The organism is Kitasatospora sp. NPDC127116 (assembly GCF_042677365.1).
Taxonomy (GTDB): domain Bacteria; phylum Actinomycetota; class Actinomycetes; order Streptomycetales; family Streptomycetaceae; genus Kitasatospora; species Kitasatospora lactacystinica.
This window is the reverse complement of the sequence record NZ_JBHXTL010000014.1, coordinates 1-42,035: the sequence shown is the minus strand read 5'-3', so window position 1 is coordinate 42,035 and position 42,035 is coordinate 1. Positions and strand designations below refer to the sequence as shown.

General features: G+C 72.9%; 30 protein-coding genes and 1 pseudogene. 9 read left to right on the top strand and 22 right to left on the bottom strand.

Annotation, left to right across the window (positions count from 1 at the left end; all coding sequences use genetic code 11):
* Positions 1–150: 150 nt before the first annotated feature.
* Entirely contained in the window at positions 151–2,304 is a 2,154-nt protein-coding gene (locus ACFVHV_RS08895) for a prolyl oligopeptidase family serine peptidase (protein ID WP_359899583.1), read from the bottom strand.
* A gap of 313 nt (positions 2,305–2,617) precedes the next feature.
* Between ACFVHV_RS08895 and ACFVHV_RS08890 the strand changes: the two genes are divergently transcribed.
* From ACFVHV_RS08890 to ACFVHV_RS08870, 5 genes are all read left to right on the top strand, one after another.
* A complete protein-coding gene (locus tag ACFVHV_RS08890; protein ID WP_049658010.1) occupies positions 2,618–2,812 on the top strand; it encodes a DUF2304 family protein in 195 nt (64 codons plus the stop codon).
* Between the two features lie 105 nt (positions 2,813–2,917).
* On the top strand, positions 2,918–3,826 hold the full coding sequence (gene mshB, locus ACFVHV_RS08885; RefSeq protein WP_359899581.1) for an N-acetyl-1-D-myo-inositol-2-amino-2-deoxy-alpha-D-glucopyranoside deacetylase: 909 nt from the start codon (positions 2,918–2,920) through the stop codon (positions 3,824–3,826).
* The gene (locus tag ACFVHV_RS08880; RefSeq protein ID WP_380350108.1) at positions 3,823–4,281 is read left to right on the top strand and encodes a DUF6113 family protein; all 459 of its coding nucleotides are present in this window, start codon (positions 3,823–3,825) and stop codon (positions 4,279–4,281) included. Before mshB ends, ACFVHV_RS08880 begins: the two co-directional genes overlap by 4 nt.
* 244 nt (positions 4,282–4,525) lie before the next feature.
* Complete coding sequence (locus ACFVHV_RS08875; protein WP_380350105.1) at positions 4,526–6,946, top strand: hypothetical protein; 2,421 nt, start codon at positions 4,526–4,528, stop codon at positions 6,944–6,946.
* 150 nt (positions 6,947–7,096) lie between these two features.
* Positions 7,097–8,809, top strand: a complete 1,713-nt coding sequence (locus ACFVHV_RS08870) for an ABC transporter family substrate-binding protein (RefSeq protein ID WP_380350103.1) — start codon at positions 7,097–7,099, stop codon at positions 8,807–8,809.
* A gap of 24 nt (positions 8,810–8,833) precedes the next feature.
* Here the strand turns inward: ACFVHV_RS08870 and ACFVHV_RS08865 are convergent, their stop codons facing one another.
* The 12 genes from ACFVHV_RS08865 to typA form a co-directional block, all read right to left on the bottom strand.
* The gene (locus ACFVHV_RS08865; protein ID WP_380350100.1) at positions 8,834–9,883 is read right to left on the bottom strand and encodes an ABC transporter ATP-binding protein; all 1,050 of its coding nucleotides are present in this window, start codon (positions 9,881–9,883) and stop codon (positions 8,834–8,836) included.
* 156 nt (positions 9,884–10,039) lie between these two features.
* Positions 10,040–11,098, bottom strand: coding sequence for a dipeptide ABC transporter ATP-binding protein (locus ACFVHV_RS08860; RefSeq protein ID WP_359899596.1), 1,059 nt, complete (start codon positions 11,096–11,098; stop codon positions 10,040–10,042).
* 25 nt (positions 11,099–11,123) lie between these two features.
* Complete coding sequence (locus ACFVHV_RS08855; protein ID WP_359899571.1) at positions 11,124–12,176, bottom strand: ABC transporter ATP-binding protein; 1,053 nt, start codon at positions 12,174–12,176, stop codon at positions 11,124–11,126.
* Between the two features lie 15 nt (positions 12,177–12,191).
* Positions 12,192–13,106 (bottom strand): ABC transporter permease, encoded by a 915-nt coding sequence (locus ACFVHV_RS08850; RefSeq protein WP_359899595.1) that lies wholly within the window; start codon positions 13,104–13,106, stop codon positions 12,192–12,194.
* 76 nt (positions 13,107–13,182) lie between these two features.
* Entirely contained in the window at positions 13,183–14,109 is a 927-nt protein-coding gene (locus ACFVHV_RS08845) for an ABC transporter permease (RefSeq protein ID WP_359899569.1), read from the bottom strand.
* A gap of 138 nt (positions 14,110–14,247) precedes the next feature.
* On the bottom strand, positions 14,248–15,873 hold the full coding sequence (locus ACFVHV_RS08840; RefSeq protein ID WP_359899567.1) for an ABC transporter substrate-binding protein: 1,626 nt from the start codon (positions 15,871–15,873) through the stop codon (positions 14,248–14,250).
* A gap of 221 nt (positions 15,874–16,094) precedes the next feature.
* Positions 16,095–17,111, bottom strand: a complete 1,017-nt coding sequence (locus tag ACFVHV_RS08835) for a dipeptide ABC transporter ATP-binding protein (RefSeq protein ID WP_359899565.1) — start codon at positions 17,109–17,111, stop codon at positions 16,095–16,097.
* Positions 17,104–18,153, bottom strand: coding sequence for an ABC transporter ATP-binding protein (locus ACFVHV_RS08830; RefSeq protein WP_380350095.1), 1,050 nt, complete (start codon positions 18,151–18,153; stop codon positions 17,104–17,106). Before ACFVHV_RS08830 ends, ACFVHV_RS08835 begins: the two co-directional genes overlap by 8 nt.
* Before the next feature lie 19 nt (positions 18,154–18,172).
* Positions 18,173–19,117, bottom strand: coding sequence for an ABC transporter permease (locus ACFVHV_RS08825; protein WP_359899562.1), 945 nt, complete (start codon positions 19,115–19,117; stop codon positions 18,173–18,175).
* Complete coding sequence (locus ACFVHV_RS08820) at positions 19,110–20,036, bottom strand: ABC transporter permease (RefSeq protein WP_359899560.1); 927 nt, start codon at positions 20,034–20,036, stop codon at positions 19,110–19,112. The genes ACFVHV_RS08825 and ACFVHV_RS08820 overlap by 8 nt, the downstream gene beginning before the upstream one ends.
* A 140-nt stretch (positions 20,037–20,176) precedes the next feature.
* The gene (locus ACFVHV_RS08815; RefSeq protein WP_359899558.1) at positions 20,177–21,814 is read right to left on the bottom strand and encodes an ABC transporter substrate-binding protein; all 1,638 of its coding nucleotides are present in this window, start codon (positions 21,812–21,814) and stop codon (positions 20,177–20,179) included.
* Between the two features lie 431 nt (positions 21,815–22,245).
* Positions 22,246–24,150 carry a translational GTPase TypA gene (gene typA / locus ACFVHV_RS08810; RefSeq protein WP_359899557.1) on the bottom strand — a complete coding sequence of 635 codons (1,905 nt, stop codon included), beginning with the start codon at positions 24,148–24,150 and terminating at the stop codon, positions 22,246–22,248.
* 256 nt (positions 24,151–24,406) lie between these two features.
* Between typA and ACFVHV_RS08805 the strand changes: the two genes are divergently transcribed.
* On the top strand, positions 24,407–25,531 hold the full coding sequence (locus ACFVHV_RS08805) for a hypothetical protein (RefSeq protein ID WP_380350090.1): 1,125 nt from the start codon (positions 24,407–24,409) through the stop codon (positions 25,529–25,531).
* Positions 25,532–25,568: 37 nt separating this feature from the next.
* Here ACFVHV_RS08805 and ACFVHV_RS08800 read toward each other — a convergent pair whose 3' ends face one another.
* From ACFVHV_RS08800 to ACFVHV_RS08770, 7 genes are all read right to left on the bottom strand, one after another.
* A complete protein-coding gene (locus ACFVHV_RS08800) occupies positions 25,569–27,386 on the bottom strand; it encodes an ABC transporter family substrate-binding protein (protein WP_380350088.1) in 1,818 nt (605 codons plus the stop codon).
* Between the two features lie 93 nt (positions 27,387–27,479).
* The gene (locus ACFVHV_RS08795) at positions 27,480–30,080 is read right to left on the bottom strand and encodes a SpoIIE family protein phosphatase (RefSeq protein ID WP_380350085.1); all 2,601 of its coding nucleotides are present in this window, start codon (positions 30,078–30,080) and stop codon (positions 27,480–27,482) included.
* 228 nt (positions 30,081–30,308) lie between these two features.
* The gene (locus ACFVHV_RS08790; protein ID WP_380350082.1) at positions 30,309–33,080 is read right to left on the bottom strand and encodes a SpoIIE family protein phosphatase; all 2,772 of its coding nucleotides are present in this window, start codon (positions 33,078–33,080) and stop codon (positions 30,309–30,311) included.
* Positions 33,081–33,219: 139 nt separating this feature from the next.
* Positions 33,220–33,729, bottom strand: coding sequence for an NUDIX domain-containing protein (locus tag ACFVHV_RS08785; RefSeq protein ID WP_380350079.1), 510 nt, complete (start codon positions 33,727–33,729; stop codon positions 33,220–33,222).
* A gap of 18 nt (positions 33,730–33,747) precedes the next feature.
* Positions 33,748–33,939, bottom strand: a complete 192-nt coding sequence (locus tag ACFVHV_RS08780; protein ID WP_359899547.1) for an SPOR domain-containing protein — start codon at positions 33,937–33,939, stop codon at positions 33,748–33,750.
* 190 nt (positions 33,940–34,129) lie between these two features.
* Positions 34,130–35,773: a DUF4190 domain-containing protein gene (locus tag ACFVHV_RS08775; protein WP_380350076.1), complete on the bottom strand. Its 1,644-nt coding sequence runs from the start codon at positions 35,771–35,773 to the stop codon at positions 34,130–34,132.
* A 171-nt stretch (positions 35,774–35,944) separates the two neighbouring features.
* Entirely contained in the window at positions 35,945–36,763 is an 819-nt protein-coding gene (locus tag ACFVHV_RS08770) for a methyltransferase domain-containing protein (protein WP_380350073.1), read from the bottom strand.
* Between the two features lie 164 nt (positions 36,764–36,927).
* Here ACFVHV_RS08770 and ACFVHV_RS08765 point away from each other — a divergent pair.
* Positions 36,928–38,069 (top strand): annotated as a pseudogene (locus ACFVHV_RS08765) (dihydrofolate reductase family protein).
* A gap of 76 nt (positions 38,070–38,145) precedes the next feature.
* On the top strand, positions 38,146–38,808 hold the full coding sequence (locus tag ACFVHV_RS08760; RefSeq protein WP_380350070.1) for an HAD-IA family hydrolase: 663 nt from the start codon (positions 38,146–38,148) through the stop codon (positions 38,806–38,808).
* Between the two features lie 135 nt (positions 38,809–38,943).
* Here the strand turns inward: ACFVHV_RS08760 and ychF are convergent, their stop codons facing one another.
* A complete protein-coding gene (gene ychF / locus ACFVHV_RS08755; protein ID WP_359899539.1) occupies positions 38,944–40,017 on the bottom strand; it encodes a redox-regulated ATPase YchF in 1,074 nt (357 codons plus the stop codon).
* Positions 40,018–40,309: 292 nt separating this feature from the next.
* On the opposite strand from ychF, the gene ACFVHV_RS08750 reads away from it, so the two are divergent.
* Positions 40,310–40,972, top strand: a complete 663-nt coding sequence (locus tag ACFVHV_RS08750; protein ID WP_380350067.1) for a DUF6542 domain-containing protein — start codon at positions 40,310–40,312, stop codon at positions 40,970–40,972.
* Positions 40,973–41,008: 36 nt separating this feature from the next.
* On the opposite strand, the gene ppgK is transcribed toward ACFVHV_RS08750, so the two are convergent.
* Complete coding sequence (gene ppgK, locus ACFVHV_RS08745) at positions 41,009–41,755, bottom strand: polyphosphate--glucose phosphotransferase (protein ID WP_359899535.1); 747 nt, start codon at positions 41,753–41,755, stop codon at positions 41,009–41,011.
* Positions 41,756–42,035 lie beyond the last annotated feature (280 nt).

The following is a 42,035-nucleotide window of genomic DNA, read 5'->3' as shown; positions in this document are numbered from 1 at the left end:
CCCGGGCGCTGCGGCGGCCCATTCGTGGCCGGCGGGGGGGGGTGGGGGGGGCTGTGTCCGCCTTGGTGCCTTCGGCTTGCGGTTTTTCTGGCCGGCGGCCGGTACCCCCGTCAGGGGCACCGGCCGCCGAAAGCGCTGGTCGGACGGGTGTCACACCCCCAGCGAGCGCTTCACGAAGTCGACCTGGAGCAGCAGCAGGTTCTCCGCGACCTCCTCCTGCGGGGTCATGTGGGTGACGCCGGACAGCGGCAGCACGGTGTGCGGGCGCCCGGCGGCGAGCAGCGCCGAGGACAGCCGCAGGGTGTGCGCGGCCACCACGTTGTCGTCCGCCAGCCCGTGGATGATCATCAGCGGGCGCTCCAGGCCGGCCGCGTACCCGCTCAGCGAGTTGGCGGCGTACACCTCGGGCCGCTCGGCCGGGTCGCCCAGGTAGCGCTCGGTGTAGTGGGTGTCGTACAGCTCCCAGTCGGTCACCGGCGCCCCGGCCACCGCCGCGTGGAAGACGTCCGGGCGGCGCAGCACGGCGAGCGCGGAGAGGTAGCCGCCGTACGACCAGCCGCGGACGGCGACCCGGTCGAGGTCCAGCGGGAACTCCCCGGCGAGCGCCCGCAGCGCCTCCACCTGGTCGTCCAGGGTGGCCCCGGCGAAGTCGAAGGCGATCGACTTCTCCCAGGCCGGCCCGCGCCCGGGCGTGCCGCGCCCGTCGGCGACGACCACCGCGAAGCCCTGGTCGGCGAACCACTGCGAGTTGAGGTGCGGGTTGTGCGCCTGGACGACGCGCTGGCCGTGCGGGCCGCCGTACGGGTCCATCAGGACGGGCAGCAGGCCGTCCCGCTCCCGGTCGTAGCCGGTGGGCAGGAAGACGGCGGCGGGGATGCGGCGCTCGCCGGCGAAGCGGAAGACCGGGCGGGCGGTGATGACCGGGGTCTCGGCGTACGAGGCGATGGTGGCGACGTCGTCGACCGCCAGGCCCTCGGGCAGGTCCCGGGCGACCTGGACCAGGGTGCCGGGCAGGTCCGGCTCGGCGGTGGCCCGGACGGTGATCCCGCCGCCGTGCACCGCGCTGGTGACGGAGGTGAACGGCCGCCCGTTGGCGGACTCCCAGCCCAGTCGCGTGCCGTCGTGGCTGATCCGGCCGACGCCGATCCAGCCCGGCTCGGGATCGGTCTCCTCGGCGCCGCCGGCGGCGCCGAAGAACACCTCCCGCTCGGTGACCGCGACGACCGAGCGGACGTGCAGGTCGGCCCCGGTCACGGTGCGGTCGCCGATCACCAGCGCCCGCACGCCTCCCTCGTCGGAGATCCGGACCAGCTTGCCGTCCGGGGTCCAGGCCGGCGCGCCCGGGAACAGCTCCAGCCAGGCGCCGTCCTTCTCCTCGTGCAGCACCTCGGTGGCGCCGGTGGCGGCGTCCAGGCCGAGGATCCGCTGGCCGCGCTGGTCGCGGGTCTGGACCAGGAGCAGCGGCACGCCGCCCTTCGACCAGTGCACCCGGCCCAGGTACGGGTAGGCCTCGCGGTCCCAGACCACCTCGGTGCGCCCGCCGTGCAGGTCGAGCAGCCAGAGCCCGACCTCGGCGTTGGCGCCGCCGGCCGCCGGGTAGGCGACCTCGGCGGGCTCACGGTCCGGGTTCGCCGGGTCGGCGATCCACCAGCGGCGCACCGGGCTGTCGTCGGCGCGCTCGACCAGCAGCCGGTCGCCCGCCGGGGACCACCAGAAGCCGCGGTCGCGGTCCATCTCCTCCTGCGCGATGAACTCGGCCTGGCCCCAGGTGACGTTCGGGCCGTCCGGCTCGGCGAGCACCCGGTCGCCGCCGCCGTCGGTGCGGGTCAGCCGCAGCTCGCCGGCGGTGTTGGCGTACGCGACGTAGGCGCCGTCCGGGGAGAGGCGCGGGTCCAGCAGCGGCCCCTCGGCGGGCAGTTCGGCGGTGGCGCCGGTGGCCAGGTCGGCGGTGAACAGGCGGCCGGAGAGGGCGAAGGCGGCCAGCTGCCCGGCCGCGTCCAGGGCGTAGCCGACGATGCCGGCCGAGCCCTCGCGGCTGCGCTCGCGGCGGGCCCTCTCGGCCGGCGAGAGGTCCTCCTCGCCGCCGCCGAGCAGCGCGGCCGGGTCGGCGGCGACCCGCTCCTCGCCGGTGGCGGTGTCGAGGGTCCAGAGCAGGTTGGCCCGGTCGCGGCCGGATCGCGAGCGGAGGAAGACGACCCGCGAGCCGTCCGGCGCGACGGAGAAGGAGCGGGGCGCGCCGACGGTGTAGCGCAGGGTCCGCGCGTACTGCCTCGGGAAGGTGTCGGCAGAGGTGTGGGAGGTCATGGCACCAGACCTTATGACGACGGACCACCACCCCCGGGTGTGCGTTGATCACTCGTTCGGAGCATCGTCGACAAGTACGCCCCAAAGAGGTCCAAACCGCCTCCGACCGGCCCACGCGCCCCTCGGATGCCACGATGCCCCGGCGCGCGCGGACTCACCGAGGGTAATGACACCCTCACCCATCGGGTATGACTTGTCGCGCGAGTGAACGTCCGGCCCCGTCCCGGACCGCGGTCACCCGCAGCCCCCAGTCCCGCACCGTCCCTCGCCGCTCTCCCCCGGGCGGCGTGCCCGAGAAGGGGTGTGAGCCGACATGGCCATGAACATCTCCGCCGCCGTGCTGATGCTGGTCATCGTGGTGATCCTGATCCGCCGGTCCGGCCTGAAGCTGGCGCACGCGATCGTCTGCGCGCTGCTGGGCTTCTACCTGGCCTCCAGCTCGATCGCCCCGTCGATCAGCCAGGTCACCAGCAACCTCGCCGGAATGATCAACGGCCTGAGGCTCTGACCCCGCCGCCGCGGCCGCGAGGGCCTGCTCGTCGCACGCGCGCCCGCCCCCGCCTCCCTCCGGGCGGACGACGGGAGCGTGACGACAGGCCCTAGGCTTCCTCCCATGACCGCGACTACCGGCCGCCGCCTCCTCCTGGTGCACGCGCACCCCGACGACGAGTCGATCGGCAACGGCGCCACCATGGCCCGGTACGCCGCCGAGGGCGCCCGGGTCACGCTGGTGACCTGCACCCTCGGCGAGGGCGGCGAGGTGATCCCCGCGCGACTGGCCCACCTGACGGCCGATCGGGACGACACCCTCGGCGCGCACCGGATCGGCGAGCTCACCGGGGCGATGCGCGCCCTCGGCGTGACCGACTTCCGCTTCCTCGGCGGCCCGGGGCGCTACCGCGACTCCGGGATGATGGGCGTGCCCGAGAACGACGTGCCCGGCTGCTTCTGGCGGGCGGACGTCGAGGAGGCGGCCGGCCACCTGGTCGCGGTGATCCGCGAGACGCGCCCGCAGGTGCTGGTCACGTACGACCCGGACGGCGGCTACGGGCACCCGGACCACATCCAGGCGCACCGGGTCGCGATGCGCGCCCACGAGCTGGCCGCCGACCCGGCGCACCGGCCGGAGCTGGGCCCGGCCTGGCGGATCGCCAAGGTGTACTGGAACCGGATGCCCCGCTCGGTGATCGAGGCCGGGCTCGCCGAGGCCGCCGCCAAGGCGCCCTTCCCGGGCGTGGCGCAGCCCTCCGACGTCCCCGGCGTGGTCGACGACGAGGTGGTCACCACCGTCCTGGACGGCGCGGCGTACGCGGGGCGCAAGGCCGCCGCGCTGACCGCCCACGCCACCCAGATCACCGTGGACGGCGCCTTCTTCGCGCTCTCCAACGACCTCGCCCAGCCGCTGTTCACCACCGAGTACTACCAGTTGGTGCACGGCCAGGCCGGGCCGGGCGGGCCGGAGGACGACCTGTTCGCCGGCCTTCCGCTCGACGCCGCCCACGCCGAGGAGGGCACCCGATGAGCAAGTCCGACGCCACACCGCCGCGCCGCACGCTCGCCGCCGCCGTCCTCGGCACCCGCGAGGAGCGGCTGGCGGAGCCCCAGCCCCCGCGCGCCGCCCGGATCGGGGCCTACGTCCTGTTCTTCCTGCTGGGTGTCGCGGTGTCGGTCTGCGGATCCTTTGTGCAGGCCCTGTGGCCGCCGGTGGGAGTCCTGTTGGCGCTCGCCGCGACCGGCGCCACCTTCTACGGCGGCCTGCGGGTCACCGGCACCCGGCTCGGCGCGGGCGCGCCCGCGGCCGGCTGGTTCCTGGCGATGCTGCTGCTGATCGTGCCCCGGCCCGAGGGCGACAACGTGCTGTGGTCCAACGCCACCTCGCTGGCCTGGCTGTTCGCCGGGTCGGTGCTGGGCGTGATCTGCGCCACCCTGCCCACCCGCACCAGCTGGTTCCCCGGGGTGCCCGGCCCCCCGCGCTGACCCGGGTCGTGCACGGCGTACCGTACCGCGTACGACGAGCAGTCAGGAGCGTACGGCCTTACTCTCATACCGGAGGAACCGGACGTATCAGGATCTGTCCGAAGCCGTTCGCCGCTCAGTTCTTCCCAGTATGGTGGTCCCGCAGAACGCCGTACCCGACCGCCGCCCGCCCCAGCCAAGGCCCGGCGACCACGAACCGCGGTCGCGCCGCACGGCCCGCCCGCGAACCCGGAGCAGAGCAGCATTGAGCAGCCGCGAATCTGACAACGCCCACCCGACGCCCCGGCGCACGGGCCCGGACGCCTACCCGTCGGGCACACCGCCCTACGGCACGCCGGGGCTCCCCGGCGGCGACCGGGCCGACGCCGGACCGGGCGCCGCGTCGGGCGGCGAGGACGACGGTCCGAAGACCGAGACCACCCTGACCACCCGGGTCCGGATCAACATCCCCGGCTCGCGTCCGATCCCGCCGGTCGTCGTCCGCAGCACCGTCAAGAACGAGGACGGCCCGGGCGATGACGCCCCGGCCGCCGCCGCCGAACCGGGCGGCCCGCGGCACCGCTCCGCGCCGACCTCGCCCGTCCTCGGTGTGATGGACGACGGCGGCCGCCAGGCCGCCCCGCCGAACCTGCCGCCGGAGTGGCAGATCCCGCCGATCCCGCCGGCGACCTCGGAGTCGGAGTCCACCGGCGCCTGGTTCCGCCCGCGCCAGAAGAAGGCCGCGACCGCCGAGTCCGCGCCGGCCACGGCTCCGGCGACCGTTCCGGCCGGTGCCGTGGGCACGACGGAGGCCCCGGTCGCCCCCGGCGGCGCCGAGCCGCGCCCGCAGGGTGCCCGTCCGGCCGCGGGCCGGCCCGCCCGTGCCGACGGCGCGCGGAACGGCGCCCCGAACGGCCGGCCGGTGCCCGCCCAGGGCAAGCAGCCGAACCCGGCAGCCGCGCCCGTCGCGCCGTTCCACGCCGAGGCCCCGGTGGAGGAGCCCGGCGTGTACGAGGCCGCCGACCCGTTCGCGCCGGTCACCGACCCGTTCGGCACCTCCGTTCCCGACGCCGGCGCGCAGGGCCTGCCCCGGCGCGACGGCGGCCAGCAGAGCCGCGGACAGCAGAACGGGCAGCAGAACGGGCAGCCGCAGAACCGTCAGCAGCGCAAGAACCGGCCGGGCGGGCCGCAGCAGCCCGGCCCGCAGAACGGCTTCCAGCCGAACGACCACCAGGCGCCCGCGCCGCACCCGCAGGCCGAGCCGAACCCGGAGGACACCTCCGTCGACGGCTTCGCGCCGATCCGCGACAACACCCCGCCGCCCGCCGCGATACCCGGCCTGCCCCAGAACGGCGCCCCGCACGGCGCCGACGGCCGTCCGCAGCCGGGCCTGTTCGCCTCGGCCCCGACCGGCACCGACCCGTTCGCCGCCCAGCGCCCGGCCGCCCCCGGCCACGGCCAGGAGGTCCCCGCCGCTCCGGCGGGCCCCGGCGCCCTCTTCGCGGGCGCGCCCGGCACCGCCGCGCAGCCCGGCGACCCGGAGGCCACCGCGGTCACCCCGCTGCCGGCCCCGGCGCCCGGCCCCCGGCCCGAGGGCTCCGAGGAGACCCGGAACGCCAAGGGTGGCAAGGGCGGCAAGGGCGGCAAGGGCTCCAAGGCCGCCCCGGCCCCCGCTCCGGCCCCCGCCAAGGCGAAGGCCGAGCCCGCCGCCCCGGCCAAGGCCAAGCGCGGCGGGGCCGGCAAGAAGCTGGTCAAGCTGGGCGTCTACGGCATCGTCGCGGTGCTGTTCCTCGGCGCCGCCGCGTACGGCACCGGCCTGATGCTCAACCAGTCCGACGTCCCCAAGGGCACCGTGGTGCTCGGCGCCGAGATCGGCGGCAGCAGCCGCGACCAGGCGATCCACCAGCTGGACGAGTCGGTCGGCAAGGCCGGCCAGCAGCCGCTCAAGCTGAAGATCGGCGACCAGGCCGTGGACCTCGACCCGGCGGTCGCCGGCCTGAGCTTCGACACCACCGCCACCGTGGACGGCCTGGCCCAGCACAGCTACAACCCGCTGGACGTCTTCAAGTCGCTCAAGGGCGGCACCAAGACCGTCGCCCCCGAGGTCAAGGTCGACAAGGCCAAGCTCAAGGCCGCCCTCGACACCCTCGCGGCCGGTTCCGGCCAGGGCCTCCAGGAGGGCTACGTCAAGTTCGGCGACGTCAACGGCGAGCCGATCGTCGTGCCCGGCCGGGCCGGCCAGGCGGTGGACTCGGCGAGCGCCCTGGACGTGATCGCGCAGGCCTACCGCGACCGCGCCGACGGCAAGCCCGAGCAGCCGATCGCCCTGGCCGTCACGGCCGCCCAGCCGAAGATCTCCACCCAGGCCCTCCAGGGCGCCGCCGACACCCTCGGCAAGCAGATCGCCGCGGGCAAGGTGCACGTCGTGGCCGGCGCCAAGTCCTGGGACTTCGGCCCGAAGACCGCCGCCAAGGCGCTCACCCTCGTTCCGGACGCCTCCGGCAAGATCGTGCCCAAGTGGGACCTCGACGCGCTCGCCGCCCAGCTGGGCACCGCGTTCGACAAGGTGAAGGTCAAGAAGAACGGCCAGGTCGCCGCGATCACCCCGCAGGACGTCGCGGACGGCATCACCTCGGTGCTCGACAAGACCGGCGACAAGGACCGCACCTTCAAGTTCGTGGTCTGACGCGGTCGGGGGCCGGCGCGTCCGCGTCCGCCGTACCCGCACCGCACGAGGGGCGGGCCCGCATCCGGGCCCGCCCCTCGACAACACCCGTCCCGGTCAGCAAGATGTGACGCCACACCATCCGCCACATCCACCCCGGGGAGCACGCCGATGCGCCGCCGCCTCCAGCACCACGGGACGGCCCTGCTCGCCGGTCTCACCGTCCTCACCCTCTCGCTGGCCCTCTGCTCCTGCACCTCCGGTCAGGACGCCGCCGAGGCCCCGACGGCCGCCCTCGCGTCGCCCAAGCTCACCTCGGTCGACATCAACCCGCACGACCGGGCCCAGCTGCGCCAGGGCGGCACCCTGAACCTGGCGATCGCCCAGTTCTCCCGCCAGTGGTCGCCGATCCACACCGACGGCAGCGAGTCCTCGACCGTCATGGTCAGCAAGCCGCTGCTGCCGACCTTCTTCCGCTCGGACGCGGCCGGCACCCAGACCCCCAACCCGGCCTATCTGCAGGAGGCGCACGCCGAGCTCAGGGACGGCCGGCAGGTGGTCACCTGGACGCTCAACCCGAAGGCGCACTGGTCCGACGGCACCCCGATCACCTGGCGCGACATCGAGGCCAACTGGCGTGCGCTGAACGGGAAGGACCCGGCCTACAAGTCCTCCAGCAGCACCGGCTTCGAGCTGGTCTCCGCGGTGGAGCGCGGCAAGGACGACTTCCAGGCGGTGATGACCTTCGACCACCCGTTCTCCGAGTGGCAGTCGATGTTCAACAGCGCCGGCAACGCCCCGCTGCTGCCCGCCGGCCGGATCTCCACGCCGGAGCTGTTCAACTCCTCCTACCTGGACGCTTTCCCGGTCACCGCCGGCCCGTTCAAGGTCGAGCAGCTGGACCGCGCCGCCCAGACCGTCACCCTGGTCGCCGACCCCTCCTGGTGGGGCGACAAGCCGGTGCTGGACCGGATCGTCTTCCACGCGATGCTGCCCGACGCGATGCCCGCCGCCTTCGCCAAGGGACAGCTCGACCTCGTCAACATCGGCCCGGACGTGGCCGGCTACCAGGTCGTCAGGAACACCAAGGGCGCCGCGGTGCGCCGGGCCGGCGGACCGGACTTCCGCCAGCTCACCCTGAACGCCCGCACCCCCGCGCTCGGCGACGCGACCGTGCGCCAGGCCGTCTTCCAGGCGATCAACCGGGACGTGGTGATCCGCTCCGACCTCAGCGGCCTGGACTGGCCCGCCGTCCCGCTCAACAACCACCTGCTGGTCACCAACCAGAACGGCTACCGCGACAACTCCCTGGGCCTGGCCCGCTACGACCCCGCCGAGGCGGCCCGCAAGCTGGACGCGGCCGGGTGGAAGCTGGACGGCGACGTGCGGAGGAAGGACGGCCGCGAGCTGAACCTGCGGATGGTCGTCCCGGCCGGCGTCAACCCGGCCCAGGCCGAGGCCGCCAACGCCACCAGAATGCTCAAGGACGTCGGCATCAAGGTCACCACCGTGACCGCCCCCGCCAACGAGTTCTTCGACAAGTACGTCAACCGCAACGACTTCGACATCGCCGCCTACTCGCTGATCGGCACCCCCTTCCCGGCCAGCGGCAACCGCGCCAACTTCGTCCAGAGCGGCGGCACCAACCACGTCGGGGCGGGCAGCCCGGCGGTGGACGCCGCGCTCGACCGGGCGGCGGCCGCGGGCGACGCCGCCACCGCCACCGAGGCGATCAACCAGGCCGACGGGGAGCTCTGGAAGGTGGCCGGCGTCCTGCCGCTCTACCAGCGCCCGCAGCTGTACGGGGCCCGCGCCGACCTCGCCAACATCGGCGCGCAGGGCCTGTCCGACATCGTCTGGGAGAACGTCGGCTTCGCGAAGTAGCCGCCGGCCGGGCCGGGCGCGGCCTCAGCCGTGCAGCGTCTCGCGCCAGTAGTGGCAGGCGCTGCGGCGGCCCGCCAGCTCCGTCCCGTGCTCGCCGGTCACCGGTGTCAGCGCGGGGAGTTCGGTCCGGCAGCGGTCCTGGGCGCGCGGGCAGCGGGGGTTGAAGGCGCAGCCCTCCGGGGGGCTCAGCAGGCTCGGCGGCAGGCCCTTGATGGCGTGCAGGTTCCGGCCCTTCTGGTCGAGCCGGGGGATGGAGTCCAGCAGTCCCCGGGTGTACGGGTGCGCGGGCCGGGCGTACAGCTCGTGCACCGGGGCGGTCTCGACGATCCGGCCCGCGTACATCACCGCGATCTTGTCCGCGACGTCCGCGACCACGCCCAGGTCGTGGGTGATCAGGATCAGGCCCATGTTGTACTCGGCCTGCAGCTCGGCCAGCAGGTCCATCACCTGCGCCTGCACCGTCACGTCCAGCGCGGTGGTCGGCTCGTCCGCGATGATCAGGTCCGGCTCCAGGGCCAGCGCCATCGCGATCATGATGCGCTGGCGCATGCCGCCGGAGAACTGGTGCGGATAGTCGTTCACCCGCTGCTCGGCGGCCGGGATGCGCACCCGGTCCATCAGCTCCACGGCCCGGTCCCGGGCCTCCTTGCGGGAGACCCCCCGGTGCGCCCGGAACATCTCCCCCAGCTGGTAGCCGACACTGAGCACCGGGTTCAGCGCCGAGAGCGCGTCCTGGAAGATCATCGCGATGTGCCCGCCCCGGACGGACCGCCGGGCGTTGGCACCCATGGTCAGCAGGTCCTCGCCGCGGAACAGGATCCGCCCCGCGGTGATCCGCCCCGGCGGCATGTCCAGGATGCCCATGATCGCCTGCGCCGTCACCGACTTGCCCGAGCCGGACTCCCCCAGCACCGCCAGCGTCTCCCCCGCCGCGACGGAGTAGCTCACCCCGTTCACGGCCTTGGCGACGCCGTCCCGGGTACGGAACTCCACGTGCAGGTCGTCGACCTCCAGCAGCGGCGTCCCGGGTTCCGCGCTCCCCCGACCGCCGCCGATCAGCTCCACCGCGTCCATCAGAGCAGCCTCCCCGGCGCCGCGGCACCCACCGCTGGGCGCAGAGCAACTATCAAGGAAGGGACCGCACTTGGCGAGCCCGCGGCAGATCTCTTTTCCGTCACGGGAAAGGGCGCGTCCCCGCCGGCGGGGACGCGCCCTGGTCGTCGACCGGTCTCAGCCGGCGCCCTTCCCGGCCTCCCTCTCCGCCGCGAAGTGACACGCCGAGTCGTGCCGCGCCGCGCCGTCCAGCCAGGACGGCGCGGCCAGCAGCGGCTCCTCGACCTCGCACCGCTGCTGCGCCTTCCAGCAGCGGGTGCGGAAGCGGCAGCCGGACGGCGGGTTGGCCGGCGAGGGCACGTCGCCGGTGAGCACGATCCGGTCCCGGACCTCCCGCGCCCTCGGGTCCGGCACCGGCACCGCGGAGAGCAGCGCCTGGGTGTAGGGGTGGGTGGCGTGGTCGTAGATCTCCGCGTCGCTGCCGATCTCGACCATCTTCCCCAGGTACATCACGCCGACGCGGTCGGAGATGTGCCGGACGATGGAGAGGTCGTGCGCGATGAACATGTACGACAGGTTGAACTCGCCCTGCAGCTGCTCCAGCAGGTTGATCACCTGCGCCTGGACGGACACGTCCAGCGCCGAGACCGGCTCGTCGCAGATGATGACCTCCGGCTTGAGCGCCAGCCCCCGGGCGATGCCGATGCGCTGGCGCTGACCGCCGGAGAACTGGTGCGGATAGCGGTTGATGTACTCGGGGTTGAGCCCGACCACGTCCAGCAGGTCCTGGACGGCCTTGCGGCGGTCGCCCTTGGGCGCCACCTCGGGGTGGATCTCGAACGGCTCGCCGATGATGTCGCCGACCGTCATGCGCGGGTTGAGCGAGGTGTACGGGTCCTGGAACACCATCTGGATGTTCCGGCGGACGGCCTTCAGCCCGGCCCCGGAGAGCCGGGAGATCTCCTCCCCCTTGTAGCGGACCGATCCCGAGGTGGCCGGTTCCAGGTTCATCAGCACCTTGGCCAGCGTGGACTTGCCACAGCCGGACTCGCCGACGATCCCGAGCGTCTCGCCCTGCATCAGGTCGAAGGTGACCCCGTCGACCGCCTTCACCGCGCCGACCTGCTTCTTGAACAGGACGCCCTTGGTGAGCGGGAAGTGCTTGACCAGGTCCCGGACTTCGAGGATCGGCCGACCGCGCGGCACCTCCTGCTCGAAGGCGACCTCCTCCGGCATCGCCGCGCCCAGCGCGCTGGACCCGTTAACGGTCATGGAGGGTCTCCTTCCAGAAGAAGCAGGCACTGCCGCGCCCCTCCAGCGGCGTCCCGTCCTCCTCGGTGACCGGGAACAGCTCCGGCACCTCGGTCCGGCAGCGGTCCTGGGCACGCGGGCAGCGGGGGTTGAAGGCGCAGCCCTCGGGGATGCGCAGGAGGTTGGGCGGCAGGCCCTTGATCGCGTAGAGCTCCTGGCCCTTCTGGTCGAGCCGGGGGATGGAGTCCAGCAGTCCCCGGGTGTACGGGTGCGCGGGCCGGGCGTACAGCTCGTGCACCGGGGCGGTCTCCACGATCCGGCCCGCGTACATCACCGCGATCTTGTCCGCGACGTCCGCGACCACGCCCAGGTCGTGGGTGATCAGGATCAGGCCCATGTTGTACTCGGCCTGCAGCTCGGCCAGCAGGTCCATCACCTGGGCCTGCACGGTCACGTCCAGCGCGGTGGTCGGCTCGTCCGCGATGATCAGGTCCGGCTCCAGGGCCAGCGCCATCGCGATCATGATGCGCTGGCGCATGCCGCCGGAGAACTGGTGCGGATAGTCGTTCACCCGCTGCTTGGCGGCCGGGATGCGCACCCGGTCCATCAGCTCCACGGCCCGGTCCCGGGCCTCCTTGCGGGAGACCTTCCGGTGCGCCCGGAACATCTCCCCGAGCTGGTAGCCGACGCTGAGCACCGGGTTCAGCGCCGAGAGCGCGTCCTGGAAGATCATCGCGATCTTCTGGCCGCGGATCCGCCGCCGCTCCTCCTTGCTCATCCTGAGCATGTCCTGGCCCCGGTAGAGGATCTCGCCGCGCGGGATCCTGGCCGGCGGCATGTCCAGGATGCCCATGACCGCCTGCGCCGTCACCGACTTGCCCGAGCCGGACTCCCCCAGCACCGCCAGCGTCTCCCCCGCCGCGACGGAGTAGTTGACGCCGTTCACGGCCCTGGCGACGCCGTCCCGGGTGACGAACTCGACGTGCAGGTCCCGCACGTCGAGCAGCGGCCCCTGGTACGGCGCCTCCTGCACGCGCCCGGTGGTGTCCACCGCTGTACTCACGATGCGCTCCCTCGCTCAGCGAAGCTTCGGGTCGAGGGCGTCGCGGACCGCGTCGCCCATCATGATGAAGGCCAGCACGGTGATGGAGAGCGCCGCGGCCGGGAAGAACATCACGTACGGCGCGGTCCGGATCACCTTCTGGGCGGAGGAGATGTCGATGCCCCAGGAGATGGTCGGCTCCTGAAGACCGATGCCGAGGAAGCTCAGCGTCGCCTCGGTCGCGATGTAGCCGCCGAGCGCGATGGTCGCCACCACGATCACCGGCGCGACCGCGTTCGGCAGGATGTGCCGGAGCATCAGCCGTCCGGTCCCGGCCCCGAGGGCCCGGCCCGCCGTCACGAAGTCGGACTGTTTGACGGTCAGCACCGCGCCGCGCATGACGCGGGCGATCTGGGTCCAGCCGAGGACGGCCAGGGCGACCACCACGGTCCACACCGTGCGGACGGTGAACGCGTTCAGCAGCACCAGGGCGCCGAGCAGCAGCGGGATGCCGAAGAAGATGTCGACGATCCGGGACACCACCGCGTCGACGACCCCGCCGTAGTACCCGGCGACCATGCCGGTCAGCCCGCCGAGCAGGGTGACCGCGGCGGTCACGAAGATGCCGACGGTGATCGAGGCCCGGGCGCCGTAGACCACCCGGGCGTAGATGGACCGGCCCTGGGCGTCGTAGCCGAACCAGCCGGCGCCGAAGAAGTCCGTCCAGTCCGGCCGCCGGAGGTAGTCGTGCACCAGGTCGGCCCGGCGCGGGTTGGCGTCGGTGAAGGCCCAGGGGAAGATCGCGACGAGCACCAGCAGCACGATCAGCACGACCGAGAGCAGGAAGATCGGCCGCCGGCGCAGGTCCCGCCAGGCGTCGCCCCAGAGGCTGCGGGCCTCCTCCCGCTTCTCCACGTCGGATTCGACCAGGGTCTCCTGCTCCACCGCCATGCCCTGCTCCCCCGCGTAGTCGAGACGGGAGACACCAGGTTTGGGATGTGGTTCGTAGGAGTCCTCGTCGTGGATGTCAGACATAGCGGATCCTCGGGTCCAGGACCGCGTAGAGCAGGTCGACGAGCAGGCTGGCGACCAGGTAGATGATCACCAGGACGGTCACGATGCCGACCACGGTCGGGCCTTCCTTCTGGTTGATCGCCCGGTACAGGACGTTGCCGATGCCCTGCACGTTGAAGATGCCCTCGGTGACGATCGCCCCGCCCATCAGCGCGCCGAGGTCGGTGCCGAGGAAGGTGACCACCGGGATGAGCGAGTTGCGCAGCAGGTGGCGGGAGATGATGGTCCGCCGGGGCAGGCCCTTGGCGGTCGCGGTCCGGATGTAGTCGGCCCGCAGGTTCTCGCCGATGGAGGTCCGGGTGAGCCGGGCGACGTACGCGAGCGAGAGCGAGCCGAGGACGACCGCCGGCAGGATCAGCTGGGAGAGGTCGTAGCTGTCCTGCACCGTCGGCGTGACCCAGCCCAGGTTGGTGGCGAACACGGTCTGCGCGATGTAGGCCAGCACGAAGACCGGGATCGAGATCACCACCAGGGTCAGGACGAGCACCAGGGTGTCCGCGATGCTGCCGCGCTTCAGCCCGGAGAGCACGCCGAAGGCGAGGCCCACGATCATCTCGAAGAGAAAGGCCATCAGCGCCAGCCGGATGGTGACCGGGAAGGCGTCCGCCATGATGTCGGAGACCGGGCGGCCGGTGAAGCTGGTTCCGAAGTCCCCCTGGAAGAGGTTCCCCATGTAGTGCAGGTACTGCTTCCAGAGCGGCTGGTCCAGGTAGTACGTGTGCTTGATGCTCGCGACCACCGACGGGTCCGCGGCCTTCTCGCCGAACAGCGCGACCACCGGGTCGCCCGGCAGCGTGTAGACCATCACGAAGATCAGCAGCGTGGTGCCGAAGAACACCGGGATCATCTGCAGCACCCGCCGCAGCACGTAACTGCCCATCCGAGCCTCCTTCCTGTGTGGCCGACCGGGCCGGGCCGGTCGGCCGGGAGACCGCGCCCCGCCATCCGTGCGGGGAGGGCGGGGCCGGTGCGCGGGGATCAGGGCCGGGGATCAGGGCCGGGGATCAGGGCCCGGGGATCAGCCCTTGACCTCGACCTGCGTCCAGGCCGGGTTGCCGAAGGAGTCGAACTTCACGTTCTGCACCTTGGTCGAGTAGCCCGAGTTGGTGCGGTAGTACCAGAGCGGGACGGCCGGCATGCCGCTCTGCAGCACCGCCTCGGCCTGCTGGTAGCCGGTCACCGTGTCGGCGACGCTGGCGGCCTCGTCGGCCTGGGTCGCCGCCTGGTCGAACTGCGGGCTGCTGTACCCGGTGTCGTTGGACGCGGCACCGGTGCGGTACACGTCGGCCAGGAAGTTGGCGTTCAGCGGGTAGTCCTGCACCCAGCCGGTGCGGAAGGCGCCGTTGAGCTGGTGCGCGGTGATGGCCTGGCGGGCGGTCTTGAAGTCGGGCTTCGGGTCGCCGAGGCAGTCGACGCCGGTGTTCTGCCGGATCGAGTTGCAGACCGCGTCGACCCACTCCTTGTGGCCGCCGTCCGCGTTGTAGGTGATCAGCACCTTGTTGCCGGGGACGCCGCCGCCCTGCTGGATCAGCTGCTTGGCCTTGGCGGGGTCGAAGTTGCAGAAGTCCCCGCAGGTGCCGGCCTTGTAGCCCTCGACGCCCTCCGCCACCCAGGCGCTGGCCGGCGCGCGGGAGCCCTGCAGCACCGTCTTGGTGATGGTCGCGCGGTCGATCGCCATCGACAGGCCCTGGCGCACCTGGGCCTTCTCCGGGGCGGCCCAGTCGGCCTGGTAGAGGGTGAAGCCGATGTTCTGGATGGCGCCCTGCGGCGCGTCCACCGCGCGGTCGCCGAGGTCGCTCTTGTACGTGGCCAGCGCGGACGGCGGCACCTGGTCCATCACGTCCAGGTTGTTGGACTGGAGGTCGGCGTAGGCGGCCTCGGAGGTGGTGTACATCTTGAAGACGACGCCGCCGTTCTTCGGCTTGTCCACGCCCTGGTAGTCCGGGAAGCTCTTGGTGACCACCTGGCTGTTGTGCGCCCAGCTGACGAACTGGTACGGGCCGTTGCCCACCGGCTTCTGCCCGTACCCGGCCGGGTCCTTGAAGAAGCCCTCGGGCAGCGGCGAGAAGGCGATGTAGCCGAGCTTGTACTCGAAGTACGAGACCTTGTGGTTCAGCTTGACGGTGAAGTGCAGGTCGTCGGTGACGGTCAGTCCGGACATCTTGTCCGAGGTCGGCTGGCCGGAGGCCGGGTGGACGTCCTGGTAGCCCTCGATGTCGGAGAACCAGGAGCTGTTGATCTGGTTGTTGGCGGGGTTGGCGCCCCAGTTCCAGGCGTCGACGAAGTTCTGGGCGTGCACCGGGGTGCCGTCGTGGAACTTCCAGCCGTCCTTCAGGGTGACGGTGAAGGTCAGCGAGTCACTGGTGTCGATCGTGTCGGCGACCTGCATCCGGATCTTGGCGGTGGCGGGGTCGTAGTCGACCAGCCCCTTGAAGAGGTTCTGGATGATGCGACCACCGCCGACCTCGTTCGCGTTGGCGGGCTGCAACGGGTTCTGCGGCTCGTTGCTCTGGTAGCTGAAGGTCTTGCTCGCGTCCGACGAGCCGCTGCCTCCTCCGCCGTTGCTGCTGCTGCACCCGGTGGCCACCAGGACCACGGACGTCGCGACGGCGAGGACCCAACGAGCACGGGCGGCTTCGGGCATGGAGGTCCCTCCTCAGGGTGTGTGTCGCATCACACCCCATGAGAAGCGCGCCCCGGCGACGGCGCGAGTCAGGTGCACCCGGACGGGTGCCGTGACCCAGGGCCGAGTTGACGCGGCGCCGGATCGCCGCAGCACCGGATCCACGCGGCGCCGGATCCACAGAATGCCGGAAGGGCCCGCGGCGCGAACGCCACGGGCCCTTCCTGGGACCGACGGGGGAATCAGGCCGCGGCCTGCTCCCGGACCTCGGGGAAGTGGCAGGCCGACTCGTGCGCGGCCGGGCCCTTCAGCAGCGAGGGGACCGCGAGCAGCGGGACCTCCTCGGAGCACCGCTCCTCCGCCTTCCAGCAGCGGGTGCGGAAGCGGCAGCCGGACGGCGGGTTGGCCGGCGAGGGGATGTCCCCGCTGAGCACGATCCGGTCGCGGGTCTCGCGCGCCGCCGGGTCCGGCACCGGCACCGCGGAGAGCAGCGCCTGGGTGTACGGGTGGGTGGCGTTCTCGTAGATCTCCTCGTCCGAGCCGATCTCGACCATCTTGCCCAGGTACATCACGCCGACGCGGTCGGAGATGTGCCGGACGATGGAGAGGTCGTGCGCGATGAACATGTAGGAGAGGCCGAACTCGCCCTGCAGCTGCTCCAGCAGGTTGATCACCTGCGCCTGGACGGACACGTCCAGCGCGGAGACCGGCTCGTCGCAGATGATGATCTCGGGCTTGAGCGCGAGGCCGCGGGCGATGCCGATGCGCTGGCGCTGGCCGCCGGAGAACTGGTGCGGGTACCGGTTGATGTACTCCGGGTTCAGACCCACGACGTCCAGCAGGTCCTGGACGGCCTTGCGGCGGTCGCCCTTGGGCGCCACCTCGGGGTGGATCTCGAACGGCTCGCCGATGATGTCGCCGACCGTCATGCGCGGGTTGAGCGAGGTGTACGGGTCCTGGAACACCATCTGGATGTTCCGGCGGACGGCCTTGAGGGCCGCCCCCTGGAGCGTGGAGATGTCCTCGCCCTTGAAGAGCACCTGGCCGGAGGTGGCCCGCTCCAGGTTCATCAGCACCTTGGCCAGCGTGGACTTGCCACAGCCGGACTCGCCGACGATCCCGAGCGTCTCGCCCTTCTTCAGCTCGAAGGAGATGCCGTCGACCGCCTTGACCGCGCCGACCTGCTTCTTCAAGAGGATGCCCTGGGTCAGCGGGTAGTGCTTGACCAGGTCCTTGACCTCCAGGATGTTCTCAGCCATGGAGGGTCTCCTTCCAGAGGTGGCACGCGCTGCGGCGGCCGGTGAGCTCCTTGCCGTCCTTGTCCGTCACGTGGTGCAGCGCCGGGGTCTCGGTGCGGCACAGGTCGGTGGCGACGTCGCAGCGGGGGTTGAACGCGCAGCCGGCCGGAACCTTGAGCAGGTTCGGGGGCAGGCCCTTGATCGCGTACAGCTCCTGGCCCTTCTGGTCCAGGCGCGGGATGGAGCGGAGCAGGCCCTTGGTGTACGGGTGCGCGGGGTTCGCGTACAGGTCGTGCACCGGGGCGGTCTCCACGATCCGGCCCGCGTACATCACCGCGATCTTGTCCGCGACGTCCGCGACCACGCCCAGGTCGTGGGTGATCAGGATCAGGCCCATGTTGTACTCGGCCTGCAGCTCGGCCAGCAGGTCCATCACCTGCGCCTGCACCGTCACGTCCAGCGCGGTGGTCGGCTCGTCCGCGATGATCAGGTCCGGCTCCAGGGCCAGCGCCATCGCGATCATGATGCGCTGGCGCATGCCGCCGGAGAACTGGTGCGGATAGTCGTTCACCCGCTGGCGGGCGGCCGGGATGCGCACCCGGTCCATCAGCTCGATGGCCTTCTCCTTCGCCTCCTTCTTGGAGGCGCCCTGGTGCACGCGGAACATCTCGCCGAGCTGGTAGCCGACGCTGAGCACCGGGTTCAGCGCGGAGAGCGCGTCCTGGAAGATCATCGCGATCTTCCGGCCGCGGATCCGGCGCCGCTCCTCGCCGCTCATCGTGAGCATGTCCTGGCCGCGGTACAGGATCTGGCCCTGGGTCACCTTGCCCGGGGGCATGTCCAGGATGCCCATGATGGTCTGCGCCGTCACGGACTTGCCGGAGCCGGACTCGCCGAGCACGGCGAGGGTCTCGCCGGCCGCGACGGAGTAGTTGACGCCGTTCACTGCCTTGGCCACGCCGTCCCGGGTGTGGAACTCCACGTGGAGGTCCTTCACCTCCAGGAGAGGAGTGCCGACTTCGAGCCGGTCATTCTTCTGGTTGTTCTCGATCACGGTGGTCATCGGGTCGTCACCTCTTCTCTCAGCGGAGCTTCGGGTCGAGGGCGTCGCGCACCGCGTCGCCGAGCATGATGAACGCCAGCACGGTAAGGCTCAGCATTCCGGCGGGGAAGAACAGGGCGAACGGAGCCGTACGGATCACCTTCTGGGCCGAGCTGATGTCGATGCCCCAGGAGATGGTCGGGTCCTGGAGACCGATGCCGAGGAAGCTCAGCGTCGCCTCGGTGGCGATGTAGCCGCCGAGCGCGATGGTGGCGACGACGATCACCGGGGCGATCGCGTTCGGCAGGATGTGCTTGAACATGATCCGGCCGGTGCCGGCGCCGAGCGCCTTGGCCGCCGTCACGAAGTCGGCCTGCTTGACCGTGATCACCGAGCCGCGCATGACACGGGTCATCTGGGTCCAGCCCAGGGCGACCAGCGCGAAGACCACGCTCCAGACGGTGCGCGAGGTGAAGGCGTTCAGGACCACCAGCGAGCCGAGCAGCAGCGGGATGCCGAAGAAGATGTCGGTGATGCGGGAGATGATCGTGTCGACCCAGCCGCCGAAGTAGCCGGCCACCATGCCGGCGAGGCCGCCGAGGATGGTCACGCCCAGGGTGACGCAGATGCCGACCACGACCGAGGCGCGGGCGCCATAGATGATGCGGGCGTAGATGCTGCGGCCCTGGAGGTCGTAGCCGAACCAGTCCGCCTGGAAGAAGTGGCTGTAGTTCGGCTTCGACAGGTAGTGGTTGCGCAGGTCGCCGGCCCGCGGGTCCACCGAGGTGAACAGCCCGGGGGCGATGGCGATGACGATCAGCAGCAGGATCAGCAGCGCGGAGATCACGAAGATCGGCTTGCGACGCAGGTCGTGCCAGGCGTCCGAGCCGAGGCTGCGGGCCTTCTCCTGCTTCGGCGCCGGGGCGTCCGCCGCGCGCTGGGCCGGGATGTCCCCGGCGGTCTTCTTCTCGGTCAGGTCAGGCATAACGGATCCTCGGGTCCAGGACCGCGTAAAGCAGGTCGACGATCAGGCCGGCGGCCAGGTAGACGATCACGAGGAAGGCCACGAAGCCGGAGACGGTCGCGCCCTCCTTCATGTTGATCGCTTGGTAGAGCGCGTGGCCCACGCCCTGGACGTTGAAGATGCCTTCGGTCACGATCGCGCCGCCCATCAGGGCGCCGAGGTCGGTGCCGAGGAAGGTGACCACCGGGATCATCGAGTTGCGGAGCAGGTGGGTGCCGATCACCTTGCGCCGCGGCAGGCCCTTGGCCACCGCGGTGCGCACGTAGTCGGCCTTGATGTTCTCGGCTATGGAAGTACGGGTGAGGCGCGCGACGAAGGCCAGCGAGAGCGAGCCGAGCACCACGGCCGGCAGCACCAGCTGGGTGATGTCGTTGCTGTCCTGGACGGTCGGGGTGACCCACTTCAGGTTCTGCCCGAAGACCGTCTGGAAGATGAAGCCCAGCACCGGGACCGGGATCGAGATCAGCAGCAGGGTGAGGACCAGGGCTCCCCGGTCGAACAGCTTGCCGCGGCGCAGACCGGAGTACAGGCCGATGCCGATGCCCAGCACGATCTCGATCACGAACGCGAACAGCGCCAGCCGGACCGTGACCGGCAGTGCCTCGCTGATCTTGTCGATGACCGGGCGCTGGTCCAGACCGGTGCCGAAGTCACCGGTGAGCAGCTTGCCCATGTAGTCGAAGTACTGCTGGATCAGCGGCTTGTCGAAGCCCTGCTGGTGCTTGAGAGCGGCGAGCTGCACCGGGTCCGGTGCCTTGTCGCCCCACAGTGCTGCCACCGGGTCACCAGGCAGCAAGTGCACCATGAAAAAGATGAGTGCGGTCGTTCCGAGGAACACCGGGATCATCTGGAGCAGTCGCCTTGCGACAAAGCGCCCCATCGTGCCTCCATGTATGGCCCTGCCGAGCCCGTCAACTCGGCAAGAGAAAAGTCGGCGTGCCAACGGCCGGTGCCAGTCCTCGCCCTTGTGGGGATGGACGGGCACCGGCCGTTGTCACCGGGTCAGGCGGTGCCGACCGATTACTTCTTCTTCTTGACCTCGACGTCGGTGTAGACCGGGTCGCCGAAGGAGTTGAACTTCACGTTCTGGACGTTCTTGGAGTAGCCGGAGCTGGTCTTGTAGTACCAGAGCGGGATGGCCGGCATGTCCTTGGCCAGAACGGCCTCGGCCTGCTGGTAGAGCTCGGCGGTCTTCTCGACCGTGGTGGCGGCGTCCGCCTCCTTCGACAGCTTGTCGAACTCGGGGCTCGAGTAGCCACCGTCGTTGGCCGCGGCACCGGTGCCGTAGACGTCGCGCAGGAAGTTCGCGTTCAGCGGGTAGTCCTGCACCCAGCCGGTCCGCATCATGCTCTGGACCTGCTTGTTGGTGATGATGTCGCGCGAGGTCTTGAAGTCCGGCTTCGGGTCACCGAGGCACTCGACGCCGGTCGCCTGGCGGATCGAGTTGCAGACCGCGTCCACCCACTCCTTGTGGCCACCGTCGGAGTTGTACTGGATGAGGACCTTGCCGCCGGGGACGCCGCCGCCCTCGGTGATCAGCTGCTTGGCCTTCTCCGGGTTGTACTTGCAGGCGTCGCCGCAGGTGCCGGCCTTGTAGCCCATGACGCCGGGCGCCACGAACGAGTCGGCGGGCAGGCGGTTGCCGTTCAGCACGGTCTTGGTGATCGTCTCGCGGTCGATCGCCATCGAGAGGCCCTGACGGACCTTCTCCTTGCCCGCCTCGCTCCAGCCGCCCTGGTACAGCGCGAAGCCGATGTTCTGGATGGCGCCCTGCGGCTGGTCGACCGCGCGCTTGCCCAGGTCGTCCTTGTACTTCGGCAGGTCGGTCGGGTCGACCTGGTCCAGCACGTCCAGCGTGTCGGACATCAGGTCCTTGTACGCGGCCTCGCCGGCGGTGTAGTTGCGGAAGACGACACCGCCGTTCTTCGGCTTGTCGATGCCCGTGTACTTGTCGAACGCGGCCAGGGTGATGGCCTTGTTGTGCTCCCACGAGACGAACTTGTAGGGGCCGTTGCCGACCGGCTTCTGGCCGTAGCCGGCCGGGTCGGCGAAGAAGCCCTCGGGCAGCGGGAAGAAGGCCGAGTAGCCGAGCTTGTACGTGAAGTACGAGACCGGGCTGGTCAGTTCGATCGTGAAGTGGGTGTCGTCGACGATCTTCAGACCGGACATCTCGGTGGCGGTCGGGTCACCCTTCTCCGGGTGCACGGCGTCGTAGCCGACGATGTCCGAGAACCAGTCCGAGTTGATCTGGTTGTTCTTCGGGTTGGCCGACCAGTTCCAGGAGCTGACGAAGGACTTGGCGGTGACCGGGGTGCCGTCGTGGAAGGTCCAGCCGGACTTCAGCGTGACGGTGTAGTTCTTGGCGTCCGTGGTCTCGATCTTGTCGGCCACCTGGTTGCGCAGGGCACCGGTCGCGGGGTCGTAGTCGACGAGGCCCTTGAAGAGCTGCTTGACGATACGGCCGCCCTGGTTCTCCATGGCGTTCGCCGGCTGGAGCGGGCGCTGCGGCTCCGCGCTCTGGTAGCTGAAGCTGGCCCCGGGGTCGACCGCAGCGCTGTCGGAGCTACCCCCGGAGGAGTCGCTGCTGCTGCACGCAGTCGCAGCGAGGGCGACAGCAACAGCTGCGACAACCCACTTGGCCTGGCTCGCACCGCGCATCGGTGTGCCTCCTGAATTCGACGTTGCAACGAGGAGGGCACTGCGGAACGGTGATCACCGGGCCCGCTGTGCCGTCCGCGCTCGTGGTTTCGGCGCGCACCCCTGCGCGTTCACCCTTGACCCGAGCCTGACTGCACCCACTATCCGTCACGCACGGACACGAAAGTGACCAGTGACGATCTCAATTAGGTCACATGAACAGTCGGTAAGTTTCGAAAACCGGACATTTGAGACATAGCCAGACAGGCACCAAACGGACAGTCGTCACGGATGACGAACTGTCACGTCCGCTCAGCGGACACTCGGCGGTGATGAGCGCTATTCCGTGAATAGCGGCCCCGACAACTTGGAGTAGTTGAAAAAGTTCGCCCCCCTCTCCATGGGAAAGGGGGGCGAATCATTCCGGCCAATGGCCGTTCAGTGCGTCCGGATCACGCCTTCTTGGCGCGCGAGGCAGTGCGTCCGCGGTCCTTCTGGTCAAGGACGACCTTACGGATGCGAACCGTCTCCGGGGTCACCTCGATGCACTCGTCCTCGCGGCAGAACTCCAGCGACTGCTCCAGCGAGAGCTTGCGCGGCGGGACGATCGACTCGGCCACGTCGGCGTTCGCCGAGCGCATGTTGGTGAGCTTCTTCTCCTTGGTGATGTTCACGTCCATGTCGTCGGCACGCGAGTTCTCACCGACGATCATGCCCTCGTACACCTCGGTGCCCGGCTCGCAGAAGAGCACGCCGCGCTCCTGCAGGTTGGTCATCGCGAAGGCGGTGACCACGCCGGCCCGGTCGGCGACCAGCGAGCCGTTGTTGCGGGTGGTCAGGTTGCCGAACCACGGCTCGTGACCCTCGTGGATCGAGTGGGCGATGCCGGTGCCGCGGGTGTTGGTGAGGAACTCGGTGCGGAAGCCGATCAGGCCGCGGGACGGCACGACGAACTCCATCCGGACCCAGCCCGAACCGTGGTTGGACATGTTGTCCATCCGGCCCTTGCGGATGCCCATGAGCTGCGTGACCGCGCCCATGTGCTCCTCGGGCACGTCCACCGTGAGGCGCTCGACCGGCTCGTGGGTCTTGCCGTTGACCTCCTTGGTGACCACCTGCGGCTTGCCGACGGTCAGCTCGAAGCCCTCGCGACGCATGGTCTCGATCAGGATGGCCAGCGCCAGCTCACCGCGGCCCTGCACCTCCCAGGCGTCCGGACGCTCGGTGTCCAGGACGCGCAGCGAGACGTTACCGATCAGCTCGCGGTCCAGGCGGTCCTTCACCTGGCGGGCGGTGACCTTGCGGTCCACCTTGCCGGCGGCCTTGGCGTCCGCGCCCTTGCCGCTGCCACCACGGCCGACCAGCGGGGAGGTGTTGGTGCCGATGGTCATCGAGATGGCCGGCTCGTCCACCGTGATCAGCGGCAGCGCGATCGGGTTCTCCGGGTCGGCCAGGGTCTCGCCGATCATGATCTCGCCGATGCCGGCGACGGCGCAGATGTCACCGGGGCCCGCCACCTCGGCCGGCTTGCGGGTGAGCGCCTCGGTCATCAGCAGCTCGGAGATGCGGACGTTCTGGATCGAGCCGTCACGCTTGATCCAGGCCACGGTCTGGCCCTTGCGCAGCTCGCCCTGCTCGACGCGGAGCAGCGCGATGCGGCCGAGGAAGTTGTCGGCGTCCAGGTTGGTGACGTGGGCCTGGAGCGGCGCGGCCTCGTCGTAGCTGGGGGCCGGGACGTGCTCCAGCAGGGTGGAGAAGAACGGCTCCAGGCTGGTGCTGTCGGCCGGGACGGTGCCGTTCTCCGGCTTGGTCAGCGACGCGACGCCGTCACGGGCACAGGCGTAGACGATCGGGAACTCGATCTGGTCCTCGTCCGCGTCCAGGTCCAGGAACAGGTCGTAGGTCTCGTTGATGACCTCGTCGATCCGGGAGTCCGGACGGTCGGTCTTGTTGATGCAGAGGATGACGGGCAGGCGGGCCGTGAGCGCCTTGCGGAGCACGAAGCGGGTCTGCGGCAGCGGGCCTTCGGAGGCGTCGACCAGCAGGACGACCGCGTCCACCATCGACAGGCCGCGCTCGACCTCGCCACCGAAGTCGGCGTGGCCCGGGGTGTCGATGATGTTGATGGTGATCGGTGCGCCACCATCCTTGGGGTGGTACTTGACCGCGGTGTTCTTCGCGAGAATGGTGATGCCCTTCTCGCGCTCCAGGTCGTTGGAGTCCATCATCCGGTCATCGAGGTGCTGGTGGGCGGCGAAGGCGCCGGCCTGCTTGAGCATGGCGTCGACCAGCGTGGTCTTGCCGTGGTCGACGTGGGCGACGATGGCGACGTTACGGATGTCGTTGCGCGTGGGCATGCCTAGCGGATTCTCCCGGAATCGTGGGTTACGGCGCCCGGCCGCGAGACGCGCACTTGCGACCGCTTCGGTCGCCGCCACCCGTTCCGCCTGCTACTACCGGTCCACCCGCCGGGCATATCGACATGCCTCGGCTTCCTCCTATCGTACGGGGAAGCGCCCAGGTGAGCAGAAACGGGCAGGTCGCACGGGATCAAGATCACAGGTGGGTCACACACCCTTCACCCCGCGGCCCGCCTCCGACACTCTTCCGTTCGTGATCCAACACCTCCGGGCCTCGCTGCCCTGGCTGTTCCGTGCCGTCGGCGCCGTGCTCCTGTACCTGGCGGTCCTCCGCGACCTGCCGGGCCCGACCGCTCTCGGCTGCGTGATCGGCTTCCTGGTGGGCCAGGAGCCGCTGTCCGACCTCTGGTTCCTGCTCACCCACCGGCTCTGCGGCGGGTGGCTGTACAGCGCCTCGTACGGCAGGGGTCGGACCCTGTGGAGCGGCTCGGTCGCCGGAGTGCCCGTCGAACTGGGGCTGCGGCCGACGAGCGGATTCCTGTTCCCCTGGGGCCTGCTGCCGGTCCGCGCGCCCCGGCTGCGGCTGTGGCTCGTCTCGGTCGCACGGTTCGGAGTCCACGCGGGGCTCGGGGCCTGGCTGGCGGCCTCCGCCACGGAACTGCCCCGGGGCATCGGCCTCGGGCTGCTGTTCTCCCTCGCCATGACCGCGGTGACCTCCGCGACGAGCCCGGTCAACTCCCTCTGGGCCGTGTTCGTCATGCCCTTCCGGCCGGGATCCGTGACGATCGACGCCGAGTCGCCGAGCGCCGTCGAGGCCGAGCGGTTCCTGGTCCGGGGCCGGATCTCCGAGGCGCGCCGCGAGCTGGGCAAGGGCACGCCCATGGTCCTCACCGCTGCCGGGATCGCGCTGGCCGAGGGCCGGCACGAGGAGGCCGAGCGGCTCGCCGACGAGGCCTTCGAGCGGGGCCACACGCCCGCCGACTCGACCGTGGCCTTCCTCGCCGCCATGACCTTCGTGGGCCGCGTCGACGCCGGGGAGCACTCCCCCGCGCGGGCCGGAGCACTGCTGGAGCCGTATCTCGTCCGACTGGGCGTCCACGACCGGACGCTCGCCCGCGACTTCCTCCCGGCGGCCGAGCTCGCCCGGTTCCAGAACGATCCGCAGGCCGCCGTCCGCATGGCCCGCCGTCTGTCGAACAGGGTCGGCTCCCGCTTCCACCGGTCCCTGGCCTGCTGCTCCCTCGCCGCCGCCCTCATCGCGGCCGGGCGTCCGGAGGAGGCCCGCGAGGCGCTCGCCCGGGCCCGCCGGGAGTGCCCCGAACTGGCCCGGATCGCCGATGTCGAACGCATGCTGGAGCCGGTGGAGGCGGCCCGGTGAGTGTCCCGATCGTCCTGGTGCGCGGCACCCGGGAGCTCTAGTCGAGCAGGCCCACGTCCTGGAAGCGCGGCCACCCGTAGCCGTACGCGCCCGCGCCGGCCACCCCGGTCCGGACCCCGACCAGCTCCGGCCGCTGGTAGAGCGGCACCGAGTGGCCGAGCTGCCAGATCCGTACGTCCGCCTCCTGGAGCAGGCCCAGCCGGGCCGCCGGGTCCGGTTCGGCGGCCGCCCGGTCGAACAGCCGGTCGATCTCCTCGGAACCGCTGCGGCCGAAGTTGCCACCCGGCTCGGGCACGCCGTCCAGGTCCGGCCGGGGCTTGGCGTAGACGGAACGCTGTTCGACCGCCGGGCTGGGGCCGGCCGGCCAGGAGAGGAGCGCGAGGTCGTAGTCCCCGGCCGCCAGGTGCTCCCCGACGAAGGACTCGGCGGGCGCGGGCACCCGCTGCACCGCGATCCCGGACTCCCCGAGCTCTGCGATGAGCGCGTCGGCGGTGCGCTCGGCGGTCGCCGAACCGGCCGGGACGAGCAGCGAGAGGGCGAGCGGCTTGCCGCCCTTGGCCCGGGTGCCCCCGCCGGCGGGCCGCATCCAGCCCGCCTCGTCGAGCAGCAGGCCCGGGTCCGCCGGACCGGCCGCGTCGCTGTTGTCCCGGTAGCCCTGCTGGTCGCCCGCGAACAGGTGGCTGCCCAGCGGGGCGGCGGGCAGGCCGAGCGGGGTGAGCGCGGCGTCGGCGATCCGCCGCCGGTCGACGGCCCGGGTGAGGGCGCGGCGCACCAGCGGGTCGGTCAGCGGGCCGCGCGCCGCGTTCAGGGTGAGCTGGGTGAGCGAGGCCGCGGCGGCCCGGTGCACGGTGACGCCGGGCAGCGATTCGGCCCGCCGCAGCGCCAGTGCCGCGGCCTCGGGCGCGGCCGCGGGCGGCGGCGCGGCGGAGGCTGACGCGGAGGCGGAGGCGGAGGCGGAGGCGGAGGGCTCGGGAGGGGCGGCCGGCGCCGCCCGGTCCACCGCCGCGGTGAGCGGGGCGATGTCCAGCCGCTCCTGGTCCAGCGCGTCCAGCCGCTGCTCGGGCCGCACGGCGAGGAAGTCGATCCGGTCGGCCTTCGGCGGATCGCCCCACCAGAGCGGGCTGCGCACCACGGTGACCGTCCCGCCCTCGGCGTCGTACCGGGAGAGGGTGTACGGGCCGGCGCTCGGCCGGCCGCCGTCGGCCGGCGGCCGGGTGGAGGCGTCCGGGCCGGCCGTCTCGGCGGCCGGGTAGAGCGGGCCGAACAGTGCGCGCCACTCCGCGTACGGCCGCCGGAAGGTCACCCGCACCTCGTACGGGTCGGCGCCCTGGGCGACCGAGTCGATGGCGTCGTACCCGGCCGCCTTCCCGGTCCGGCGGGCCGGGTCCGGGCCGGACAGCGCGATCCGCTGGGCGTCGAGGTCGGCGGCCGAGATCGGGGTGCCGTCGCTCCAGACGGCGCGCGGGTTGAGCCGGTAGGTCACCACCTGCGGCTGCTCCCCGGGCGGGGTGGAGTCGAAGCCCGCCAGGTAGTCGGGGTCGGGGACGAGCCGGCCGTGCTCGTCCGGCCGGAACAGCGAGGGGTACAGCGCGTGGGCGAGCAGCGCCGAGTCGGCGGTCGCCGCGCCCTGGTAGACGTTCAGCGTGGCCGGGACGCCGTCCACCGCCCAGCGCAGCGTGCCGCCGTCCCGGACGGCGGTGCGGTCGGCGGGCCCGACGTCCCCGGTGGTGGCGGTGGGATCGGCCGGGGCGGGCACGGGGGCGGGGGCCCGGGGGCCGGGGTCGTCGGAGCAGCCGCCGAGAGCGGCGGAGAGCAGCAGCGCGGCGGCTGCGGCGGTGAGCTGGCGGACGCGCATGGCGGCCATCGAACGCCGCCGCGGCCGCCCTGCCCATGCCGACACGGCGGGCCGCCGGGCGACTGCACCCGTCCGGCCCACCGGTGCGGGCTGCTACAGGGCCAGCTCGAACCAGACGATCTTGCCCTTGGGCGTGCGCCGGCTGCCCCAGCGCTCGGCCAGCAGGCTGACCAGCTGCAGGCCGCGCCCGCCCTCGTCGGTCTCCTGCGCGCGCCGCTGCCGGGGCTGCGCGTAGCCGTCGTCCCAGACCTCGCAGACCAGGCTGCGCTCGCGCAGCAGCCGCAGCCGGATCTCGCCCCGCCCGTGCTTGAGCGCGTTGGTGACCAGCTCGCTGACCAGCAGCTCGGTGGTGTCGACCAGTTCCTCCAGCCCCCGGGCGAGCAGCCAGCTGCAGGCCAGCTCCCGGGCCTTGGCCACCGAGGTGGGCTCGGGCGGCAGGAACCAGTTGCCGACGGCGTCGTCGGGGAAGGCGTGCACCTTGGCCATCAGCAGGGCGATGTCGTCCTCGCCGTGGTGCGGGTTGAGCTCCCCGAGCACGTGGTCGCAGAGGTCCTCCAGCCCCTTGCCCTCGTCGGAGAGCGCGGAGCGGAAGGCCCGCAGGCCCTCGTCCAGCTGGTGCTTGCGGCTCTCCACCAGACCGTCGGTGTAGAGGCCGAAGACGGCGCCGTCCGGGAGGTCGATCTCGACCTCCTCGAAGGGCTCGCCGCCGACGCCGAGCGGCAGGCCGGGCGGTACGTCGAGCATCCGGGCGCCCTCGCCGGGGCTGAGCAGGACGGGCGGCAGGTGGCCGGCGTTGGCGATCCAGCAGCGCCGGCTGACGGCGTCGAAGACCGCGTAGACGCAGGTCGCCAGGTAGACCTCGCGGGCCTCCTCGTCGGCGGTCGAGGTGAGCCGGCCGTACGGGGTGGGCGGGCCGACCGGCACCGAGTCGTCGCCGAGGCCGCGGGCGATCTCGTCCAGGGCGGTGAGCACCTCGCCCGGCTCCAGGTCGAGCATGGCCAGGGTGCGGACGGCGGTGCGCAGTTGGCCCATGGCGACGGCGGCGCGCAGGCCGCGGCCCATCACGTCGCCGATGACCAGCGCGGTGCGGTTGCCGGGCAGCGGGATGACGTCGAACCAGTCGCCGCCGACCTCGGTGTTGTTGTTGCTGGGCAGGTAGCGGCAGGCGATCTCCAGGCCGCTGGCGGCCGGGTTGCCCGGGGGCAGCAGGCTGCGCTGGAGGATCAGCGCCCGCTCGTGCTCGCGCCGGTAGAGCCGGGCGTTGTCGATGCAGACGGCGGCGCGGGCGACGAGTTCCTCGGCGATCGCGACGTCGCGGGCGTCGAAGGGCTCGCTGCCGATCGCCCGGGAGAGCTGGACGAGGCCGAGCACCTGGTCGCGGGCGACCAGCGGGACGATCAGGGTGGAGCGCAGCAGCGGGTCGCGCCCGGGCTCGGGGACGACGCTGCGGCCGGTGCGCAGCGCCCGGGCGTGCGGGGAGCGGCGGGGGTAGCAGAGGGTGCCGCCGGCCTCGGCGATCGGCAGGCCGGTCACCGAGCCGAGCACCGAGGAGGCGCCGCCGACCACGCTGGACACGGCGACCCGGCGCAGTTCGCCGCTGCCGTCGGTGAGCACGGTGTCGCCGAGCCGGCCGGCGCTGGGCACGGTCTCGCCGGAGAGCAGCGCGGTGTAGAGGTCGACGGTGGCGAGGTCGCAGAACGGCGGGACGACGACGTCCAGCAGTTCCTTGGCGGTGGTCTCCAGGTCGAGCGTGGAGCCGATGTGCGCGCTGGCCTCGTTGAGCAGGGCCAGGTTGCGGCGCACGCCGTCGGCCTCGCGCTCGGCGACGTGCCGGCTGGTGACGTCGGAGACCTGCCCGGCGACGCCCATGGTCTGCCCGGCGGAACCGTTCAGGCGGTACAGCGAGACGGCCCAGAGCCGGTTGCCCTCGCGGGTCGGCACGGCACCGTGGAAGCGCAGGTCGAAGACGGGCTCGCCGGTGGCCAGGACCTTGCGCAGGGCGGCGGAGAGCCGGTCGGCCTCGGACGACGGGAAGAGGTCGTGCGGGGTGAGGCCCTCCAGGTCGGTGGGGACCAGGCCCATGCCGGAGGCGAAGGCGTCGTTGACCCGCTGCAGCCGCAGCCGGTCGTCGAACAGCACGAAGCCGGTGGGGGTCTGCCCGAAGACGGCCTCGGAGGCGGCCAGGTCGGTCTCGATCCGGCGCAGCCGTCCGAGGTCGACGGCCAGGCAGGTGGCGCCCGCGGTGGGCAGGGAGCTGTCGGGCATCAGGTAGAGCTCGGCGAGGCCCTCGCCGCCGTCGGCGTCCCGGTACGGGGTGGTGCCGACCCATTCCTCGCCCGCCAGGGTGCGCTCCAGCCGGGCCCGGCCGCGCTGCCAGAGCTCGCGGGGGACGAAGGTGGAGATCGGGTCGGCGCCGACGGCCTCGGCGGCCGGGACCCCGAAGAACTCGGCGGCGCGCTCGCTCCACTGGCTGATCCGCCCGTCGGGGCCGATCGCGAAGGTGGCGACCCGGATGTAGTCGTAGATCGAGCCGGGGTCGCCCGCGCCCCAGGGCCGGCCCTCGGCGACGGGGTGGTGGCCGCGGCCGGCGGGCGCGCCGTCCGGTACGGGCAGGTGCGAGGAGCCGGCCTGCCCGGGTACAGCGGCATGACCGCTGCTCCTCGGCGACACGCTCCGCGCCGGAGTGCTGTTCAACGGACCGACCCCTCCAACCCGCGACCGTCCGGATGTCGAGAAGACCGAGTATTCATCATCGAGGGGTACGTTCACACGCCCTCAACATCACAACATCAGATCGGGCGAAGGTTTTTGTCCTACCGCCCGCGCAACCACAATGCCACGCCCGCGCCCCCTTCCGGAGCGCGCGCTCCCCCTGAGCGCCCGCTGGCACTGGCGACACCCCCTCCTCGCTGTTCGCTCCGCTCACGATCCGTCCGGCTCATTACCCGGCAGCGCCTGCTCGAACCAGACCACCTTGCCGATCCCCTCGGCCCGGGCGCCCCAGTGCAGGGCCAGCCGGTGGACCAGCTCCAGGCCGCGCCCGCCCTCGTCTGCCTCGGCGGCGTGCCGCTCCTGGGGCGGGTCGGGCAGCGGATCGGAGATCTCGACCAGCAGCGTCTCGCCGAGCGTCAGCCGCACCCCGATGGGGGCGCTGGCGTACCGGACGGCGTTCGTCACCAGCTCGCTGACCAGCAGCTCGGCGATGTCGGTGAGCTCCTCGACGCCCCACTCGGCGAGCGTGGCACGGACCAGCCGGCGCGCCCGGGAGACGGCGGTGGGCTCGGCGGGCAGGGTCCAACCCGCCGTCGGGGTGCCGGCCTGGCCGTGGCCGAGCCGGGCCAGCAGCAGCGCGACGTCGTCCGGCTCCCGGCCCTGCTCCATGGTGTCCAGCACCGCCTCGCAGGCGGCCTGGATGGAGGCGTGCGGCTCCTGGAGCACCGTGATCAGCCGGCCGAGGCCGACGTCCAGGTCCTTGTCCCGGGACTCGACCAGGCCGTCGGTGCACAGCGCCAGCAGGCTGCCCTCGGGGATCTTCAGTTCGACCGATTCGAACGGAACTCCGCCCACCCCGAGCGGGGCGCCGGAGGGCAGGTCGAGGATGCGGCCGGCGCCGCCGCGCAGCGGGCCGCCGTTGCGGGTCGGCTCCGGGGCGGCCTCGCCGGGCACCACCAGCACCGGCGGGATGTGTCCGGCCTTGGCGACGGTGAGCCGGGCCGTCGTCGGGTCGAAGACCGCGTAGACGCAGGTGGCCAGCAGCGCCTCGTCCGGGCCCTGGGCGAGGTCGTCGGCCAGCTCGTGGACGTGCCGCAGCAGGACGTCCGGCGGCAGGTCGAGGGCGGCCAGCACCCGGACGGCGGTGCGCAGCCGTCCCATGGTGGCGGCGGCCCGCAGGCCGTGGCCCATCACGTCGCCGACCACCAGCGCGGTGCGGTCGCCGGGCAGCGGGATGACGTCGAACCAGTCGCCGCCGACCTCGGTGCCGCTGCTGCCGGGCACGTACCGGTAGGCGACCTCGACACCGGTGGGCTGCGGGACCTGCTGCGGGAGCAGGGTCCGCTGGAGGGTGAGCGCGGCGGTGCGTTCGCGGGCGTAGAGGCGGGCGTTGTCCAGCGAGCTGCCGGCCCGGTCGGCCAGCTCGACGGTGAAGGCCAGGTCGTCCCGGTCGAAGCCCTCGCGGTAGCCGGACCGGCTGACCAGCAGCAGGCCGATCACGATGCCCCGGGCGCGCAGCGGCACGACCAGCATCGAGTGCACGCCGAGGTCCCGGGCGGCCTGCATCTTCGGGTCGCCGGGGTAGGTCACCTCGTCCAGCTGGTCGGCGCCGGACAGCGGCTCGGGCACGCCGGTGCGCAGCACCCGGCCGCAGACGGAGTCCTCGGCGAAGGTGATCCGGGCGCCGCGGCGCAGCATCACGTCCACCTCGGGGCCGTCCTGGACGGAGGCGGTGCCGAGCTGGAGCAGCGAGGTGCGCCGGTCGTGGCCGTGCCGGGGCAGGTCGTCGCCGTGCGCGACGGCCTGGAGCAGGATCACCGCCGAGAGGTCGGCCAGCCGGGGGACGACCGAGCCGGCCAGCTCCTGGGCGATCCGGGAGGCGTCCAGCAGGTCGCCGACCCGGGAGCCGAACTCGTTGAGCAGCGAGAGCCGGCGCCGGGCGTGCTCGACCTTGGCGACCGCCCGGTAGCGCTCGGTCACGTCCATCACGGTGCCGGAGATGCCGAGCACCCGGCCGGAACGGTCGGTCATCCGGCTGTAGGAGATCGAGCGGTAGCCGGCCCGGGTGGTGACCGGGGAGGCCAGGGTGACGTCGATGACCGGCTCGCCGGTGGCCAGCACCTGGCGCTGGATGGCGGTGATCTCGTCGGCGGCCCGCTCCGGCAGGGTCTCGCCGGTGGTGCGGCCGACGTGGTCGTCCAGCGCGACGCCGTTCATCTCGGCGAGGGTCTGGTTGACGGCGGTGTAGCGCAGGTCGGTGTCCATGATGGCGATGCCCAGCGGGGACTGCTCGAACAGCGCGTCGCGCACCGCGAGGTCCCGCTCGACCGCCTGGACGGCGGCCGCCTCGGCCATGTTGACCTGGAGGAACGGGGTGCCGTCGCCGTCCACCAGGAGGGAGATCCGGGCGTCCACGGCGACCGGGGAGCCGTCCCGGTCGCGCAGCTCGGCGGGGCCGGCCCAGCGGCCGTGCCGCAGGGTGTCCTGGATCGCGCGCCGGATCCGGGCGACCTGCTCCCGGTCGGGGATCAGCTCGTCGATCCGGCGGCCGACCAGCAGCTCGTTCGGCCAGCCGAGCAGTTCCTCGGCGGCGGGGCTCCAGAGCACCACCCGGCCCGCGGTGTCCAGGATCGCGATGGCGACCCTGAGCATGTCCAGCAGGCTGCCCTCGGCGGGCGTGCCCGGGCCGCCGGGACCGCCCGTGCCGACCGGACCTCCCTGGGCGTCGGCGGGCCCGCCGGGGAACGGCCGGCCGGGACGGCCGCGCAGATCGGACCGGGCGCCGGGGCCGGCCACCGGGGTCGGCGCCGGCTGGTCGGGGCCCGCCGCGCCGGGGGCCCCGCCGGTGCCGCCGCGGCGACGGCCGGCCGGTGGCCGGGGAGCGGCCGGACGGGCGGCGCGGCGCAGTCGGGCGCGGGCGGCGGCGCTCCCCGCGGAGCCTGCCCGCCGCTCTCCCCCGGCGCCGTTCCCGGTAGTCGACACCGACGGGGCCTCCGGCTCTGGTCGGGATCGGCGTCGCCGGCTGGGGACGGCTCACCGATGGTGACGAATAGTGCCGAAAAGTGACATACCCAGCAGCCTCCAGGCTATCCCGGCCCCTGGGTCGTCTTGTCCGATTGACCTACCCGGCGGACGGCGCGTCGCCCCCGGTCGGGACGCCGCCCGCCCCCGCCGTCCCGCCCTCCGTGAGCAGCCGGGCGACGTGCGGCAGCACGTCACGGTCGTGGTCGATCCAGTCCACGGCGTCCAGTTCGTCCGGGCCCAGCCAGCGCAGCGCGTCGTGGTCCTCCAGCGCGCGCGGCTCGCCCGCCAGCAATTCGGCGGCCCAGAAGCGCAGCTCCAGGCCGGGGCGCACGGCCCACGCGCCCGGCAGCCGGGTCAGCGCGCGCGCCCGGACGCCGAGCTCCTCCAGCAGCTCGCGCTCCAGCGCCTGCGCCTCCGTCTCCCCGGGCTCGGCCTTCCCGCCGGGGAACTCCCACCGGCCGGCCACCGCCTCGGGCGCGCTGCGCCGGGCGGCGAGCACCCGGCCGCCGCGGACCAGCGCGCCGCCGACCACGATCCGGGGAGTGGCCGGAGCGGCCGGGGTCGCGCGGGGGTCGGGGGTCTCGGGGGTGTCCGTCGTGGCGTCCATGGGGCCGACCCTACGGGTTCAGGCGTTGCGGACCGTCCCGTCCGCCGCTTCCGGCCTGGCCTCCCCGTCCGCCTCGACCCAGTACATCTGCTTGTGGCCCCGGGCCTCGAACCCGGCGGCCAGCCGCCGGGCCTCGGCCCGGTCGAGGTCCTTGGCGACCAGGAAGCGGTTGCCGTTGTCGTCCTGCCGCATGACCCGGTAGGTGCCCATGGCGGGAGGGTACCCGGGGCCTCCCGCCGGGCGTCCCGCTCCGGGCCGGACCCGTTTCCACTCGCGTGGGGCGGGCCGGTCCCCGGCTCGCGTGGGGGTCGGGCCGGGGACGCGCCCACGACGGTACGGCCGGCGGGTTACCGGCAGGTACGGGCCCGGTCAACGGCCGGTAACCAGGGGCGCGGGCGGCTCAGACCCGCAGGTCGGGCGCCTGCTCACCGGTGGACAGGCCCAGCCCGCGGCGGATGTCCAGGATCGTCGGCGCCGTCCTGGCCTCCGTCGCCCTGGCCCGGCGGAGGTCGCCCGCCAGGTCGCTGCCGGAGGCCGCGGCGTCCCAGGCGGCGGCCGCCTGCGACTTGGCCTCGACCAGCTTGGCGATCTTCGGCTGGACGTCGGCCGGCCAGGGCACCGACGGCCCGCCCAGCACCGCCGCCTGGGTCCGCGAGGCCACGGCCATCCGGCGGGCCCACGCCCGGTGGTCGGACTCGGCCTCGGCCACGTCCGCGTCCGGCGGGTCCAGGTAGACGTCGTTGAAGCTCCGGGCGGCCTCCAGGTAGGCCAGCTGGGGCGCGGTCAGGCGGCTCCGGTCGGTGCGGACCGTTCCCCGGTGCCGGTCCTCGCGGTCCTCGTAGGCGCAGGTGACGTACCGTGAGCCGGACGCCCAGTTCCTCGCGGTCGGGTAGAGGTAGACGTCGTCCATGCCGTCCGGGACGGTCCACTGGTCGAGCGCGTAGCCGTTCAGCACCGCGCGGCACAGCCGGCCGGCCGACTCGCGGGCCGCGCCCTCGCCCGGGTAGAGGCCGTTGCCGCTCGGGAGTTCGGCGGTGCCCGCCACCTCGCCGTGGTGCGGCTCGGTGCAGGCCACCCGGTGCACCCAGTACACCGTCTCGTCGCCGGTCCCCTGCGTCGTCGCACCGCCCTGGGGGGAGTCGTAGCAGTCGCCGGCCTTGAGCTCGGACCAGTGCACCGAGCCGGCCGGCGCCTTCGGGGCCTGGCCGAAGCGGCCGGCCCGCGCCGAGCTGAAGTCGGCCGCGCCGAGCGCGAGGGCCAGCAGGACCGTGCCGATCGTGCCGAGCACCAGGCCGGTCACCGCCATGCCGGAGCCGCGCTCCTTGCGGCGGTTGATCTGCACCAGCGCGAGGATGCCGAACACCAGGGCCACCGGGGACACCAGGAGCAGGCCGGTGACCAGGGAGCCGACCGCGAAGCCGTTGGTGGGGGCGGGCCCGGGACCGGGGCCGGGGAGGAACCCGGGCCCGGGGACGGCCTGCCCCGGACCGGGGGCCTGGGCGTACGGGTGGCCGGGCGGGAAGCCCGACCCGGCGGGGGGAGTGACGGAGGCCCAGCCACCGGCGGGCAGCGGGTACGGCGGCTGGGGCGGGGCGGCCGACGGCGGGACGGCCTGCGGGGCCGGGGCGACGGACGGACCCGCGGGCGGGCCGGCGGAGAGGTCGGGCGCGGCCCAGGGGTCGACGGCGGCGGGCGGGGCCCAGGGGTCGGCGGCGGGCGGGGCGGGCTCCGACCCGGCCTGGTCCTGCTCGGCCGCGGCGGGCCGGGCCTGGTCCTGCTCGGGCTCGACCGGGCTCGCGGACCCCACGGACCCCGCGGACCCCGCGGTGACCTTGCGGAAGTCCACCCGGGGATCCTGACCGGCCGTCGGCGCCTGCGCCGGGTCCGGGTCCGGGTCCGGGTCCGTGCCTGTCCCCGTACCGGTGTCCGTCCCCGTGCCGGTGTCCGTGCCCGCCTCCGGGCGGGTGTCCGTGTCCGTGTCGGCCCCCGTGGCCGCGGGCGACTCCGGCCCCGGAACGGGCGGCTCGGACTCAGGCTTGGACACGTGGACTCCCCCAACCCACCGGAACGGGCATCGGCTCGGCACTCGGCACCATGGCTCGGACCCGAACGGGCCCGATCTGAACGGTCGCGCGACTTTACCCGATCTTTCCGAACGCCTGCCCGCCCTGCCCGGACCGCCCGGCCCGCCCTTCGTCGGTTCGGCCGCGTCGGCTCAGCCGCGGGCCAGGATCTCGCCGTGCAGCATCGAGAACCAGCCGTCCCCGGCGGCGCTCCACTCCCGCCAGCCGTCCGCGATCCGGCCCAGCTCGTCCTGGTCCGCGAAGCCCCGCTCGACCGCCGTCCGGCCCAGCGCGGTGCCCGTCACCCGGTCCGCCCACAGCCCGCCCCACCAGGCGCGCTGCTCGGGCGTCGCGTACGTCCAGGTGCCGGCGCTCGCGGTGACCTCGGTGAAGCCGGCCGCGCGGGCCCAGGACAGCAGCCGCCGGCCGGCGTCCGGCTCGCCGCCGTTGGCGCGGGCGGTCCGCCGGTACAGCTCCAGCCACCGGTCCAGCGCGGGTACCTCCGGGAACCAGGTCATCGAGGCGTAGTCGACGTCGCGGACCGCGACCACGCCGCCCGGCGCCGTCACCCGTCGCAGCTCGCGCAGCGCGGCCACCGGGTCGGCCACGTGCTGCAGCACCTGGTGGGCGTGCACCACGTCGAACTCGCCGTCCGGGTAGGGCAGTCGGTGCACGTCGGCGCAGGCGAGGGCGACGTTGGACAGGCCCCGGCCGGCGATGTGCCCGGCGGCCTGCTCCAGCACCTCGGCGGAGGCGTCCACCGCGACCACCCGCCCCCGCGGGCCGACCAGTTCGGCCAGGTCCGCGGTGATCGTGCCGGGCCCGCAGCCGACGTCCAACAGGGCCTGCCCGGGCCGCAGTTCGGGCAGCAGGTAGCCGGCCGAGTCGGCGGCGGTGCGGGAGCGGTGCGAGCGCAGCACGGCCTCCTGGTGGCCGTGGGTGTAGACGGCGGCGGGCTGCGGTCCGGTCATGAGATCCCCCTCGATGCGGTCGGCCGCGGGGCTCCGCGGCGCCCCCGACGCTACCCGCCGTTCCGCATGCCGAGAAGATCCGTCTCGAATGCCGGTCACGGCGGGCCCGGGCCGCACCCCGCCGCCGTACCGTGGAGGCGCCCCCGACAGAACGGTCCCCGCCCATGCCCGGCCCGCGCCCCTACGTCCTGCTGAGCGCCGCCGTCTCGCTCGACGGCCACCTCGACGACACCTCCCCCGACCGGCTGCTGCTCTCCAACGCCGCCGACTTCGACCGGGTCGACGAGGAGCGCGCCGCCGCCGACGCGATCCTGGTCGGCGGCAACACCCTGCGCGCCGACAACCCCCGGCTGCTGGTCAACGACCCCGCCCGCCGGGCCGCCCGACTGGCGGCCGGCCGGCCCGAGTACCCGCTGAAGGTGACGCTCAGCGCGAGCGGCGCGCTCGACGCCGGGCTGCGGTTCTGGCACACCGGCGGCGCCCGCCTCGCCTACACCACGGACGCCGGGGCGGCGGTGCTGCGCCCCCGGCTGGACGGGCTGGCCGAGGTGGTCGCACTGGGCGACGCGGTGGACCTCGGCGCGGTGCTGGACGACCTGGGCGCCCGCGGGATCCGCCGGCTGATGGTCGAGGGCGGCGGGGGCGTGCACACCCAGTTCCTGGCCCAGGGGCTGGCGGACGAACTCCAGCTGGCCGTCGCCCCGCTGCTGGTCGGCCAGGCCGAGGCGCCCCGGTTCGTCCGCCCCTCCGCGTTCCCGGGCGGGCCGGCCCGGCGGATGCGGCTGCTGGAGGCACGTACCGTGGGCGACGTCGTCCTGCTCAGGTACGCCCCGAAGGAGCCCGCGCCGTGACCCCGTCCGCGTCCACCGACCTCGACCACCTGCGCCGGGCCGTCGAGCTCTCCCGCCGCTGCCCGCCGTCCGGGACGGCCTTCTCGGTCGGCGCGGTGATCGTCGGCGCCGACGGCACGGTGCTGGCGGAGGGCTACAGCCGGGAGACCGACCCGCACGACCACGCGGAGGAGGCGGCGCTGGCCAAGCTTCCGGCGGGCGACCCGCGGCTGCGCGGGGCGACCGTCTACAGCTCGTTGGAGCCCTGCGGGCAGCGCGCCTCGCGGCCGATGCCGTGCGCCCGACTGCTCGTCGCGGCGGGCGTGCCGCGAGTGGTGGTCGCGTGGCGCGAGCCGGACCTGTTCGTCACCGACTGCCAGGGCACCGCGCTGCTGACGGCGGCCGGCATCGAGGTGGTGGAGCTGCCGGAGCTGGCCGCGGAGGCCCGCGCGGTCAACGCCCACCTGCTCGGGTGATCTTTTGTATCATTGAGAAACAAAGAGCTCGCATTCTCCGGCTCTGCTGTCGTCGCACCCCCCGAGGAGCCGCCCCATGCCCGCTACCCCCGTCCGGCTGACCGCCCGCGCCGTCCTCCTGGACATGGACGGCACCCTGGTCAACTCCGACGCCGTGGTCGAGCGCTGCTGGAGCCGCTGGGCCGAGCGGCACGGCCTGGACCCCGCCGAGGTGCTCGCCGTCGCGCACGGCCGCCAGGGCCACGCGACCATGGCCGCCCTGCTGCCCGAACGCCCGGTCGAAGTCAACCTGGCCGACAACGAGCGGATGCTCGACGAGGAACGCGCCGACACCGAGGGCGTCGTCCCGGTGCCCGGCGCCGCCGCCTTCCTCGCCTCGCTGACCGGCCTCCCGCACGCCCTGGTCACCTCCGCCGACCAGCCGCTCGCCCGGGTCCGGATGGCCGCCGCCGACCTGCCGCTGCCGCCCGTCGTGGTCACCGCCGAGTCCGTCGGCGCCAGCAAGCCCGACCCCGAGGGCTTCCTCAAGGGTGCCGCCGCCGTCGGCTTCGCCCCCGCCGACTGCCTCGCCTTCGAGGACTCCGGCGCCGGCATCGCCGCCGCCAAGGCCGCCGGCACCCGCGTCATCGGCATCGGCCCGCGCGCCCTCCCCCACCACCCGGACGCCCACGCCGACACGCTCGCCACCGTCACCGTCACCGCCGCCCCCGACGGCCTGCTCACCGTCACCATCGGCTGACCCGGACCGCCGGACCCCCGGGGCCCGCACAGCACCGGGCCGGCACCGGAAAACGGACGGGGCCCGCCTCGGAGGAGGCGGGCCCCGTCGGACCCGCACAGGCGGCGGATCCGGTCGGCCCAGGGAGCGGGTCGATCAGACGTTGAAGCGGAACTCCACCACGTCGCCGTCCTGCATGACGTACTCCTTGCCCTCGATGCGGGCCTTGCCCTTGGAGCGGGCCTCGGCGATGGAGCCGGTCTCGACCAGGTCGGCGAAGGAGATCACCTCGGCCTTGATGAAGCCCTTCTGGAAGTCGGTGTGGATGACTCCGGCGGCCTCGGGGGCGGTGGCGCCCTTCTTGATGGTCCAGGCGCGGGTTTCCTTGGGGCCGGCCGTCAGGTAGGTCTGCAGGCCGAGGGTGTCGAAGCCGACCCGGGCGAGGGTGGCGAGGCCGGGCTCCTCCTGGCCCATGGACTGGAGGAGCTCCAGGGCCTCGGCGTCGTCCAGCTCGATCAGCTCGGACTCGATCTTGGCGTTCAGGAAGATCGCCTCGGCCGGGGCGACCAGCTCGCGCTGGGCGTCCTTGAAGTCCTCGTCGGCCAGCTCGTCCTCGTCCACGTTGAAGACGTAGAGGAAGGGCTTGGCGGTCAGCAGGTGGAGCTCACGGATCGGGGCGGTGTCGAAGCCGGCCTCGAAGAGGGTCTTGCCGGTCTCCAGGATCGCCTGCGCGGCCTCGGCGGCGGCCAGCACGGGGGCGGTGTCCTTCTTGAGGCGCGCCTCCTTCTGGAGCCGCGGCAGGACCTTCTCGATGGTCTGGAGGTCGGCCAGGATCAGCTCGGTGTGGATGGTCTCGATGTCGTCCTTGGGCGACACCTTGCCGTCCACGTGCACCACGTCCGGGTCGGTGAAGGCGCGCACGACCTGGCAGATCGCGTCGGACTCGCGGATGTTGGCGAGGAACTTGTTGCCCAGGCCCTCGCCCTCGCTGGCGCCGCGCACGATGCCGGCGATGTCGACGAAGTCGACGGTGGCCGGGAGGATGCGCTGGGAGCCGAAGATCTCGGCGAGCTTGGCCAGCCGCTCGTCCGGGACGCCCACCACGCCGACGTTCGGCTCGATGGTGGCGAACGGGTAGTTGGCCGCCAGCACGTCGTTCTTGGTCAGGGCGTTGAACAGGGTCGACTTGCCGACGTTCGGCAGGCCGACGATTCCGATCGTGAGCGACATGAAGCGCAGTCCCGTGGGCTTGGAGGAGTTGGGTCGGCACCGTACGGGCCGACCCCCAAGTCTACGGGCAGCCCCCGCCCCGCCTCACAGCTCGTCGTCCCACCGGACGCGGACGGGCCGTTCGAAGGTGAGATCCGTCATGCCGTCGCCGGCGGGGAGACCCGTGCGCGGATCCGGTGACCGTGGTGCGCCGAGCCGACGGGGCAGGTCAGCCGACCTGAGTGACGATCACATCACTGCTCCGTCCGGAGACACGGGCCGGGCCCTGAACGGTCCATTACACAGTGTGGCGATGATCGGACCGTACGTTGGACGGGTGGAGCAGAGCATCCGTACCCAGCCGCCAGGGCCCAGACGCCGTCCCCCGACCCGCGCGACCGCCCCCGCCGTCCCCGGCCCAGGCCGGGCTCCCGAGACCGCCGCAGCCCCCTCCGGGCCCGCCCCCGCCTCCCGGCCGCGCCCGGCGCCCGGACCGTCCGCCGCCGCCCGCCCGGCCGGCCCCCGGCTGCGCCTGCGCCTGCCGCTGCGCGGGCGCGGGCGCGGCGACGAGCAGCTGTACGGGCGGCGGCGCACCGGCCGGCCGGCCCGGCTGACGGCCATCGGCACCGGGGTGGTCGCCGTCCTGGCGGTGCTCGCGGTGGCGGGCCTGGACCGGCTGCTCTTCGACGACCTGGGCTGGCTGTTCGGCCTCGGCTACCTGGCGGTCTGCTTCCAGCTGGCCGTCCGGGTGCGCTACGCCGATCTGCTGGCCGCGCCGATCAGCGGGCCGATCGCCTTCGCGCTCGCGCTGCTGCTGCTCGAACCGGTGAGCTCCCCCGGCGTCACCGCCCAGGTGGTCTCGCTGGCGACCGGGCTGGCGCTGCGGGCCGGCTGGCTGTTCTCCGGCACCGGGCTGGCCACGCTGATCGTGCTCGCCCGGTTCGTCGCCCAGCGCCGGATCCACCGCGCCCGCTGAGCCCCGCCCCGCCGGTCGCGGCCGGCGGCCCGCCCGTCAGCCCTCCGCCCGGGCCGCCGCCATGGCGGCTCCGACGATGCCCGCGTCGTTGCGCAGCTCCGCCGGCACCACCCGTGCCTCGCGGTCCTTCAGCAGCGGCAGGAACTTCTCGTGCTTGCGGCTCACCCCGCCGCCGATCACGATCAGCCGCGGCGAGAACAGTCCCTCCACCAGGTCCAGGTACTCGTCGACCCGCCCGGCCCACTGCTCCCAGTTCAGCCCGTGCCGCTCCTTGGCCGCCGAGGAGGCCCGGCGCTCGGCGTCCTTGCCGCGCAGCTCCAGGTGGCCCAGCTCGGTGTTGGGCACCAGCGTGCCGTCCACGAACAGGGCGCTGCCGATGCCGGTGCCGAAGGTGAGCACCAGGACGACGCCCGGCTCGGCCCGTCCGGCGCCGTGGGTCAGCTCGGCCAGCCCGGCCGCGTCCGCGTCGTTCAGGACGGTCGCGGGCATGCCCAGCGCCTCGCGGAAGAGGCCCGCCGCGTCCAGGCCGATCCAGCCCTTGTCGACATTGGCCGCCGTCCTGGTGCGGCCGTCGACGACCACGCCGGGGAAGGTCAGCCCGACCGGGCCCTGGTGGCCGAAGTGGCGGACCACCTCGCAGACGGCGTCGACCACGGCCCCGGGGGCGGACGGCTGCGGGGTGAGCACCTTGTGGCGCTCCTCGGCGAGCACGCCCCGGGCGAGGTCGACGGGCGCGCCCTTGATCCCCGAGCCGCCGATGTCCACGCCGAATACCGCCGTCATCACGTCACCCTCCGCCGTCGGCCGCGGACCGGGCCGGTTCGCGGCCGGTGAATTGTCCACAGCCTGTGCACAAAACTACGAGAGTGCGCCGGGGCCCGCACAGCAGGAAGCCGCACCGCAGCAAGCCGGGCGGCACGGGGCCGCACGGCGGAAGGGGCCGGCCCCCCGGGGGGGGGGCGGGCCCTGCCGGGGGGGGGCGAGCGTTGCCCCCCCCCCCGGGCCCCCGGGGCGGCGCCCCCCCCGGGGGCGCCCCGAAACCCCGGGGTCCCCCGCGGGGGTG

What these genes read in the sequence shown, in the direction of transcription:
- ACFVHV_RS08895 (WP_359899583.1), bottom strand. Translation starts at nt 2,304, where the DNA reads ATGACCTCCCACACCTCTGCCGACACCTTCCCGAGGCAGTACGCGCGG.
- ACFVHV_RS08890 (WP_049658010.1), top strand. Translation starts at nt 2,618, where the DNA reads ATGGCCATGAACATCTCCGCCGCCGTGCTGATGCTGGTCATCGTGGTG.
- mshB (WP_359899581.1), top strand. Translation starts at nt 2,918, where the DNA reads ATGACCGCGACTACCGGCCGCCGCCTCCTCCTGGTGCACGCGCACCCC.
- ACFVHV_RS08880 (WP_380350108.1), top strand. Translation starts at nt 3,823, where the DNA reads ATGAGCAAGTCCGACGCCACACCGCCGCGCCGCACGCTCGCCGCCGCC.
- ACFVHV_RS08870 (WP_380350103.1), top strand. Translation starts at nt 7,097, where the DNA reads ATGCGCCGCCGCCTCCAGCACCACGGGACGGCCCTGCTCGCCGGTCTC.
- ACFVHV_RS08865 (WP_380350100.1), bottom strand. Translation starts at nt 9,883, where the DNA reads ATGGACGCGGTGGAGCTGATCGGCGGCGGTCGGGGGAGCGCGGAACCC.
- ACFVHV_RS08860 (WP_359899596.1), bottom strand. Translation starts at nt 11,098, where the DNA reads ATGCCGGAGGAGGTCGCCTTCGAGCAGGAGGTGCCGCGCGGTCGGCCG.
- ACFVHV_RS08850 (WP_359899595.1), bottom strand. Translation starts at nt 13,106, where the DNA reads ATGGCGGTGGAGCAGGAGACCCTGGTCGAATCCGACGTGGAGAAGCGG.
- ACFVHV_RS08845 (WP_359899569.1), bottom strand. Translation starts at nt 14,109, where the DNA reads ATGGGCAGTTACGTGCTGCGGCGGGTGCTGCAGATGATCCCGGTGTTC.
- ACFVHV_RS08840 (WP_359899567.1), bottom strand. Translation starts at nt 15,873, where the DNA reads ATGCCCGAAGCCGCCCGTGCTCGTTGGGTCCTCGCCGTCGCGACGTCC.
- ACFVHV_RS08835 (WP_359899565.1), bottom strand. Translation starts at nt 17,111, where the DNA reads ATGGCTGAGAACATCCTGGAGGTCAAGGACCTGGTCAAGCACTACCCG.
- ACFVHV_RS08830 (WP_380350095.1), bottom strand. Translation starts at nt 18,153, where the DNA reads ATGACCACCGTGATCGAGAACAACCAGAAGAATGACCGGCTCGAAGTC.
- ACFVHV_RS08825 (WP_359899562.1), bottom strand. Translation starts at nt 19,117, where the DNA reads ATGCCTGACCTGACCGAGAAGAAGACCGCCGGGGACATCCCGGCCCAG.
- ACFVHV_RS08820 (WP_359899560.1), bottom strand. Translation starts at nt 20,036, where the DNA reads ATGGGGCGCTTTGTCGCAAGGCGACTGCTCCAGATGATCCCGGTGTTC.
- ACFVHV_RS08815 (WP_359899558.1), bottom strand. Translation starts at nt 21,814, where the DNA reads ATGCGCGGTGCGAGCCAGGCCAAGTGGGTTGTCGCAGCTGTTGCTGTC.
- typA (WP_359899557.1), bottom strand. Translation starts at nt 24,150, where the DNA reads ATGCCCACGCGCAACGACATCCGTAACGTCGCCATCGTCGCCCACGTC.
- ACFVHV_RS08800 (WP_380350088.1), bottom strand. Translation starts at nt 27,386, where the DNA reads ATGCGCGTCCGCCAGCTCACCGCCGCAGCCGCCGCGCTGCTGCTCTCC.
- ACFVHV_RS08785 (WP_380350079.1), bottom strand. Translation starts at nt 33,729, where the DNA reads ATGGACGCCACGACGGACACCCCCGAGACCCCCGACCCCCGCGCGACC.
- ACFVHV_RS08780 (WP_359899547.1), bottom strand. Translation starts at nt 33,939, where the DNA reads ATGGGCACCTACCGGGTCATGCGGCAGGACGACAACGGCAACCGCTTC.
- ACFVHV_RS08770 (WP_380350073.1), bottom strand. Translation starts at nt 36,763, where the DNA reads ATGACCGGACCGCAGCCCGCCGCCGTCTACACCCACGGCCACCAGGAG.
- ACFVHV_RS08760 (WP_380350070.1), top strand. Translation starts at nt 38,146, where the DNA reads ATGCCCGCTACCCCCGTCCGGCTGACCGCCCGCGCCGTCCTCCTGGAC.
- ychF (WP_359899539.1), bottom strand. Translation starts at nt 40,017, where the DNA reads ATGTCGCTCACGATCGGAATCGTCGGCCTGCCGAACGTCGGCAAGTCG.
- ACFVHV_RS08750 (WP_380350067.1), top strand. Translation starts at nt 40,310, where the DNA reads ATGATCGGACCGTACGTTGGACGGGTGGAGCAGAGCATCCGTACCCAG.
- ppgK (WP_359899535.1), bottom strand. Translation starts at nt 41,755, where the DNA reads ATGACGGCGGTATTCGGCGTGGACATCGGCGGCTCGGGGATCAAGGGC.